Origin of the sequence: Propionibacterium acidifaciens DSM 21887, assembly GCF_000426605.1 — a bacterium.
GTDB lineage: Bacteria > Actinomycetota > Actinomycetes > Propionibacteriales > Propionibacteriaceae > Propionibacterium > Propionibacterium acidifaciens.
The window spans coordinates 1-56724 of the sequence record NZ_AUFR01000005.1 but is presented as its reverse complement, the minus strand read 5'-3'; the positions used below and the strand labels follow the sequence as shown (position 1 = coordinate 56724).

Sequence of the window (56724 nt, the reverse complement as noted above, 5' to 3'; positions counted from 1 at the left end):
GGAGGTGCGCTCGTGCCGGGGGCCTCGACGGCCTCTCGGCGCGAGCGCGGCGACCCGCCGGTCGATGAGTCGGATCTCCAGCTGCGGGTGCAACGGGGGGACGGAGACGGCTTCGCGCAGAAGACTACAGCTTCCCGTGCGGGGAGCCGAGTCCTCGGGGCGGTCCTCAATCGTCTTCCAGCGAGCGGTTTTCACGCCTCTGCTGAGCGCCGGCCCCGCCTGGGACCGTGATGGTGCTTGTCACTCAGGGTTTTGTTCGCTCCCAGCTGTGAATGGGCTTGGAATCGACTGTGAGGTCAACTGTTGAGGATTGCACAAACGTGCAGGATGCCTGGGTGAAAATGTCTTCTGGCCTGGTCAAACGCTCCTGTGCTGATTCTGTGTGCGACGACGGACGATACCCTGATTCCATCCTCAGGGTCCCCTGATTCTGCGATGTGAGACGTCGACCCGGGCGGGTCGCCCCGTCCGGACGTCAGTCCGTGGTGGCGGACATGGCCTGCGCGCCGTTCGGTTCCGCTTGCGGAGGCGTTTCGCTTGCGGAGGCTTTGCGGCTAAACTTCAGCTCTTGGTGGCGCAGTGCGCTCTCGGGGCGGTCGTCCCCGTGGTGCCGCTGGGCTCCGAAGGGCACTAGCTCAATTGGCAGAGCAGCGGTCTCCAAAACCGCAGGTTGGGGGTTCAAGTCCCTCGTGCCCTGCAAGGGCACGTCCCGTCGCGGCCCGTGCGGGGCGTGCCCTTGACGTGCGGGCCGGCCGGTCCGCAGAACGACGCACTGGGACGCGATCCGTCCCGGGGCCACCGGGGGCGCCGGTCGGTGCTCCCGCAGAAGACTCGAACAGGGGCAGCACGTGGCCGATGACAGCATGCACGCGGGTGACGCGCAGCGCGCCCCGCGTCGGGGCGACGGCGGGAAGGCCCCGCGACGGGACGGCGTCGAGAAGGGGCCCCGCCGGATCCCGCGCGCCGGCAGGCCGGCGCGCCGTTCGGCCTGCGCCGAGGACTCCGCGAAGGGCATCAAGCGCAAGCACACGACGGCCCCGGTCCGCCGCGCCGACGGTGCGGGGAAGAGGTCGGGCCGGCAGCAGGCCGAGCGCAGGCGCGCCACCCCGTGGAGCTTCGCGAAGCAGTCGGTCGGCGAGCTGAAGAAGGTCATCTGGCCCAACGGCCAGGAGGTCGGTCAGTACTTCATCGTCGTGCTCGTCTTCGTCGTGCTCATCATGGCCATCGTCGCGGGTCTCGACTACGGCTTCGCGAAACTGTTGCTGAAGCTGTTCGGCTGAGGACCAGGAGGAGGATACACGTGACTGAAGTCCCTGACGACGGGCCCATCGAACCCGCCGACGACATCCGGATCGATCTCGGACCCGCCGAGGAGTCCTCCGAGAGCGCCGACACCGGCATCAACCTCGACTTCGCGGACTTCTCGTCCGACGCGGACGACGTCCAGATCGACCTGAACGCCGTGGATGAGGCCGAGCGCGCCGCGGAGGAGTCCGCCGCCGAGCCCTCCGCCGAGGACACGGAGACCGACGAGGCCCTCGCCAAGGCGCTTGAGGAGCTCCACGCCGAGCTCGTCGTCAAGCCCGGCGACTGGTTCGTCGTGCACACGTACTCCGGCATGGAGAACCGCGTCAAGCAGAACATCGACAACCGCGTGAAGTCCCTCAACATGGAGGACTTCATCTACGAGACCGTCGTCCCCACCGAGGACGCGGTCGAGATGCGCAACGGTCAGAAGAAGAACGTCACCCGCACCTACATGCCCGGCTACGTGCTCGTGCGCATGGAGATGACCGACGAGAGCTGGGGTACGGTGCGCCACACCCCGTCGGTGACCGGTTTCGTCGGCAACGCCCAGGAGCCCACCCCGCTGAGCCTGTCCGAGGTGGAGGGCATGCTGACCCCCGCGGTCGTCGCCCGGGTGAACGCCGAGCACCAGTCCCGGTCGGGCCGTGCCCGGGCCAGGGTCGAGGTCGTCGACTACGCGGTGGGCGACCAGGTCATGGTCGTCGACGGCCCCTTCGCCGGCGTCCATGCGACGATCACCGAGATCAACACCCACAACCAGCGCTTGAAGGCCAATGTCGAGATCCTGGGTCGGGAGACCCCGGTAGACTTGACCTTCCCGCAGATCCAGAAGGTCATGGACTGAGGACCTGCACGGCCCGCGGCGGGCCGGGGCGGCAGGGCGCCCGACAACCATCCCGATGCGCGAGCCCTCGCAGCGCGCACCGGGGACCAGCGAAGAAGGACCCGACACATGCCTCCCAAGAAGAAGGTAGCGGCGATCGTCAAGGTCGCCATCCAGGCTGGTTCCGCAACCCCCGCGCCCCCCGTCGGCACCGCCCTCGGCCAGCACGGCGTCAACATCATGGAGTTCGTCAAGGCCTACAACGCCAAGACGGAGGCCATGCGCGGAACCATCGTCCCCGCGGAGATCACGATCTACGAGGACCGCACCTTCACCTTCATCACGAAGACCCCGCCGGCCGCCGAGCTCATCAAGAAGGCCGCCGGCATCCACAAGGGCTCGGGCAAGCCCGACAAGGAGAAGGTCGGCACCATCACCGCCGACCAGGTGCGCGAGATCGCCCAGACCAAGATGCCCGACCTCAACGCCGACGACGTCGAGGCCGCCATGGGCATCGTCGCGGGCACCGCCCGCTCCATGGGCGTCGTCGTCGAGTGAGACCGGGCACCATCCCGGAACCGCACGGCGCACGGCGCCGTGCTCAGAGACCTGGCAGGGGTTGTGCCCCCTCACCAGGAACTGGTGGATCAGCCCGCGAGGCTGACGGAAGGGAACCAGCATGAAGCACTCCAAGCGTTACACCGCCGACGCGCAGCTGCGCGGTGACAACCAGCAGTACTCCCCCGAGGAGGCCTTGGCGATCATCAAGCAGTACAAGCCCGGCAACTTCGACGAGACCGTCGAGGTCTCCATGCGCCTCGGCGTCGATCCCCGCAAGGCCGACCAGATGGTGCGCGGAACGGTCAACCTGCCGAACGGCACGGGCAAGACGGCGAGGGTCCTCGTCTTCGCCCAAGGCGCCAGGGCCGACGAGGCCGTCGCCGCCGGAGCCGATGAGGTCGGCGCCGACGAGCTCATCGCCAGGGTCGCCGACGGCTACCTCGACTTCGACGCCGTCGTCGCCACGCCCGATCTCATGGGCAGGGTCGGTCGGCTCGGCCGCGTGCTCGGCCCCCGCGGCCTCATGCCGAACCCGAAGACCGGCACGGTGACCATGGACGTCGCCAAGGCCGTCTCGGACATCAAGGGCGGACGGATCGAGTTCCGCGTCGACCGGCACGCCAACCTGCAGTTCGTCATCGGCAAGTCGAGCTTCGACCGCGACGCCCTGCTGGCCAACTACCGCGCCGCCGCCGACGAGGTCTACCGTCTGCGGCCCAGCACGGCCAAGGGCCGCTACGTGCGCAAGATCACGTTCTCCACGACGATGGGTCCCGGCGTCCAGGTCGATCCGCTCGCCGCTCGTCCCACCGAGTCCTGACCACGGCCGAACCGGCGCCGGAGGGCCGGCCCTCCGGCGCGTCAGGGGCGTCCCGCGCCCGGGGCGATGGCCCGGCGGCCGGCCCCCGGCCGGGGCGCGTGGCGCTATCATTGCCGGGCATGACCGACCAGAATGTGCGAATGCCCAAGTCAGGAGCTTCTCGAATCGTCGCCGGGGAGCGTCCTGCCGACTGGGTCAACCATCCCGCGGGCCTCGAGGTCGAGCGCCACTGCCTCGACGCCGCGCCCGGGGCCCTGTACGACTACCGCGCCGGGTGGGAGCACCAGCGCCGGGTGCTCGACGAGGTCTGCCACCACCGGGCGCCCGACAGGGTCATCCTCTGCCAGCACGAGTCCGTCTACACCGCCGGACGGCGGACGAAGGACGAGGACCGTCCCCTCGACGGCACGCCCGTCATCGACGTCGACCGAGGAGGGGACATCACCTGGCACGGGCCGGGGCAACTCGTCGGGTACCCCATCGTCTTCCTCCAGCGGGGGGTGGGGGTCGTCGACCACGTGCGCCGCCTCGAGGAGGCCGTCATCCGGCTGCTGGCCGACTACGGTCTCGCGACCGGGCGGGTGCCGGGCCGGACCGGCGTGTGGCTCCCCTCCGACGGCCTGCGCCCCGAGCGCAAGATCTGCGCCATCGGCGTGCGCTGCGCCCACCGGACGACCATGCACGGTTTCGCGCTGAACGTCGCGCCGGACCTCGAGCGCTTCGACACCATCGTCCCCTGCGGGATCACCGACGCCGATGTCACCTCGATCCGTCGCGAGCTCGGGAGCGCCCCGAGCCTGGAGCGGGTCGCCGACGACCTCGAACCCCGGCTGCGCGAGCTGCTGGCCATGCGCCCCTACCGGATGAGCCCCGACATCCCCAGGAACGCCCACCCGCGCTTCTGCCGTCCGAGGGCCGACCGGCCGTCCCCCCGCACCCCGGAGGGGGCGCGCTCATGACCGGCGCGACGACTCCCGCGGGCGCGTCCGCGGCGAGGACCCCGGAGGGGAGGGGGCCCGGCGGACGCAGGATGCTGCGCATCGAGGCGAGGAACGCCCGGACCCCCGTCGAGCGGGACCGTCCCGAGTGGCTCAGGACGCGCCTGAGCGCCGGCCCGGACTACCAGGACGTGCGCCGTCGCATGGTGGACGGCGATCTGCACACCGTGTGTCGGGAGGCGGGCTGCCCGAACATCCACGAGTGCTGGGAGGACCGCGAGGCCACCTTCCTCATCGGCGGCGACAGGTGCACCCGTCGCTGCGACTTCTGCCAGATCACCTCGGCCCGGCCCCGGGGGTACGACACCGCCGAGCCCCTCCGCGTGGCCCGATCGGTCGAGCGGCTCGGGCTGCGCTACGCCACCGTCACGAGCGTCTGCCGCGACGACCTGCCCGACGAGGGCGCCTGGCTGTGCGCCGAGACGATCCGCCGCATCCACGAGCTCAACCCCGGCGTCGGCGTCGAGATGCTGGCCCAGGACTTCTCGGCCGACCCCGCGAAGCTGACGGTGGTCTTCGACGCCCGCCCGGAGGTCTTCGGCCACAACGTCGAGACCGTCCCGCGCCTGTTCGGGCGGATCCGCCCCGGTTTCAGCTACGAGGGCTCCCTGTCGGTCCTCGAGCAGGCCCACGAGGCCGGTCTCATCACGAAGTCGAACCTCATCCTCGGCATGGGGGAGACCGACGAGGAGGTCGTGGAGGCGCTGTGCGACATCCGCGACACCGGCGCCGAGCTCATCACGATCACCCAGTACCTGCGCCCCGGCCCGACGCTGCGCCCCGTCGACCGCTGGGTCCGGCCGGAGGAGTTCGTCCGTCTCGGACGGCTGGCCGAGCGGATCGGCTTCGCCGGCGTCATGAGCGGGCCCTTGGTGCGCTCCAGCTACCGCGCCGGGACGCTGTACCGCCGCGCGATCGAGCGGCGCGCGGACGGGGACGGCCGGGCCGACCGCGCCGAGCTCCTCACCGGTCGCTGATCCGTCCGGGCCCTGCCGCGGGGGCCGCCCGACTTGGCTCGTGCGCGCCCGGAGAGTACAGTTTGTCGGGCCGAAGACCGCTGGTGGTTCTCCACAATGCCATCCCCTCGTGGGGCGGCGCCCGCGCAGGTGCTGATCCGACGCCCATGTGTCATGCCCCAGTGCCCGCGCACCGGGGCTTTCCCATGCCCGGGGCCGCCGGAGTCCTCGGCCGGAACAAGAAGTGGGAAGGAGACCCAATGGCGAGGCCTGAGAAGGCGGCCACGGTCGAGCGACTCTCCGCGCAGTTCGCCGAGAGCAACGCCGCCGTGCTGACCGAGTATCGCGGACTCAGCGTCAAGGACCTGAAGACTCTGCGCAGGTCCCTCGGCGGCGACGCCGCCTACGCCGTTGCGAAGAACACCCTGACCAAGCTCGCTGCCGCCAAGGCCGGTGTCGAGGGACTCGACGACCAGCTCTCCGGCCCGACGGCCATCGCCTTCATCACGGGCGACGTCGTCAACGTGGCGAGGGGTCTGCGCGACTTCGCAAAGGACAACCCGCTTCTGGTCATCAAGGGCGGCGTCATGGACGGCAAGATCCTCGACGCCGACACGGTCAGGAAGCTCGCCGATCTCGAATCGCGCGAGGTGCTGCTCGCCAAGCTGGCCGGCGGCATGAAGGCTTCCATGAGCAGGGCGGCCGCCCTGCTCGCCGCCCCGCTCACGCAGGCCGCCCGCGCCATGGGCGCCCTCCAGGAGAAGGCGGCCCAGGACCCCTCCGTCATCGGCGGGCCCGGAACCCCCGCCACCGACCAGGAGCGCACCACCGCCGATGATTCGGCACCCGAAGCAGCGGATGCTGCCGAGGCCACCACAGACGCGGCTGACGCTGCATCGAACGAGTAAGGAAGGACGCCCAGCATGGCGAAGCTCAGCACCGAGGAGCTCCTTGACCAGTTCAAGGACATGACCCTCATCGAACTGTCCGATTTCGTGAAGGCCTTCGAGGAGGCCTTCGACGTCGAGGCCGCCGCCCCCGTGGCCGTCGCGGCGGCCCCGGCCGCCGGCGTCGCCGCCGCTGACGGCGAGGCCGCCGCCGACGAGGGCGATGCCGAGGTGGACGTCGTCCTCGAGGCCGCCGGCGACAAGAAGATCCAGGTCATCAAGGAGGTCCGTACTCTCACGAGCCTCGGCCTCAAGGATGCCAAGGATCTCGTCGAGGCCGCCCCGAAGGTCCTCCTCGAGAAGGTTGCCAAGGAGACCGCCGAGCAGACCAAGGAGAAGCTCGAGGCCGTCGGCGCCACCGTCTCCTTCAAGTGAGACGCTCCGGAGCGAGGCGCACGGCTCGGCCCGTCGGCTGAGGAACGGCGCCGCAACGGGCACCACCCCGCGGGGTGGTGCCCGTTCGTCGTCCCGGTGCGCTCCTTCCGCCCGGGGCCTGAACGGCTCCCGGACGGGGCGAACCGGTACGGTGGAGGCGTCCCGCGGGGAGTCGGGCGCAGCGGGGGAGGACCGATCTTTTGAACACAGCACGGAGCGGGTCGGCGCGGGGTGAGCGCAGCCGCGGCGAGATCATCCGATGGTCGACCATCGGACTGACGCTCGCGCTCGTCGTCGTGCTCTTCGCGCTCGGCACCGGGCCCTCGCGGGACGAGCGGGCCACCGCCGGCTCGGAGTCGGCCCGGGCGATCTCCACGACCCCCGCCACGGCCGGCTCGCCGGCCGGCTCCTCGCTGTCGACCGACACCCAGGCCTACGGCGAGCTGTCGAGCCACGCCGACGCCGGCTGGGCGAGCATCCAGCCGGTGCAGGGCCAGTGGGCGGCCCTGGTGGGCAGCCATGTCGTGCTGTCGCCGAACCAGCCCGCCTCGCGCCCCAGCGGCAAGGCCACCGTCGACTCGGCGCCGATCGTCCTCGCGGAGTACGAGGCGCTCGTCGACCGCTTCGCCTTCGACGGCACCCAGGTGCTGCTCGTGCGCCGCTCGGCCTACGGTCCGGCGGTCACCGACGACCAGTTCATCTTCGTCACCCTCGTCTCCAAGGGCTTCGGCTCCGGCGGGGACGCCCAGGGCTGGTGCGACGAGCACTACGCGAATCTCGATGCCGGTGCCGACCGTGACGCGGCGTGCGCGCCGGTCCAGTTGTTGAGGCGTTGAGGGGCGTCCCGGCGGGTGGTGTCCTGTCCGGGGTGGGTGAGTCTCTCATTCGTCCTGGGTCTGGGGGTCGGGGTCGGTCGTGGCTTAGAGTGGCGTCCGCTGGTTCGGTTCGTCGTCGTCGGTGTGTGGCGTCGGTGGATCGTCGCAAGAGGGAATCCGGTGCGAGTCCGGAGCTGTCCCGCAGCGGTCAGTGGGAACGAGGCCGCATCGAGTGCACTGGGCCGGGGGTCCGGGAAGCAGCGGTCGAGGAAGCCGGAGTGGTCCGGAGTGCCCATGAGCCCGAAGACCTGCCGGCCCGGCGGTGTTCGCCGTCGGTTCACGTTGTGCCCCGCGGAGGGCTCGCAGGTCCTGCCGTGCGCGCATCCCCGGGGAGGCACGTCCGCCGAGGAGCATCACATGCGCAGCACCCACCATCCCGCCGGGGGCCGTCTCCACGGCCCGGTCTCACGACGCGCCCTGCTGGGCGGGGCGACGGCCGTCGCCGTGGCGGGCGGCCTGGGCCTGGTCGGCTGCTCCGGCCCCGGCGCCTCGAGCAGCGCCTCCTCCGTCGCCCTGCCCGACCGCCTGAGGAGCCGCCAGGAGGTCATCATCGCGATGGACCCCTCGACCGTGAAGGCCCCCTTCGATCCCGTCAAGGGCTTCGGCGAGACCGGCGTCCTGCCGGTCAACAGCACCCTCGTCGCGGCCGACGACCAGAACCGGATCGTCAACGACCTCGCCACCGAGTACTCCGTCAGTGACGACTCGCTCACCTGGACCTTCGTCCTGCGCACCGACGCCGTCTTCTCCGACGGCACCGCCCTGACCGCCCAGGACGTCGCCTTCACCTACAACAAGGCGAAGGAGGCCGCCAAGGTCATCATGCCCGGCTTCGACCGGGCCGTCGCCGTCGACGACCGGACCGTCCGGCTGGTGCTCGCCAAGCCCTCGTCCACCCTGCTCAACACGGCCGCCACGCTCGGCATCGTGCCCGCCGCGAGCTACGACGAGGCGTCCTTCGCGTCGAAACCGATCGGCTCGGGGCCCTGGAGGCTGACCGACTACATCCAGGGCCAGCAGCTCATCCTCGAACGCAACGACTCCTACTACGGCCCGAAGACCGTCTTCGCCAAGGCCACCCTGCTGCTCATGGAGCCCGACGCCGCCCTCGCCGCGGCCCAGTCCGGTCAGGTCGACCTGGCCTGCGTCTACCCCAGCCTGTCGAACCAGACGGTCAACGGCTTCACCCTGAGGAGCCTGCCCACCTTCGGCTACCGCGCCATCACGCTGCCGTGCCAGGCCCCCGGCGCGTTCGAGGTCGAGGGCCAGCAGGTCGGCAACGCGGCGACGAGCGACCCGGCCCTGCGAAGGGCCATGGCGGCGGGCGTGGACCGTCAGCAGATGATCAACGACAGCCTCATGGGCTACGGCACCGTCGCCTTCGACATCTTCGACTCGTTCGACTGGGGCATCAAGGCCGACACCGCCTCGCTCGTGGACGGCGACGTGGCCGGCGCCCAGCGGGTCCTCGAGGACGCGGGCTGGCGGGCCGGCTCGGACGGCATCCGTGCCAAGGGCGGCCAGCGGGCCTCCTTCCAGCTGCTCTACCCGTCGAACGACTCGGGGCGCCAAGCCATCGCCGAGGCCTTCTCGGCGCAGATGGCCCCGCTGGGCATCGAGGTCGAACCGACGTCCGGCGACTTCACCTGGCAGGTCGACCACAACCGCTCCAACGCGGTCGTCCTCGGCGGCGGCCGGCTCAATCCCTACCACGAGTACACCATGCTCCACAGCTCGTTGGGTCACTCGCGCGGCTGGTCGAACATCTCCTGCTACGCCAACCCGATCGTCGACGGGCACCTCGACGAGGCGCTGGCCGCCTCCGACCAGGGGACCGCCCGCGAGCAGTGGCACGCGGCGCTGTGGGACGGCACGACCGGCGGCTCGATCCTCGGCGACACCCCGTACGTGACGATCTGCTGCATCACGCACAACTACTTCGTGCGAGACGGCCTCGACATCGGGACCCAGCGCGTGCACCCGCACGACCACTTCCTCCAGGTCATCTACAACCTCGGCTCGTGGGACGTCTCGGCGTGAGCACGACCGCCTCCCGGACCGCCGGTCCCGCCCCCGGTCGCCGCGCAGCCCTCGTCGGGCCGGCGCGCCACGCGCTGGGACAGGTCCTCAAGTGCGCCTCGCTGGTCCTCGCGGTGAGCGCCCTGACCTTCTTCCTCGCCAAGGCCTCGCCGATGGATCCGGTGGAGTCCTACCTGGGTGCCGAGAACGCCATCGACCCGAGCCAGTACGCGGCCCTGACGGCCAAGTGGGGCCTCGACCGCCCGGCCGTCGAGCAGTTCGTCCTGTGGTGGGGCAACGCCCTGCACGGGGACCTGGGCACCTCGCTCATGCTGCAGCGCCCGGTCGTCGAGGTGATCGCCGAGGGCCTGTCCAACTCGCTCATGCTGCTCACCACGGCCTGGGTCGTCTCGGGCCTGTTCGGCGGGGCGCTCGGCGTCATCGCGGGCAAGAACCGCAGCCGCTGGCCCGACCGGCTGATCAGCACGGTCTGCTACGTCTTCGCGGCGCTGCCGACCTTCTGGTTCGGCCTGCTCATGCTCCTGCTGTTCGCCGTCCGGCTCGGCTGGTTCCCGATCGGCCTGTCCACGGGCGCCGGCGTGACGATGGCCGACTCGAGCCTGGGGGAGCGGATCCACCACATGATCCTGCCCGCCCTGACCCTGTCGGTCTCGGGGGTCTCCTCGATCGCCCTCCAGACCCGGGCCCGGCTGGTCCAGGAGTCCGAGTCGGACTACGCGCTCTTCGCGACCGCCCGCGGCGAGGGGCCGTGGCGCTTCGTGCTGCGCCACGGCCTGCGCAACTGCCTCAAGCCGTTCGTCACCCTGCAGTTCGGCTCCGTCAGCGAGATCATCGGGGGCTCCGTGCTCGCCGAGACGGTCTTCAGCTACGCCGGTCTCGGCGCGCTCACCTCGATGGCCGGCACGAAGGGCGATCTGCCGCTGCTCATCGGCATCACGGTCATCAGCGCGACGATCGTCTTCTGCGGCAATCTCGTGGCGAACCTGCTGTACCCCGTCATCGACCCCAGGATCAGGCAGGCGTGGGCATGAGTGCGCTCCTCCTCTCCTCGGAGGCCGTCGCCGAGCGCTGGAACGGGCGCCGGACCGCCGCCGTCGTCCTCGTCCTCACCGCACTGCTCCTCATCGGGCTGGGCGTCGGCGGCGCCATGATCCCCGAGAGCGCCTACGCCGTCCACTTCGACCTGGCCAACCGGCCCCCCTCGGCCGCCGACCCGTTCGGCACCGACTGGATGGGCCGCGACATGCTCATGCGCACGCTCAAGGGCCTGTCGATCTCGATCCGCATCGGCCTGTTCGCCTCGCTGGTCTCCACGCTCATCGCCCTGCTGCTGGGGGTCGGCGCCGCCGTCTGCGGCGGCTGGGTCGACAGGATCGTCCTGTGGCTCATCGACCTCGTGCAGGGCATGCCCCACCTCGTCTTCATGATCTTCATCTCGATCCTCGTCGGGCGCGGCATCCCCGGCGTCATGATCGGCGTCGCGGCGACCCACTGGGTCTCCCTCGCCCGCATCGTGCGCGCCGAGACGATCCACCTGCGGACCAGCCCGTACGTCATCGCCTCGCGCCAGATGGGGCGCGGCCGGTGGTTCATCGCCCGGGCGCACTTCCTGCCCCACATCGTGCCGCAGGCCCTGGTGAACACGGTGCTCATGTTCCCGCACGCGATCCTGCACGAGTCCGGCCTGACCTTCCTCGGCTTCGGCATCCCCAGCCAGCTGCCGGCCGTCGGCGTCATCCTGTCGGAGTCGATGCGCTATCTGTCCACGGGCGCCTGGTGGCTCGGCGTCCTGCCCGGCCTGGCGCTGCTGGCCATCGTCCTGGTCATCGACCGCTGCGGCGACTCCCTGCAGGCCCTCGTCAGCCCGGCCGCGGCGCAGAACTAGGAGCTCGTGATGCCCCTCCTCGAGATCGACGGCCTGCGGGTCGGCTTCATGATGTACCGCTCCCTCTTCCGGCGCGCCGTCGGCTGGGCCGTCGACGGCCTCGACCTGCGCGCCGAGGCGGGGCAGATCCTCGGCATCGTCGGCGCCTCCGGCTCGGGCAAGTCGCTCCTGGCCCACGCCATCATGGGCCTGCTGCCGTACAACGCCCGGACCGCCGGGACGATGACCTACGACGGGCGGCCGCTCACGCCCGAGCGCACGAGGACGCTGCGGGGCACCGAGTTCGCGCTCATCCCGCAGTCGATCGGCCACCTCGATCCGCTCATGCGGGTCCGCCGGCAGCTGTTCACCGGCGCCCGGCCCGACCCCGACGAGCTCGCCGGGATCGCCGAGCGCTTCGGCATGCGGGCCGGCGACCTCGACAAGTTCCCCTTCCAGCTCTCCGGCGGCATGGCCCGGCGCGTGCTGCTCGCCACCGCCATGCTCAGCCCCGCCAGGCTGATCATCGCCGACGAGCCCACGCCCGGACTGTCCGTGGACCTCGCCGAGCGGATGCTCGCCGACTTCCGCGCGATGGCCGACGAGGGGCGCTGCCTCCTCGTCATCAGCCACGACGTCGATCTCATCAGCGCCGTGGCCGACCGGGTGCTCATCCTCAACAGGGGGCGCCGGGTCGCCGAGATGCCGGCCGTCGAGTTCATGGATCCCGACCACCACGACCACGGCCGGTACGCCGCCGGGCTGTGGCGGGCCCTGCCGCAGAACGACTTCGACGACGCCGACCTGTCACTGGCCGTTGGAGCCCGCCCGGCCGAGGACGAGGGGGCCGACCGTGCTGAGGGCTGAGAACATCTGCTTCGCCTACCGCAGGGGGACGCCGATCCTGCGCGACGTCAGCCTCGAGCTGGCCCCCGGTCGGGTGCTCGGCCTCATCGCCCCGTCCGGCCACGGCAAGAGCACCCTCGCCCGCATCCTCGCCGGCTGGGAGCGCCCGGACAGCGGCGCCGTGACGCTCGACGGCGGCCCGCTCGGGGCGCACCGCCCCTGCCGGGTGCAGTACCTCAACCAGAACCCCGAACTCGCGGTCAACCCCCGCTGGCGGATGGAGCGCATCCTCACCGAGTGCTGGCCCGTCGACGAGCGGACCCGTCGGGCGCTCGGCATCGAGCCGGGCTGGCTCGGTCGCTTCCCCGGCGAGCTGAGCGGGGGAGAGCTCCAGCGCTTCTGCATCGCCCGCGCCCTGCACCCGCGGCTGCGTCATCTCGTCGCCGACGAGATGACGACGATGCTGGACCCGATCACCCAGGCCCTCATCTGGTCGCGTCTCGTCGGGCTCATCCGCGAGCGGGGGATCGGGCTGCTCGTCATCACGCACAACCCGGCGCTGGCCGGGCGGCTGTGCGACGACATCATCCGCCTGGAGCGGATCAACCACCTCGACCCCGACGAGTCCCGACCCTGATCCGTGCCCTGGCGCGCCGCCGCCGGACGCACCGGGGCGTGCGTATCATCGGGGGCGTGGTCCTGCTCCGCGGCCACGCGCGACGCGTCCGCCCCGGGCGAGTGCCCCGCGAGGGGTCCCGGCGCGAGCTTGCCCTTCTGGCGGCGAGGGTCTACAGTTAGTAGTTGCTTATCGCCATAAGGACGACCCGTCTCGCCGCGGGCCGTTTTGCATGCAAAGAACCCTTGCGAGTTCTTGGAAGGACCACACCTTGGCCGCCTCGCGCTACGCGTTGAAGAACACCGATGTCGTCTCCAGCAGTGGACGGATCTCCTTCGCGAAGATCCACGAGCCCCTGGAAGTCCCCAACCTGCTCGACCTGCAGGTGAAATCGTTCAACTGGCTCGTCGGCAACGACGTGTGGCAGCGCGAGGTGGACGAGGCCCTGGCGCAGGGCCGCACCGACGTCAACACCAAGTCCGGGCTCGAGGAGATCTTCGAGGAGATCTCCCCGATCGAGGACTTCTCCCAGACGATGTCGCTGAGCTTCCGCGACCATCGCTTCGAGGAGCCCAAGTACACCATCGACGAGTGCAAGGACCGCGACGCCACCTACGCGGCGCCGCTGTTCGTCACCGCCGAGTTCATGAACAACGACACGGGCGAGATCAAGAGCCAGACCGTGTTCATCGGCGACTTCCCGCTCATGACCGACAAGGGCACCTTCATCATCACCGGCACCGAGCGCGTCGTCGTCTCCCAGCTGGTGCGCTCCCCGGGCGTCTACTTCGAGCAGACCCCCGACAAGACGAGCGACAAGGACGTCTTCACCTGCAAGGTGATCCCCTCGCGCGGCGCCTGGCTGGAGCTCGAGATCGACAAGCGCGACACCGTCGGCGTGCGCCTCGACCGCAAGCGCAAGCAGAACGTCACCGTCCTGCTCAAGGCGCTCGGTTGGACCGAGGAGCAGATCCTCGAGGAGTTCGGGCAGTACGAGTCCATCCGCATGACGATGGACAAGGACCACGTCACGACCCAGGGCGAGGCGCTCTTGGACATCTACCGCAAGCTGCGCCCGGGCGAGCCGCCGAGCCGCGACGCGGCGCAGACGCTGCTGGAGAACTTCTACTTCAACCCGAAGCGCTACGACACCGCCAAGGTCGGCCGCTACAAGATCAACAAGAAGCTCGGCCTGAACCTGCCGTTCGACCAGCAGGTCCTCACGATCGACGACATCAAGGCCGCGATCCACTACATCTGCGCCCTCCACGAGGGGCGGACCGAGCTCGACGGCGGGCTGCCCGTCGAGGCCGACGACATCGACCACTTCGGCAACCGCCGTCTGCGCACCGTGGGCGAGCTGATCCAGAACCAGCTGCGCACCGGCTTGGGCCGCATGGAGCGTGTCGTGCGCGACCGCATGACCACCCAGGACATCGAGGCCATCACGCCGCAGACCCTCATCAACGTGCGCCCGGTCACCGCCGCGCTCAAGGAGTTCTTCGGCACCAGCCAGCTCTCCCAGTTCATGGACCAGAACAACCCGCTGGCCGAGATGACGCACAAGCGCCGCCTGTCCGCCCTGGGCCCCGGCGGCCTGTCCCGCGACCGCGCCGGCATGGAGGTCCGCGACGTCCACCCGAGCCACTACGGCCGCATGTGTCCGATCGAGACCCCCGAGGGCCCGAACATCGGCCTCATCGGCTCGCTCGCCTCCTTCGCCCGCGTCAACGCCTTCGGCTTCATCGAGACGCCCTACCGGAAGGTCGTCGACGGCACCGTCACCGACGACGTGGACTACCTCACCGCCGACGAGGAGGACCGGCACATCATCGCCCAGGCCAACGCCAGGATCGACGAGAACGGCCACTTCGTCGAGGACCGCGTCCTCGTGCGCAAGCACCACGGCGAGGTCGACCTCCTCCCGTGCGACGACGCCGACTACATGGACGTCTCGCCTCGCCAGATGGTCTCGGTGGGCTCGGCCCTCATCCCCTTCCTCGAGCACGACGACTCCTCGCGGGCCCTCATGGGCGCCAACATGCAGCGCCAGGCCGTCCCGCTCGTCCGCAACGAGGCCCCCCTCGTCGGCACCGGCATGGAGTACCGCACGGCCGTCGACGTCGGCGAGGTCACCTGCGCCTCCAAGCCCGGCGCCGTGACCTCCGTCACCGCCGATCTCATCGACATCGCCTGCGACGACGGCACCTACCAGACGTTCAAGCTCGAGAAGTTCCAGCGCTCGAACGCCGGCACCTGCGTCAACCAGCGCCCCATCGTGGTCCCCGGCCAGCACGTGGAGAAGGGCACGCCCCTGGCGGACGGCCCCTGCACCGACCGGGGCGAGCTCGCCCTGGGTCGCAACCTGCTCGCCGCGTTCATGCCCTGGAACGGCCTGAACTACGAGGACGCCATCATCCTGTCCCAGCGCATCGTCTCCGAGGACATCCTCACCTCGATCCACATCGAGGAGCACGAGGTCGACGCCCGCGACACCAAGCTCGGGCCCGAGGAGATCACCCGCGACATCCCGAACGTGTCCGACGACATGATCGCCAACCTCGACGAGCGCGGCATCATCCGCATCGGCGCCGAGGTCCGCACCGGCGACATCCTCGTCGGCAAGGTCACGCCCAAGGGCGAGACCGAGCTGACCCCCGAGGAGCGGTTGCTGCGCGCCATCTTCGGCGAGAAGGCCCGCGAGGTCCGCGACACCTCGATGAAGGTCCCGCACGGCGAGGAGGGCACCGTCATCGGCGTGCGCATCTTCGACCGCGAGGAGTCCGACGAGCTGCCGCCCGGCGTCAACCAGATGGTCCGCGTCTACGTCGCCCAGAAGCGCAAGGTGCAGGTCGGCGACAAGCTCGCCGGCCGCCACGGCAACAAGGGCGTCATCTCCAAGATCCTGCCGGTCGAGGACATGCCGTTCATGACCGACGGCACCCCGGTCGACATCATCCTCAATCCGCTCGGCGTGCCCTCGCGGATGAACCTCGGCCAGGTGCTCGAGATGCACCTCGGCTGGATCGCCCACTCGGGCTGGGACATCGGCTCCTGCGACGAGCCCTGGGCCCGGCGCCTGCGCGAGGTCGGCCTCGAGCACGTCGGCGGCGACGCCCACCTGGCCACCCCCGTCTTCGACGGCGCCAACGAGGAGGAGATCTCCGGCCTGCTGGCCAACGGCCTGCCCAACCGCGACGGTGACATGGTCGTCGACACCGACGGCAAGACCACTCTCTTCGACGGGCGCTCCGGCGAGCCGTTCCCCGAGAAGGTCGGCGTCGGCTACATGTACATGCTGAAGCTGCACCACCTCGTCGACGACAAGATCCACGCGCGCTCCACCGGCCCGTACTCGATGATCACCCAGCAGCCCCTGGGCGGCAAGGCCCAGTTCGGCGGCCAGCGCTTCGGCGAGATGGAGGTGTGGGCCCTCGAGGCCTACGGCGCCGCTTGGGCGCTCCAGGAGATGCTCACCATCAAGTCCGATGACGTGGCCGGCCGGGTCAAGGTCTACGAGGCTATCGTCAAGGGCGAGAACATCCCCGAGCCGGGCATCCCCGAGGGTTTCAAGGTCCTCGTCAAGGAGATGCAGTCGCTGTGCCTGAACGTCGAGGTCCTCGGCGTCGACGGTCAGGTCATCGATCTGCGCGATTCCGACGACGACTTCCGCTCCGCCGACGATCTGGGCATCGACCTCTCCCGCCGCCCCGGCGCCGATTCGTACAAGCTGGAGTCCGAGGCCTGACGGCCCCTCCCGGCGTCGGGCCCCGGCCCGTCCCACGACCACTGGATCACAGTTTCGACCGCCTGCCCCGGAGGCAGGGGAAAGAGAACCAACGTGCTGGACGTCAACACCTACGACACGCTCCAGATCGGGCTGGCCACGGCCGACCAGATCCGCGAATGGTCGCACGGCGAGGTGAAGAAGCCCGAGACGATCAACTACCGCACGCTCAAGCCCGAGCGCGACGGCCTGTTCTGCGAGAAGATCTTCGGTCCCACCCGCGACTGGGAGTGCTACTGCGGCAAGTACAAGCGCGTGCGCTTCAAGGGCATCGTCTGCGAGCGCTGCGGCGTGGAGGTGACCCGCTCCAACGTGCGCCGTGAGCGCATGGGCCACATCGAGCTGCGCGCCCCCGTCACCCACATCTGGTACTTCAAGGGCGTCCCCTCGCGGCTGGGCTATCTGCTCGACGTCGCGCCGAAGGACCTCGAGAAGGTCATCTACTTCGCCGCGTACATGGTCACGAGCGTCGACGAGGAGGCCCGCCGCCGCGACCTGCCCTCCCTGGAGGCCAAGGTCGCCGCCGAGCGCGAGCAGCTCGCCAAGCGTCGCGACGCGGACGTCGACGCGCGCATGGCCAAGCTCGAGGAGGACCTCGCGGCCCTCGAGGCCGAGGACGCCAGGGCCGACGTCCGCAAGAAGGTCAAGGACTCCGCCGAGAAGGAGCTCAAGACCATCCGTGCCCGCGCCGGCCGCGAGCTCGACCGCCTCGACGCCGTGTGGGAGCGCTTCAAGGGCCTCAAGGTCCAGGACCTCGAGGGCGACGAGGTGCTCTACCGCGAGATGAAGAACCGCTTCGGGAAGTACTTCGAGGGCTTCATGGGCGCTGAGGCCGTCAAGCGCCGCCTGGAGACCTTCGACCTGGCCGCGGAGTCCGAGAAGCTGCGCGAGATCATCCGCACCGGCAAGGGCCAGCGCAAGACCCGCGCCCTCAAGCGCCTCAAGGTGGTCAGCGCCTTCCTCGAGAACGGCAACTCCCCGATGGGCATGGTGCTCGACGCCGTCCCGGTCATCCCCCCCGACCTGCGCCCGATGGTGCAGCTCGACGGCGGGCGCTTCGCCACGAGCGACCTCAACGATCTCTACCGCCGCGTCATCAACCGCAACAACCGGTTGGGTCGGCTGCTCGACCTCGGCGCGCCCGAGATCATCGTGAACAACGAGAAGCGCATGCTCCAGGAGGCCGTCGACTCCCTGTTCGACAACGGCCGCCGCGGCCGTCCGGTCACCGGGCCCGGCAACCGCCCGCTCAAGTCGCTGTCCGACATGCTCAAGGGCAAGCAGGGCCGCTTCCGTCAGAACCTGCTCGGCAAGCGCGTCGACTACTCGGGCCGCAGCGTCATCGTCGTCGGCCCGCAGCTCAAGATGCACCAGTGCGGTTTGCCCAAGCAGATGGCCCTGGAGCTGTTCAAGCCCTTCGTCATGAAGCGCTTGGACGATCTCAACTACGCGCCCAACATCAAGAGCGCCAAGCGCATGGTCGAGCGCCAGCGCCCGCAGGTCTTCGACGTCCTCGACGAGGTCATCAAGGAGCACCCGGTGCTGCTCAACCGCGCGCCGACGCTGCACCGCCTCGGCATCCAGGCGTTCGAGCCCCAGCTGATCGAGGGCAAGGCCATCCAGCTGCACCCGCTCGTCTGCGCGGCCTTCAACGCCGACTTCGACGGCGACCAGATGGCCGTCCATCTGCCGCTGAGCGCCGAGGCGCAGGCCGAGGCCCGCATCCTCATGCTGAGCTCGAACAACATCCTCAAGCCGGCCGACGGCAAACCGATCGCCCTGCCCAGCCACGAGATGATCATCGGCATGTACTACCTGACCCAGGACCTCGACGGCCTGCCGGGCTCCGGGCGCGCCTTCAGCTCCGAGGCCGAGGCCATCATGGCCCGCGACCTGGGCCAGCTGGACCTGCGTGCCAAGTGCCGGATCAAGCTCACCGGGATCGTCCCGCCGGCGGCCCAGGCCGAGCGGATGCGCGCCGACGGCTCGATCATCCTCGACACGACCCTCGGCGCCGTGATCTTCAACCACGCGCTGCCCGACGACTACCCGTTCGTCGACTACCACGTGGGCAAGAAGCAGCTCTCGGCCCTCATCAACGACCTCGCCGTGCGCTACCCGCGCCCCGTCGTCGTCGAGACCCTCGACAACCTCAAGGACCTCGGCTTCGAGTGGGGTACCCGCTCGGGCGTCACCGTCTCGATCGGCGACGTGCAGACGCCGCCGAACAAGCCCGAGATCATGGCCACCTACGAGGCCAAGGCCGCCAAGATCGACAAGCTCTACGAGCGCGGCGCCGTGACCGAGGAGGAGCGCCGGGGTGAGCTCGTCCAGATCTGGAACGACGCGACGGCCGAGCTGACCAGCGCGATGGAGAAGAACTTCACCAAGACGAACCCGATCTACATGATGGTGAACTCGGGCGCCCGCGGCAACATGACGCAGATGCGTCAGATCGCCGCCATGCGCGGCCTCGTGGCCAACCCGAAGGGCGACATCATCGAGCGGCCCATCAAGTCGAACTTCCGCGAGGGCCTCACTGTCCTGGAGTACTTCATCTCGACGCACGGCGGCCGCAAGGGCCAGGCCGACACGGCCCTGCGCACCGCCGACTCGGGATACCTGACCCGTCGGCTCGTCGACGTCTCCCAGGACGTCGTCATCCGCGAGGAGGACTGCGGCACCGAGCGCGGCCTGACCAAGGTCATCGCGCGGACCGGGCAGGACGGCGCGCTCGTCCCCGCGCGGATGCTCGACACCTCCGTCCACGGGCGCACCGCGGCCGTCGACGTCGTGGGCGGGTCCGGCGAGGTCGTCGTCCCGGCCGGGACCCTGTTCAGGGCCGCCAACGTCGCCGCCGCGATCGCTGCCGGCGTCACCACCGTCAAGGTCCGCTCGGTCCTCACGTGCGAGGCCCACACCGGCGCCTGCGCGATGTGCTACGGCACCTCGCTGGCCACCAACCGCCTCGTCGAGGTCGGCGAGGCGGTCGGCATCCAGGCCGCCCAGTCCATCGGCGAGCCCGGCACCCAGCTGACGATGCGCACCTTCCACACCGGCGGTGTGGCGGGCGACGACATCACGCAGGGCCTGCCGCGCGTCGTCGAGCTCTTCGAGGCCCGCACCCCGAAGGGCAAGGCGCCGATCGCCGAGGCCGACGGGCGCGTGCGGATCGAGGAGACCGACCGGGGCCGCAGGCTGACGATCGTCCGTGACGACGGCGGTGCCGATGTCGAGTATCTCCTCCCGCGCCGCGCCCGGCTCGAGTTCGAGGACTCGAACCGCGTGCGCCACCAGATCGCCGACGGCGTCCACGTCAGCGTGGGGGAGCAGCTCACCGGCGGCACCATCGATCCCCAGGACGTGCTGCGCGTGCGCGGCGTCCGCCGGGTGCAGGAGCACTTGGTCGAGGAGGTCCAGAAGGTGTACGCCTCCCAGGGCTCGCCGATCCACGACAAGCACATCGAGATCGTCATCCGCCAGATGCTGCGCCGGGTGACCGTCATCGAGTCCGGCGACACCCCGATGATGCCGGGCGAGCTCGTGGACCGGCAGACCTACGAGGCGGCCAACCGCAAGGCCGTGGAGGAGGGCGGGCGCCCCGCCGAGGGCCGTCCGGTGCTCATGGGCATCACGAAGGCCTCGTTGGCGACCGACTCCTGGTTGAGCGCGGCCTCCTTCCAGGAGACCACCAAGGTGCTCACCGACGCGTCCATCCAGGGCAAGTCGGACCACCTGGTCGGCCTGAAGGAGAACGTCATCCTCGGCAAGCTCATCCCGACCGGCACCGGCCTGGAGCGCTACCGCAACATCCGGGTGGAGCCCACGGCCGAGGCGAGGGCGAACTCCTTCCAGGTGAGCTACGACCCGTTCGACTACGACTTCGGCTCCAGTTCCGGCGCCGCCGTCCCGCTCGACGACCTGGACTTCGGCGATCTGCGCTGAGGCCCCGCTCCGATTCCCGCCGAGGGCGCCCGCATGCGCGGGCGCCCTCGGCGCGTCCGGGGGCCGGGGCGGCCGGCTGCCCGCGCGGGGCGCCCTCCGACGGCCACCCCGAGCGGACGCCCCGAGCGACCGGCCCCGCCCATCGGAGGCGCCGGCCGGGCGACGGGCGGGCCGAGGCGACGCGCCGCGACCGCCCGGCGGGGCCGGCCCGTGGACTGGGACGGGCTGTCGGAATCGAATCGGCCGTGACCGTCCCGGCGGGGCCGACCGGTACCGGAGGAAAACGGAACTCCGGGTCCCGGACGGGTTCGGGAGAACCGGATGAGTTCGGGACGACCGGATGGGTTCGGGACAAGATGTCACACGGAGATGAGACCCTTCGACCCCGCTGTGACGAGCAACGACGCGATAATGCAGGGAGTGACGGGTCAATTCTCAAATGTTTAGCCTAAGCTGATCTCCCGAAGGTTCTGTCAAGAACCTGTGACCGAATCGGGTTCCTCCCGGGAATGGGGTGTTCGCCAGTGCGTTCCGCACAGTCGGCAGTGATGGCCGAACCCGTCGTCCTGCGCCGTCCGTTCGTTCTCGGCGGCGTGCTGCTGCTCCTGCTGATACTGCTGCCGGTCCACCGGCCGGCGGGAGCCGTCGCCGATCCCTCGGCCTCGGCAGGGCAGTGGGCCGCGGTGGCCCAGAAGATCAGCGACCAGCTCGACGGCGCCGGCACCGCCTTCCACGACGGCGACGCCGAGGGGGCGAGGAGCCGGGTCAAGGAGGCCCGCTACAGCACCTACGTCGGCTCGGGTTTCGAGGAGGCCCTCGGCGCCAAGTCCGGCGCCGACGTCAAGGACGCCGACATGGACTTCGCGCTGCTCGTCCAGGCGATCAAGGACAGCAACGCGGACAAGGTCGACGGCAAGATCGACGAGCTCAAGAAGCTCCTCAAGAACGCCGCCCAGACCCTCGACGGCTCCTCGCAGAACGTCGCCGACTTGGCGATCAGCCCCGGCAAGTGGGGCCAGGTCGCCACGACGATGATCGGCCTGCTCGACCAAGGCCGGGACGCCTCGGCCGGCGGCGACCCGGAGCAGGGCAAGGACCTCGTCAACCAAGCCTACTACGGCAACTACGAGACCACGGGCTTCGAGAAGGTCACGATGAGCCGGGTCTCCGGGGCCCGCGTGTCGACCATCGAGCTGCAGTTCGCCAACATCAAGAAGGACATGACCGACCGGAACAACGACTCGGCGGCCGAGCGCATCGCCGATCTGGAGGTCATGCTCATCCAGGACGCCAACACCCTCGACGACTACGACCCGAGCACCGGCACGAGCAGCGGGGGATCGGGCGGCTTCACGCTGTTCATCTCCGCCTTCCTCGTCATCCTGCGTGAGGGCCTCGAGGCCATCCTCGTCGTCGTCGCGGTCATCGCCTTCATGGTCAAGGCCGGCATGAAGCGCCAGTCCCGCGTCGTGTGGGCCGGCGTCGGGCTCGCGGTGGCGCTCTCGGTCGCCCTGGCCCTGCTGTTCCACTTCGTCACGGCCGCGGCGGGTGCCAACCAAGAGCTGCTCGAGGGCGTAACGGCCCTCTTCGCCGTCGCCATGCTCATCTGGGCGTCGAACTGGATGAGCAGCAAGGGCGGCGACAACTCCTGGCAGGGCGCCCTGGAGGGGCAGACCGCCGAGACCATCACGCGCGGCACGCTCATCTCGCTGGCCTTCATGGCCTTCCTCGCAGTGCTGCGCGAGGGCGCCGAGACGATCCTCTTCTACCAGCCCATCCTCGCAATGGCCGGCGACGAGACCCACCTCGTGTGGCTCGGCCTGGCCGTCGGCGGCGCGAGCCTGATCGTCGTCTACATCCTCATCCGCTTCTTCAGCGTGCGCATCCCCCTGCGCCCGTTCTTCCTCGTGATGTCGATCTTCCTGGCCGCCATGGCGGTCGTCTTCACCGGTTCCGGCATCAAGGAGCTCCAGGAGGCCGGGATGCTGCCCACCACCTCCATCAGCGGGCTCCCCACATTCGACCTGGTGGGCATCTACCCCAGGGTCGAGAATCTGACCGCCCAGGCCGTGGTTCTCATCATCATCGTTGCTCTCGACGTCATCGGGGTCCGGCGCGCCAGGCGTCGTCGCGCCGCATCCGAAGGCCGGAACGAGCAGGCGGCGATCGAGACAACCGAATAACCCCACCGATCCCTCAACACAGGAGACACATCATGTCCATGTCCCTCAAGAAGGCGGGGAGCCTCCTCGCCGCCTTGGCGCTGGCCGGCTTCATGACCGCCTGCTCCTCCGGCTCGAGCTCCTCCGGCTCCGGCTCGTCCGCCGACTCCAGCTCCTCGGCCTCCGCCACCGACGACAGCAGCGACGCCGGCTTCCAGGAGATGCCCATCGGCGACGAGGTCTTCTCGGGCCCGATCAAGGTCTCCGCCGTCTACTTCCAGCCCGTCCAGATGACCCCGTCCACCGGTGTCGACGCCTCCGCCGCCGCCATGCACCTCGAGGCCGATATCACGGCCGCCGAGGACAACGACCTCGGCTACGGCGCCGGCGACTTCGTGCCCGGTCTCACCGTCGAGTACTCCATCCTCGACCAGTCCGGCAAGAGCGTGCAGTCCGGCACCTTCATGACGATGAACGCCTCGGACGGCCCGCACTACGGCCTCAACCTGCCCGAGCTGGCCGCCGGCGACTACACGCTGCAGATCACCATCCACTCCCCGGAGGAGAACGGCTGGATGCTGCACACCGACGAGGAGACCGGCGTCAAGGGCCGCTTCTGGACCGAGCCGATCGTCGCGAGCTTCAGCGACTGGCACTGGGATCCCGAGACCGTCTGGTGGTGAGCCGGACCGTTCGCCGGGCGCCGGGGAACCGACGCCCGGCGAACGACTGCGCGCATCCACCCCGACCCGACCAGGAGGCAGACAGTGCTCGCTCAGCTTGTCGATTCGCTCGGCTCGCTCATCCTCGTCGCCCTGACGATCGGCGCCCTGTCCCCCGGCGTGCGCCTCGCCTCCGGTGGGGACCCGGCTCGCCCGGGCCCGCACCCGGTGGTGTGGGGCTCCCTGGCCGGTGCGGCGATCGGCCTGGCCCTCATCGTCGTCCACCAGTTCTCGATCATCCGCTTCGACCGTCAGCACCTCACCCTGACCACCCTCGAGCCCACCGTCGCGCTCTTCGTGGTCCTCCTGGCCCTCGTGTGGATCCTCGGTCGGCGGACCCTCCGGCTCCTGCGCGGGGCCAGGGGCGACTCCCTGGCCAGCGCCGGCGTCGACAACCCGATCCCGGGGCCCTGGCGCGTCGTCGTCGCTCTCGCGGGCTTCATCTGGGCCCTCGCCGTCGTCTTCCGCGCCAGCCAGAGTGTCTACCTCCAGATCTGGAGCTGGGTGCCGTCCAGTTCCACGGTCTTCTCGAGCACCACCTTCCTCAACGTCCTGGGCTTCGTCATCGGCATCGGCATCGCCGTCCTCGCCGGTGCGAGCGTCTCGATGCTGTGCACGCGCCGGCCGCTCCTCGCGCCGATCCTCCTCACGGTCTCCGGCGTCGTGCTCACCGCGAGCCATCTCTTCCTCATCGTCCGGCTGCTGTACTCGCTGCGCGTCATCCGTGTCTCCCGCCGGACCGCCGCGGGGATGTCCTGGCTCGTCAACCACGATAACCTCTTCGCCTTCGCCGCCATGGCGGTCACGGCCGTCGCAGCGGTCTTCGCGCTCATCGCCGCGCGCCGGACCAGCACCGACGCGGACGTGGCCGCCCAGCACCGCCTCCGGGCCGCCGGGGTCCGTTCGATGAGCCGCCGCTCCGTCCTCGTCCTCGCCACCCTCGCCGCGAGCGCCACGGCCATGACGGTCGGCAGGCACTACGCCACCCGTGAGGTCGAGCTGTCGGCCCCCGAGCCCTTCGACGTCGTCGGCGACAACGTCGTGGTCGGGCTCGACCGGATCAGCGACACCCACCTGCACCGCTTCGAGTACCCCACCTCGGCCGGCCCCGCGGTGCGCTTCATCGTCATCCAGAAGGCCGGGACATCCTTCGGCGTCGGCCTGGACGCCTGCGAGATCTGCGGCGCCTCCGGCTACTACGAGGAGGACGGCAAGGTCATCTGCAAGCTCTGCGGCGTCGCCATGAACATCGCCACCATCGGCTTCAAGGGCGGCTGCAATCCGATCCCGATCGACTTCACCGTCGCCAACGGCACGCTCACCGTGCCGATCTCGGTGCTGGAGGCCAACGCGAAGATCTTCGCGTGAGCCGGAACGAGGTGAATCACAGTGTTTCTCCGCATGCTGCGCAGCGCGCTGCTCGGGCAGCGCTCCAGGCGCCTCATGATCATCCTGACCGTCGCGCTCGGCGCCTCCGTCGCGACCTCGATGCTCTCGGTCATGTTCTCCGTGGGCGACAAGATCAACCAGGAGCTGAAGGCCTACGGCGCGAACATCGTCGTCCGGCCGCGCGACGCCGCCGTCGTCCAGGACGTCTACGACGTCGGGGACGCGGACGAGTCCCAGCAGTCCTATCTCGCCGAGGAGGACGTGCCGAGGATCAAGACGATCTTCTGGACCTACAACATCGTCGACTTCGCCCCGGTGCTCGACACCAGTGCCGACGTGGCCGCGGGCGGCGGCACCGCCGATGACGTGACCGTCGTCGGCACGTGGTTCACCAGGCACCTCGACCTGGCCGACGGCGAGTCGGTCGACACCGGGCTCGTGAACATGCGCGGCTGGTGGACGATCGACGGCTCCTGGCCGTCCGCCGACGATCCGTCCCAGGCGGTGGTGGGCGTCGCCTTCGCCCGGGAGCACGGGCTCAGCGCGGGCGACCCCCTCACGCTCACCCGCGGCGGCGTCACCGTGCAGTTGACGGTCTCGGGCGTCGTCACGACCGGCGAGGACGAGGACAACCAGGTCCTCACCGGCATCGCCACGACCCAGCAGCTCATCGGCCGGCCCGGCGCGGTCGGCGAGATCGAGGTCTCGGCTCTCACCACTCCGGACAACGACCTGGCGAGGAAGGCCGCGAAGAACCCGGCCAGCCTGTCGGTCGCCGAGCGCGAGACCTGGTACTGCACGGCCTACGTCTCCTCGATCGCCTACCAGATCGAGGAGGTCATCCCCGGCTCGACGGCCCGCGCGGTGCGGCAGGTCTCCGAGTCGGAGGGCACCATCCTCGAGAAGACGCAGTTGCTCATGGTGCTCGTCACGGTCCTGTCGATGGCCGGCGCCGCGCTCGCCATCGCCAACCTCGTCACCGCCGACGTCATGGAACGGGCGGGCCAGATCGGTCTCATGAAGGCGCTCGGAGCGCGCGACGCGGCGGTGGTCCGGCTCATCCTCACCGAGATCCTCATCGTCGGGCTGGTGGGCGGCCTCGTCGGCTTCGGGGCCGGCGCGGCCCTGGCCCAGCTCATCGGACACCTCGTGTTCGGCTCGTCCATCTCCATCCTGCCGTCGGTGGCGGGCATCGTCGCGGCGCTCGTCCTGCTCGTCGTGCTGGCCGGCTCGATCCCGGCGATCCGCTTCCTGCTCGCGCTGCGTCCGGCCGAAGTGCTCCACGGGAGGTGAGTCGATGAACCCCAAGCGCAGACTGTTCATCCGCATGGTGATGTCGTCGATCCTGCGGCGGCGCTCGCGCGTCATCGTCGCGATGCTGGCCGTCGCGGTGGGCGCCACCACCCTGTCGGCGCTGGCCACGATCTCGGTCGACGTGCCCCGCCAGATGGCCCGGGAGATGCGCTCGGCCGGCGCCAACATGCTCCTCACGCCGGCCGGCGGTGCGGGCAGCTTCGACCCCGCCGTCGTCGACGAGGTCGCCTCCGAGGTCCCCTCCGGCGAGCTCGTCGGGGCGGTCGGCATCGACTACGAGGCGATCCTCGTCAACGACCTGCCGTACGTCGCCGCCGGCGCCGACCTCGACGCCGTCCACGGCCTCAACCCGTACTGGTACGTCGACGGCTCATGGCCGGCCGGTTCCGGCCAGGTGCTCGTCGGCCAGGACGTCGCCGAGGCCCTCGACGCCCAGGTGGGTGACAAGGTCGCGCTGTCGATGCTGGTCGCCGGCGAGCAGAGCGCGACCCCCGGCGCGAGCGGAAGCAGCACACCGGGCTCCGGTGCGACGAACGCCGACGGTAAGGAGATCTCGAACCAGGACGTGAGCCAGGCCCAGGCGTCCACGGGGGCGCAGCTCGAGGCGACGGTCTCGGGCATCCTCGAGACCGGCGGCAACGAGGACCGCTTCGTCTACCTGGGCTCGGACGACATGTCCACGCTGACCGGCGCCGCCCCGGTCTGCACGGTCGCCGAGTTCTCGGTCACCGCGGAGGGCGGCGAGCTGCAGTCCCTGGCCGACCGGATCGGTGCGGACCACCCCCAGGTGAGCGCCGATCCCGTCGCGCGACTGGCCCAGTCCGACGAGGACGTGCTCGGCATGCTGCGCTCGCTCATGGTGATCATCTCGATCATCGTCCTCGCCCTCATCATGATCGGCGTCTCGACGACGATGATGGCCGTCGTCACGGAGCGCCGCAACGAGATCGGGCTGCGCAAGGCGCTCGGCGCCGATGACCGCTCGATCATCGGGGAGTTCCTCGGCGAGGGCGTCGTCCTCGGCCTCGTCGGCGGCGTCGTCGGGGCGGCGGCCGGCTTCGGCCTGGCCCAGGTGATCTCGTTCAACGTCTTCCACCGCACCGTCGAGGCCCACGTGCTCATCCTCATCGGCACGGTGCTGGCGTCCATCCTCGTGTCCACGCTGGCCAGCCTCATTCCGGTGCGCCGCGCCGTCGACGTCGATCCCGCCCCGGTGCTGCGCGGGGAATAGGAGAAACACATGAGTGACACCGCATCCGAGCTGCTGAGGCTCACCGACGTCTCGAAGATCTACGGCGAGTTGCACGCCCTCGACCACATCGACCTCACCGTCGACCGCGGCGATTGGGTCTCGATCGTCGGCCCGTCCGGTTCGGGCAAGACGACGATGATGAACATCATCGGCTGCATGGACCAGCCGACCGAGGGCACCGTCATGCTCGACGGTCGCGACATCTCGAAGTTCTCCGACTTCGACCTCACCCAGGTGCGCCGCGAGACGATCGGCCTCATCTTCCAACAGTTCCACCTCATCCCGCATCTGACGGCCCTCGAGAACGTCATGGTCGCCCAGTACTACCACTCGATGCCGGACGAGGCCGAGGCCATGGCCGACCTCGAGCGGGTGGGTCTGGGCGAGCGCGCCACCCACCTCCCGCGGCAGCTGTCCGGCGGCGAGCAGCAGCGCGTCTGCGTCGCCCGGGCCCTCATCAACTCGCCGAAGATCGTCCTCGCCGACGAGCCCACCGGCAACCTGGACGAGACGAATGAGCGCATCGTGCTCGACATCTTCGGCCGGTTGCACGCCGACGGGACGACGCTCATCGTCGTCACCCACGACGCCTGGGTCGCCTCGAAGGGCCAGCGGGAGGTCCGCCTCGACCACGGCCGGATCGTCGACCGGACGGTCCACGAGTACGACGGGGGAGCCGAGCCCGCCCAGCCGAACGTCACCGTGACCGACGAGCGGGGGGAGTGACCGTGGACGAGCAGCGCAGGGTCCTCGCCCGCCGTTTCGCCGCCCTCGCCGGTCTCGGCGCGGTCGGTGCGATGATGCTCACCGCCTGCTCGGGCGGTCAGAGCGACGACGAGCTCATCGACATGAGCATCCCCATGAACGACGGCACCTACACCGGCCAGTCCAATGCCGACGAGCAGGGCGCGGTGGGCACTGTCACGATCACCGTGGCGGGCGGGCGGATCACCGAGGCCTCCTACGAGACGGTCGAGTCCGACGGCACCGTCAAGGACGAGAACTACGGCAAGGACGGCTCCGGGCAGGTAGCCAACCAGGACTACTACCGGCGCGCCCAGGCCGCTGTCGCCTCGTACGAGCAGTACTCCGCCAAGCTCGTCGAGGTGCAGGACCCGACCGCCGTCGACACGGTCTCGGGCGCCACCGTGGCGCACAGCCAGTTCCTCCAGGCCTCGCTGCGCGCCGTCTATCAGGCGCAGGGCGTCGCCGACGACGGTCGCGCCGACACCGTCGCCATGCCCGGCCTCGGCTTGGAGGACGAGGATTACTGAGCGGGCGGCCCCGCGCGGCGCCGTTGCGCGCATCCGCCCCACCCCGGGGGCGCTGCGCTTCGTGCTCCCGGCGATGGCGACCGTCGTCGAGGTGACCGTGGTGATGCCGCGCCTGGGCGATCTCGTCGCCGAGACCGCCGGCCTGCTCATCCACGACGAGGCGCTGCTGTCCTGCTTCCAGCCCGATTCCGACGTGTCGGCGCTCAACCGGGCGGACGGCGCCGTCGTCGAGGTGGACGCGACGACGGCCGCGGTGCTGGACGCCGCCGGTGAGCTGGCCCCGCTGAGCGACGGGGCCTTCACCCCCTGCATCGGGGCGCTCGTCGGGCTGTGGGACGTGCGGGCCTGGTTGGCGGGCATCGCCGCCGGCCGACGGCCGGCCCCGCCGGCGCCGGAGCTCGTCGACGAGGCCCGCGCCCGGTGCGCGCCGGGGCTCCTCGAGAAGGTCGACGAGCGCGCCTACCGCCTGCACGACGGCGCGCAGCTCGATCTGGGGGCCATCGCCAAGGGCTTCGTCGCCGATGCCGTGCGGGAGCTGTGCCTCGACCGCGGGGCCGAGGCCGTCCTCGTGTCGGTGGGCTCCTCGTCGGTGGCCGCCGCCGGCGACCGGCCGCAGGGGCCCTGGCGGGTCGGGATCGAGGATCCCGGCGGCGCCGGCATCATCGGCTCGGTCGAGCTGCGCGGCACCGCCGACCTGGCGACCTCCGGCGACCACCTGCAGCGGCTCCCCGAGCTCGTCGACGGTCAGCCGGTGCATCATGTCATCGACCCGGCGACGGGCCGTCCGGCCTCCGGCGGGGTGCGTCAGGCCAGCGCGGTGTGCGCCGACGGCATGCGCGCCGAGGTGGCGGCGACCGCTCTCATGATGCGTCCCGCCGGACGGCTGGCCGGGCTGCTCGACGGCGTCGAGCAGCTGACGGTCACCGACCAGGCGGTGCGGACGAGCCCGGGACTGGCCTGGCTGCCGGTCGACGAGCAGTGAGTCGTCGTTTCGTCCCGCCCGCAGGGGAACCGCTCCGGGGTTTCCTGCCGAGGCGCCCTCGCCGGTGGCGAACGGGACGGCGGCCGGAAGCGCCGCCGCGACCCGGCGGGATGCGCCGCATGTTTTTGCCAACTGGCGCTGCGCCACGTACACTGACGACTTGGTTCGGTTTGCCCGGATGAAGCACGTGCGCTCACGGCCTGGCCCCTAGACGTTGCGAGGCGGCCCGGCGGGTGCGGGGCGCGTGCGGCAATGACCCATCGTCCTTCGAACGCGCACCGGTTGCTGGGTGCGGCGGTCCGGCCGCTGGGGGAATTGCACCATCAGGAGAATCCCCCCTCGACAACGAAAGAGATACCAGCAGGTGCCTACCATTCAGCAGCTGGTCCGCAAGGGCCGCACCGACAAGGTCAACAAGGCCAAGACGCCGGCGCTCAAGGGCTCGCCCCAGCGTCGCGGCGTGTGCACGCGCGTGTACACGACCACCCCGAAGAAGCCGAACTCGGCCCTGCGGAAGGTCGCCCGCGTCCGCCTCAGCTCCGGCATCGAGGTCACGGCCTACATCCCCGGCATCGGCCACAACCTGCAGGAGCACTCGATGGTGCTCGTGCGCGGCGGCCGCGTGAAGGACCTGCCTGGCGTCCGGTACAAGATCATCCGCGGCGCCCTCGACACCCAGGGCGTCAAGGGCCGCAAGCAGGCCCGCAGCCGCTACGGCGCGAAGAAGGAGAAGTAATGCCTCGCAAGGGACCCACGCCCAAGCGCCCCGTCATCATCGACCCCGTGTACAGCTCCCCGCTGGTCTCCCAGCTCGTGAGCAAGATCCTGCTCGACGGCAAGAAGACCACCGCCCAGCGCATCGTCTACACCGCCCTCGAGGGCGCCCGCGAGAAGACCGGCGTCGATCCGGTGCAGACCCTCAAGAAGGCTCTCGACAACGTCAGGCCCTCCGTCGAGGTCCGCTCCCGCCGGGTCGGCGGCGCCACCTACCAGGTGCCCGTCGAGGTCAAGCCCTCGCGCTCGAACACGCTGGCCATGCGCTGGCTCGTGGGTTTCGCCCGCGACCGCCGCGAGAAGACCATGGCCGAGCGCCTCATGAACGAGATCCTGGACGCCAGCAACGGTCTGGGCGCCTCCGTCAAGAAGCGCGAGGACACCCACCGCATGGCCGAGGCCAACCGGGCCTTCGCCCATTACCGCTGGTGACCGCCGCCCAGGCCCCCGTCCACCGCGGCGGGGGCGCTGCCCTGCTCTGGGCACATCCTTCACTCAAGACCAAGAAATAGAGGTTTGATCCAGTGGCCCTGGACCTGCAGACGAACCTGGCCAAGGTGCGCAACATCGGCATCATGGCCCACATTGACGCTGGCAAGACCACCACGACCGAGCGCATCCTGTACTACACCGGTGTGAACCACAAGATCGGCGAGGTGCACGATGGCGCGGCCACCATGGACTGGATGGAGCAGGAGCAGGAGCGCGGCATCACGATCACGTCGGCCGCCACGACCTGTTTCTGGAACGACTACCAGATCAACATCATCGACACCCCCGGTCACGTCGACTTCACGGTCGAGGTCGAGCGCGCCCTGCGCGTCCTCGACGGCGCCGTGGCGGTGTTCGACGGCGTCGCCGGCGTCGAACCCCAGTCGATGACCGTGTGGCGCCAGGCCAGCAAGTACAGCGTCCCGCGCATCTGCTACATCAACAAGCTCGACCGCACGGGCGCCTCCTTCGACTGGTGCATCCGGACCATCAAGGAGCGACTCAACGCCATCCCGGTCCTGCTGCAGCTGCCGATCGGCTCCGAGGCCGACTTCATCGGCGTCGTCGACCTGGTCGAGATGCACGCCAAGACCTGGCGCGGCGAGACCGAGCTCGGCGCCCACTACGAGGTCGAGGAGATCCCGGCCGAGATGGTCGAGCCCGCCCGCGCCGCCCGCGCCGAGATGGTCGAGACCGTCGCCGAGAACGACGAGCAGTTCATGGAGATGTACCTCGGCGGCGAGGACTGGACCAAGGACGACCTCAAGGCGGCCATCCGCCGCGGCGTCCTGGCCAACGCCTTCACCGCCGTCACCTGCGGCACCTCGTTCAAGAACAAGGGCGTCCAGCCCCTGCTCGACGCGATCATCGACTACCTGCCGAGCCCGCTCGACGTGCCCGCCATCCGGGGCTTCAAGCCCGGCGACGAGTCCGTCGAGATCGACCGCCATCCCGGCAAGGACGAGCCGCTGAGCGCCCTGGCGTTCAAGATCGCCGCCGATCCGCACCTGGGCAAGCTGACCTTCGTCCGCGTGTACTCCGGCGTTCTCACGACCGGCTCGCAGGTGCTCAACTCGACCAAGGGCAAGAAGGAGCGCATCGGCAAGATCTACCAGATGCACGCCAACAAGCGCCAAGAGGTCGAGGAGATGCCGGCGGGCATGATCTGCGCCGTCATGGGCCTCAAGGACACCGGCACCGGTGACACCCTGTGCGACGGCGCCGCCCCGGTCGTGCTCGAGTCCATGACCTTCCCGGCCCCGGTCATCGAGCAGGCCATCGAGCCGAAGTCGAAGGCCGACCAGGAGAAGCTGTCGATCGCCATCCAGCGGCTCGCCGAGGAGGACCCGACCTTCCAGGTGCACACCGACGAGGACACCGGCCAGACGATCATCGCCGGCATGGGCGAGCTGCACCTCGACATCCTCATCGACCGCATGAAGCGCGAGTTCCACGTCGAGGCCAACATCGGCCGGCCGCAGGTCGCCTACCGCGAGACCCTGCGCCGCCCGGTCAGGAACGTCGACTACACCCACAAGAAGCAGTCGGGCGGCTCGGGCCAGTACGGCAAGGTCATCATCGACCTGGAGCCGACCGAGCCCGGCAGCGGCTACGAGTTCGTCAACGCCGTCACCGGCGGGCGCATCCCCAAGGAGTACATCCCCGCCGTCGACGCCGGCATCCAGGAGGCCATGCAGTTCGGCGTCCTGGCCGGCTACCCGGTCGAGGACATCAAGGTCACCCTGACCGACGGCGCCTACCACGACGTCGACTCCTCGGAGCTGGCCTTCAAGATCGCCGGCTCGATGGTCTTCAAGGAGGCCGCGCGCCGCGCCGACCCGGCCCTCCTCGAGCCGATGATGGCCGTCGAGGTCACCACGCCCGAGGACTTCCTGGGCACCGTGATCGGCGACATCAACGGCCGTCGCGGTCACATCCGCGAGATGATCGAGGAGCACGGCAACAAGGTCGTCCGGGCGCTCGTCCCCCTGTCGGAGATGTTCGGCTACGTGGGCGACCTGCGGTCCAAGACCTCCGGTCAGGCCTCCTACACCATGGAGTTCGACTCCTACGGCGAGGTGCCGAAGTCGATCGCCGACGAGATCGTCGCGAAGGCCCGCGGCACCGGGTGAGCCGCCCGCCCGGGCGCCGCGCCGCGGCGGACGGGCCCGGTCCCGCCCGGGCGTTTGACTATGCCGCGGCGAGGGACCAAAATTGCAAAAGTTCATGGGTGCGAGCCCATGCGTTGTCGTGCCCGGTGTTCGCCGGTCGGTACCGGGAACTGACACAATCAGGACTGCGGGGAGCACCCGTAGCAAGTCAACACACGGGCGTCCCGCAAGCCAGCGTGACGCGACATCACAAAGGAGCCCCAGTGGCAAAGGCCCATTTCGAGCGTACGAAGCCGCACTGCAACATCGGCACGATCGGTCACATCGACCACGGCAAGACCACCCTGACTGCGGCGATCACCAAGGTCCTCTCGAAGAAGTACCCCGAATGGAACTCGTTCGAGGCCTTCGACCAGATCGACAAGGCCCCTGAGGAGCGTCAGCGCGGCATCACGATCTCGATCGCCCACGTCGAGTACCAGACCGAGAAGCGCCACTACGCGCACGTCGACTGCCCCGGTCACGCCGACTACGTCAAGAACATGATCACCGGTGCCGCCCAGATGGACGGCGCCATCCTCGTCGTGGCCGCCACCGACGGCCCGATGCCGCAGACCCACGAGCACGTCCTGCTCGCCCGCCAGGTCGGCGTGCCGGCGATCGTCGTCGCGCTGAACAAGTGCGACATGGTCGACGACGACGAGCTCATCGAGCTCGTCGAGATGGAGACCCGCGAGCTGCTCACCAGCCAGGAGTTCGACGGCGACGGCTGCCCGGTCGTGCGCGTCTCCGCCTACCAGGCGCTCCAGGGCGACGAGAAGTGGGAAGAGGCGATCATGGAGCTCATGAACGCCGTCGACGAGTACATCCCGCAGCCCCAGCGCGACACCGACAAGCCGTTCCTCATGCCCGTCGAGGACGTCTTCACCATCACCGGCCGCGGCACCGTCGTCACCGGTCGTGTCGAGTCCGGCGTCATCAAGACCGGTGAGACCGTCGAGCTCGTCGGCCTCGCCCCGACCCAGACCACCACGGTCACGGGCGTCGAGATGTTCCGCAAGATCCTCGACGAGGGCCAGGCCGGCGACAACGTCGGTCTGCTCCTGCGCGGCACCAAGAAGGAGGACGTGGAGCGCGGCATGGTCGTCACCAAGCCCGGCAGCACCACCCCGCACACCGACTTCGAGGGCAGCGTCTACGTCCTGACGAAGGAGGAGGGCGGCCGTCACAAGCCGTTCTTCACCAACTACAGCCCCCAGTTCTACTTCCGCACCACGGACGTGACCGGTACGGTGACCCTGCCCGAGGGCGTCGAGATGTGCATGCCCGGTGACAACACCGACATGATCGTCCACCTGCAGAAGCCGATCGCCATGGAGGTCGGTCTGAAGTTCGCCATTCGCGAGGGCGGCCACACCGTCGGCGCCGGTCGCGTGACGAAGATCGACAAGTGAGTCCGATCCGCTGATCGAGACGGAGGGCCCGTCCCCCGAGGGGGACGGGCCCTCCGCCGTCCCCGGGCCGGTGAGGAGGGCACAGGCTCCGGCGCCCGCCCTCCGGCACCGGCACGGGTATGCTCGACGGGGCGCCCGGCGGGCGTCCCACCCCCTGAAGCCGAGAAGATGCACGAGGAGTCGTCGTGGCAGCAGACCTCGAGTCCGGAACGGTCGAGGACGCAGAACTCGAGACGTCCGGGGCCGCGGACCCCGACCCGGAGCTGACCGGCCCCGCCCCGCAGCGCTGGCGCGCCCGCACCGCCACCGAGATGATCGTCTCCGGCCTGGTGGGCCTGTTCGTCTCGTTCAAGCTGTCGATCGAGGCCTGGGAGCTGGCCGGCGACCCCGGGCTCGACCTGGCCTGCGACATCACCTCGCACATCAGCTGCACCACCGTCGCCAAGACCTGGCAGGCCACCCTGCTCGGCTTCCCCAACGCCTTCCTCGGCATCCTCTTCGAGGGCATCGTGCTCACCATCTCGGTGGCCGTCGTCGCCGGGATCCGGTTCCCCCGCTGGTACATGCGCTGCGTCGAGACGCTCTACACGGTGGCGCTGCTGTTCGCCCTGTGGCTGTTCACGCAGTCCTACTTCGTCATCCACGCGCTGTGCCCGTGGTGCCTGCTCATCACGCTCACCACGACACTGGTCTGGGCGGGGCTGACGCGCATGAACGTGCGCGACCACGTCCTGCCGGGTACCGTGCGCCTGCGCTGGTTCGTCGCCAGCGGCAACGACTGGATCATCACGATCGCCTTCCTTGTCGTGCTGGCGGCGATGGTCCTCGTCCGCTACATCGTCTGAGCATCGTCCGGGCCGGCCCCGCTCAGCCCTCGCGCTCCAGGACGACGATCGCCTCGCCCGACCAGCGGACGCGGTAGTGCGCCCCGCGCACGACCGGGTCGTCCAGGAAGGCCTGGACCCAGCCGGTGGACTCGTTCTCGTAGCTGGTCGTCTCGCGGTTCAGCACGAGCCACGCGGCGTCGACCGGTTCGCCCAGGTCGTCCAGGTAACCGTCGGCGGGCCGCCACTGGCTCACCTCGAAGCGCCTGCTCAGGTGATTCGTCAGGTAGACGTCGGCGCCGACCCACGAGCCGTCGGGGATCATCGCGGTCGCCTCGTCGAGCTCGGCGCAGGCGGCCCCGCAGGGCCTGCCGGCCAGATCGTGGAGCACGGAGCCGGTCGGGACCGACACGAGCGCGACGGCGACCACGACGGGCAGGGCCAGCGCCCGCCAGACCCGCACGGCCCGGGCCCGGGCCCCGACCGCGCCCCGGGCGCGCAGCGCGACGGCCCGCTCCACGAGGGCGGGCCAGGCGTCGACGAAGGCGAAGCAGAGGACGAGCATGGGCAGCAGGTTGTAGTGGAAGCCGGCCGTCCAGTGCTGCGGGTTCTTCGAGGCGGCGCGCACCGCGAGGGGCCCGATGAAGCCCCAGACGAGCGCCGAGCGGGCGGCGACGAAGCCGGTCGCGGCGAGCAGGACGGCGGCGGTGCCGAGGGTGGCCAGCGGGCCGTACCAGGCCGGGTGGGCGGCCGGCTGGACGCCCTGGACCGTGACGGTGCCCAGTGAGCCGAGGTAGGCGTAGACGTGGTGCGGGTTGAAGCGGGGGACGACCACGAGGACGGCGACGGCCGTCCACGTCACGGCGAGGACCCCCAGGGCCAGGCCGGCCCTGACCCGTCGGCGTACGAGCAGCGCGATCGCCAGGCCCCCCACGAGGAAGCACATGTCCTCCTTGACGAGCAGGAGCGAGGCGGCCAGGGCCCAGAAGCGCCCCCAGCGCCCCCGGCAGAAGGCGCCCAGCGCGTGGGCCAGCAGCGGCGCCCCGAGGGCGACCTCGTGGAAGTCGAAGGTGACCGCCGACTGCACCCCGATCCCGCACAGCCAGGCGGCCGTGACGGCCAGTGCCGGCCCCGCGCCGACCCGCCGCCGGGCGAGGCGCCCCAGCACCCAGCCGGCCCACACGACGCAGAGCGCCTGCACGACGAGCAGCACGCGCGGGTCGTCCCACACCCAGTAGAACGGCACCAGAGCCGCGATGATCGGGTGCCAGTGGTCTCCGAAGACCGACATGCCCGGCGACTTCATCGTCGTGCTCCCGGGCCCGCCGTGCGCCAGGGACCGGATGGCCTGGTCGAAGATCGTCAGGTCCATCCCGTCGCCCAGCCGGGCGTACTTCAGCAGGCTGACGGTCACATAGGCGGCCAGCGCGGCGGCGCACAGGAGCGCCAGCAGCGCGGTGCAGTGCTCGTCCGGCCAGGTGCGCGCCCGCCCGGCTCGGGCGCTGCGCTCGGGATCCGCTGGCATGCTCACCGGCCCAGTCTAGGGGTCGGACGCCCCGGCCGCCGTCCCGTCACCGCTGCTGGTCCCCTCATGGCCGCCGTCCCGGCCCGGGGCCCGCTCGGGAGGCCCGGTGCGTCAGGATGGGGGCATGAGCGCCCAGCCCTGGCAACCGATCTCGCTGCGCACCCGGCGGCTGGACCTGGTCGGCGTCGACCCGGCCCGGGCCCAGGAGCTCGCCGCGGGGGTGTGCCCGCTGCCGTGCGCGCCCGGCTACCCGCACGCAGACACGAGCAGCGCCGCCCGCCTGGCCCGGGCCGCCGTCGAGCTCGACAACTGGGTGCCCGGCTACGGGATGTACATGATCGTGCGGCGCCGCGACGGCCTGGTCGTCGGCGACATCGGCTTCCACGCCCCGCCGGACCTGCGCGGGGCCGCCGAGATCGGCTACGGCCTCGCGGAGAGCGCCCGGGGCAGGGGCTACCTGACCGAGGCGCTGGCGGCCGTCCTCGAGTGGGCGCACGCCCACGGCTGCGCGACCGTGCTCGCCGACGTGGACCCCGGCAACCGCCCCTCGCTCGCGGTCCTGGAGCGCTGCGGCTTCGAGCCGGTGCGCTCCCCGGGCCCCCAGCTGCGCCTGCGCCACGCCGGGTGAGAGGCCGCCGCGCCCCTCAGGCGCGGACCCGCGTCGGCTCGTCCCAGCGGATGGTGGCCCGGTTGGAGGGCATCCCGCGACGCATCCGCCGGTCCGGCGGGGCGGCCATGCCGGCCAGGCCGAGCCCGAGCGCGCCGCGGCCGAGCTGTCCGTTGACCTCGTCGAGCAGCGCCCCGATGCGCCGCCCGCGCGGATCCGCCGGCCCGCCCCGGCCAGGGCGTCCGGGCTGGCCTCCCGCACCCGGACGAAGGCCTCGTCGATCGAGTGGGCCTCCACTACGGGGGACAGGGTGCGCAGGAGCTCCATGAGCCGGTGGAACAGGGACCCGTGGAGCTCGTAGTTGGGCGAGCGGGCGACGACGCCCACGCGCGGCGGCGTCCCTGACCCGGAACCACGGCGCGCCCCGCGCGATCCCGAGCCCGGCCGCCTCCCGGCTGCGGGCGATGACGCAGCCGTCGTTGTCGGACAGCACCACCAGCGGGGCGCCCTCCAGCTCGGGGTGGGAAACCCGCTCGCACGAGTAGTACGCGTCGACGTCCACGAGCGCGTAGCGCCTCAGCGGTGCAGGTGGTGCGGGCACGTCGTCACCACTCCCCAGACGGTCAGCTCGCGGGGGCGCAGCACCGGATAGGCGTCATTGGCCGGGTGCAGCCGGGGGCCGTCCGGGCCCAGACGGAGGCGCTCGACGGTCAGCTCGCCCTCGACGACCGCGATGACCACGTCGCCCTCGCCGGGCTCCAGGGAGCGGTCCACGATGAGCTCGCCGCCGTCGAAGATGCCCGCCCCCTCCATCGAGCCCCCGGCGACCCGCACGACGAACGTGGCGGGCCGGTTGCGGATCAGGTGCTCGGTGAGGTCGACGTCGCCGTCCCAAGTAGTCCTGCGCGGGCGAGGGGAAGCCCGCCGCGACGGCCTCGACGGCCAGCGGGCACCGGCGCCGCCTCCGCCTGCTGCGCGACCCGCAGCAGGGATCTCACGTCGTACGTGCGTTCGATGATAGGCCCTGGTGCGGCGACCACTAGACTTGGCGCCACTATGACGACTCCCGCCCGCACCCGCGTTGCCCCGTCCCCCACCGGCGATCCGCACGTCGGCACCGCCTACATGGCCCTCTTCGACAAGGCCTGGGCGGTGCGGACCGGGGGCCGGTTCATCCTGCGCATCGAGGACACCGACCGCAACCGGCTGGTCCCGGGCTCCGAGCAGCAGATCGTCGAGACCCTCGACTGGCTGGGCCTGCACCCCGACGAGTCGCCGGTCGTCGGCGGGCCCTGCGCCCCCTACCGGCAGTCCGAGCGGCTGGACCACTACCGGCCGGTCGTCGACCGGCTCATCGCCGACGGGCACGCCTACCACTGCTGGTGCTCCCCCGAGCGGCTGGCCGCGATGCGCGAGGAGAAGGCGGCCCGGAAGGAGGACACCCGCTACGACCGGCTGTGCCACGGCATGACGAGGGACGAGCGCGCCGAGCTGCCCGGCTTCACCGAGAACCCCACCGTGCGCATGCTCGTCCCCGACGACGCGCCCACCACCTTCCACGACCTCATCCGCGGCGAGGTGCGGGCGCCGTTCCCGGACGACCAGGTCATCATGAAGGCCGACGGCTTCCCCACCTACCACCTGGCCGTCGTCGTCGACGACCACGGGATGGGCATCACGACGGTCGTCCGGGGCGAGGAGTGGATCAGCTCCACGCCCAAGCACGTCCTGCTCCACCAGTGGCTCGGCTGGCGGCTGCCGGAGTTCGCGCACATGCCGCTGCTGCGCAACCCCGACCACTCCAAGATCTCCAAGCGCAAGAACCCGGCGGCGCGCCTCATGTGGTTCAAGGAGCAGGGCTACCTGCCGGAGGCCCTGCGCAACTTCCTCCAGCTGCTGGCCTACCCGCCGGCGCCCGGGGACGAGGAGATCAGCACCTTCGAGCAGTTCGTCGCCGGTTTCGACTGGGGCAAGGTCAACACGGTCGGCCCGGTCTTCGACACGAAGAAGCTCGACTGGCTCAACGGCCACTACATCCGCGAGCTGGACGACGCCGAGCTGGGGGAGCGCCTCGTCGAGTTCATCGGCGAGAACCGGCAGTGGGGCGAGCACCCCGACCCCGCGTGGGAGGGCGTCGTGCGGGCGGCCGCCGGCATGATCAAGCCGCGCCTGGTCAAGCTGTCGGACGCCTGGGACCAGATCGCCTTCCTCACGGTCCCCGACGACGCGGTCGTCGTCGAGGACGCGGCGCTCGATCGACTCAAGGGCGACGTCGCCGGGATCCTCGACGCCACCACCGAGGCCCTCGGTCCGCTCGAGCCCTTCGAGGCGGACTCGATCGAGGCGGCCCTGCGCTCCCGGCTCGTCGACGGGCTGGGCGTCAAGCCCCGCGTCGCCTTCGCGCCGCTCCGCACGGCCATCAGCGGCCGCAGGGTCAGCCCGCCGCTGTTCGAGAGCTGCCAGATCCTCGGGCGCGCCGCCACGCTGGCCCGCATCGAGGGGCTGCGCGGACGGCTGTGACCGCGGGCCCGTGCCGATCCGCGGACGTCAGCGGCCGCCGGGCCGCCCCGGCGGACGGTCCGCGGCGCCGGCGACTTGCCTGAGCGGGCGATCCATGGAACGATGGACAAGTTGCTCCCCGCAGTACGGGCGCGTCCGGGCCCTCGGCCCGCGGCCTCCCGCGGCGGGGGAGCCCGGACGAGCGGCGGGTCCGCGGGCCCCTGTCCGGCCGCAGAGGGCGCACGCGCGGCGTGCGCTCAAAAAATGCCGGCCGACACGCCCGACCCCGGGTGCCAGGCGACACGACATTGACAAGGGTGGACAGTGGCGAGAGCGGCGAGTTCTCGAGGCATCTCCGCCCCGGTCACAACCAGGCCAGGCCGGTCGCACCGGCCCAGCAGGGACGAGAAGAGGAACAACCGTGGCGGGACAGAAGATCCGCATCAGGCTCCGTGCCTATGACCACGAGGTCATCGACTCGTCGGCGCGCAAGATCGTCGACACCGTCACCCGTACGGGTGCCAAGGTCGCCGGCCCAGTGCCGTTGCCGACCGAGAAGAACGTGTGGTGCGTCATTCGTTCGCCCCACAAGTACAAGGACAGCCGCGAGCATTTCGAGATGCGCACCCACAAGCGGCTCATCGACATCCTCGACCCGACTCCGAAGACCGTCGACTCGCTCATGCGCCTCGATCTTCCCGCCGGCGTTGACATTGAAATCAAGCTTCCGTGAGGCCGCAGAACATGACTACCGATCGCAAAGTCAGGGGCGTGCTGGGCACCAAGCTCGGCATGACCCAGTTGTGGGACGAGAACAACCGGCTCGTGCCGGTCACCGTCATCCAGGCCGGCCCCTGCGTCGTCACGCGGGTCCGCACGCCTGACAAGGACGGCTACTCCGCCGTCCAGCTCGGCTACGGCACCATCAGGGCCGCGTCGGTCAACAGGCCGGACGCCGGCCAGTTCGCCGCCGCCGGCGCGACCCCGCGCCGCTACCTCGCGGAGATCCGGACCGGCGACGCCACCGAGTACACGCCGGGCCAGGAGCTCGGCGCCGACACCTTCGCCGCCGACGACGTCGTCGACGTCACCGGCGTGACCAAGGGCAAGGGCACCGCCGGCGTCGTCAAGCGGCACGGCTTCCGCGGCCTGCGCGCCAGCCACGGCGTCCACCGCAAGCACCGCTCGCCCGGCGGCATCGGCGCCTGCTCGACCCCGGGTCACGTCTTCAAGGGCCTGCGCATGGCCGGTCGCATGGGCAACGAGCGCAAGACCGTCCAGAACCTCTCGGTCGTCTCCGTCGACGCCGACAAGGGCCTGATCCTCGTGCGCGGCGCCGTCCCCGGCAACAGGGGCGGTCTCGTCGTCGTGCGCAGCGCCGCCAAGAAGGGTGATGCCAAGTGAACGAGAACAGCACCGTCGACGTCGTCGACGTCAAGGGCGAGCGGTCCGGCTCCGTCGAGCTGCCCGGCGAGCTCTTCGACGTCCAGGCCAACATCGCGCTGATGCACCAGGTCGTCACCGCCCAGCTCGCGGCGGCCCGCCAGGGCACCCACGCCACGAGGACCCGTTCGCGGGTCTCCGGCGGCGGCCGGAAGCCGTGGCGCCAGAAGGGCACCGGCCGTGCCCGCCAGGGCTCAACCCGCGCCCCCCAGTGGACCGGCGGCGGCATCGCCCACGGCCCGGTGCCGCGCAGCTACGCGCAGCGCACGCCCAAGAAGATGATCGCCGCCGCCCTGCGCGGGGCCCTCTCCGACCGGGCCCGCGAGGGCCGGCTCCACGTGGTGGACTCCTTCGCCTCCGGCGAGCGGCCCAGCACGAGGACCGCCGCCGCCCTGCTCGCCACCCTCGGCGACCACGACCGTGTCCTCGCCGTGCTCGAGCGCTCCGAGGAGACCAGCCGGCTCTCGCTGCGCAACCTCGTCGGCGTCCACGTCCTGTCCTGGGACCAGCTGAACGCCTACGACGTGCTCGTCGCCGATGCCGTGGTGTTCAGCAGGTCGGCCCTCGAGGCCTTCATCGCCGGCCCCGCCAAGGGCAAGTCCGTCAAGGCCGTCTCCGCCAGCGGTGAGGCCGAGCTCGAGGAGGACGCCAAGTGAGCGACTTCAAGATCCACGATCCGCACGACGTCATCCTCGCCCCCGTGGTGAGCGAGAAGACCTACGGTCTGATCGACCAGAACACCTACACCTTCGAGGTCAGCCCCAAGGCCAACAAGATCGAGATCCGTCAGGCCGTCGAGGCCATCTTCGGGGTCCGGGTCCTGTCGGTCAACACCCTGAACAGGGCCGGCAAGAGGCGTCGCACGCGTCACGGCATCGGCCGCACCGCCGACACCAAGCGCGCCCTCGTGACCCTGGCGGCCGACGACCACATCGACATTTTCGGGAACGCTCCGGCCGAGTGACCGGGAGCCGACGCGCAGACAAGGAACGAAGAACCTCATGGCCATTCGCAAGTACAGGCCCACCACGCCGGGCCGTCGCGGCTCCAGCGTGTCCGACTTCAGTGAACTGACACGCTCGAGGCCGGAGAAGTCGCTGGTCGTCCCGAAGCCGAAGACAGGCGGTCGCAACAACTCCGGCCGCATCACCACCCGCCACATCGGAGGCGGGCACAAGCAGGCCTACCGCCTGGTGGACTTCAAGCGCTACGACAAGGACGGCGTGCCGGCCCGGGTCGCCCACCTCGAGTACGATCCGGGCCGCACCGCCCGCATCGCGCTGCTCCACTACGCGGACGGCGAGAAGCGCTACATCATCGCCCCGCTGGGCCTGTCCCAGGGCGCGACGGTGGTCTCCGGCCCCGACGCCGACATCAAGCCCGGCAACAATCTGCCGCTGCGCAACATCCCGGTCGGCACCCAGGTGCACGCCGTGGAGCTGCGCCCCGGCGGCGGCGCCAAGCTCGGCCGCAGCGCCGGCGCCGTGATCCAGCTGGTCGCCCGCGAGGGCAAGTACGCCACCCTGCGCATGCCCTCGGGCGAGATGCGCATGGTCGACGTCCGCTGCCGCGCCACCATCGGCGCGGTCGGCAACGCCGAGTACGCCAACATCAGCTGGGGCAAGGCCGGCCGCAACCGCTGGCGCGGCGTCCGACCGACCGTGCGCGGCGTCGTGATGAACCCGATCGACCACCCCCACGGCGGTGGCGAGGGCCGCACCTCCGGCGGCCGTCACCCGGTGAGCCCGTGGGGCAAGCCCGAGGGCCGCACCCGCAACAGGAACAAGGCCAGCAGCAAGCTGATCGTCCGTCGCCGCAAGTCCGGCAAGAAGCGCTGATTCAGGAGCCAGTAGAGATATGCCTCGCAGCTTGAAGAAGGGCCCGTTCGTAGACGAGCACCTGCAGAAGAAGATCGACCTGCAGAACGAGAGCGGCACGAAGAACGTCATCAAGACCTGGTCGCGCCGCTCGATGGTCACCCCGGACATGCTCGGCCACACCATCGCCGTGCACGACGGTCGCAAGCACGTCCCGGTGTTCATCACCGAGTCGATGATCGGTCACAAGCTCGGTGAGTTCGCGCCCACGCGCACTTTCCGCGGCCATGTGAAGGACGACAAGAAGGCCCGCCGGCGCTGAGGCGCGGACCAGAAGGAATGAATTCGATGAGCAACACCAACGAACGGCCCAGCCGTCGTCTTGCCCTGCTCGGGGATCGTCCTGGCTCGTACGCCATTGCGCGTCACGTCCGGATGAGCCCCCGCAAGGTGCGCCGTGTCGTCGACACGGTGCGCGGGATGGACGCCGCCCAGGCCATCGCCACCCTCCGCTTCGCCCCGCAGGCCGCCGCCGAGCCGGTCCGCAAGGTGATCCAGAGCGCGGTCGCCAACGCCGAGTCGGCCGAGGGCCTGCGCGTCGACGACCTCTACGTCAGCCAGATCTTCGTGGACGAGGGCGTCACGATGCGCCGCATCCGCCCCCGCGCCAAGGGCTCGGCCAGCCGGATCCTCAAGCGCGCCAGCCACATCACCGCGGTCGTCGAGCCCCGCTCGGCTGCCAGGAAGGGAGCCTGAGCATGGGACAGAAGATCAACCCGAACGGCTTCCGCCTGGGCGTGACCACCGACCACACGTCGCGCTGGTACGCCGAGAAGCAGTACGCCGAGCTCGTGGGCGAGGACGACGCGGTGCGCTCCTGGCTCACCAAGAACCTCGAGCGCGCCGGGGTCTCCTCGGTGGAGATCGAGCGCCGCTCCGAGCGCCTCACGATCTTCCTCTACGCCGCGCGTCCGGGCATCGTCATCGGCCGCAACGGCGCCGAGGCGGAGCGCGTGCGCAGCGAGCTCGAGAAGCTCACGGGCAAGCAGATCCAGCTGAACATCCTCGAGGTCAAGAGCCCCGAGATCGACGCCCAGCTCGTGGCCCAGGGCATCGCCGAGCAGCTCGGCGCCCGCGTCGCCTTCCGCCGCGCGATGCGCAAGGCCCAGCAGACCGCCGTCCGGATGGGCGCCCAGGGCATCCGCATCAAGTGCTCCGGCCGTCTCGGCGGCGCCGAGATGAGCCGCTCCGAGGGCTACCGCGAGGGCCGCGTGCCGCTGCACACCCTGCGCGCCGACATCGACTACGGCTTCTACGAGGCCCGCACCACCTACGGGCGCATCGGCGTCAAGGTGTGGATCTACAAGGGCGACGTCACCGGCACCCGCGCCGAGCGCGCGGCCCAGAAGGCCGCCCGTCAGGCGGCCCCGGGCCGTCAGCGCAGCAACCGTCGTCCGGGCCGCGGCGAGCGCTCCGGTCGTCGTCGCGCCGACGCCGCCCGCGAGCAGGCCCCGCGCAGCGCCGCTCCCAACGCCCCGGCAGAGGCGCCCGAAATCCAGAACGCAGGAGCCTGAGACCCATGTTGATTCCCAAGCGCGTCAAGTACCGCAAGCAGCACCACCCGAAGCGCCGAGGCATGGCCAAGGGCGGGACGCAGCTGGCCTTCGGCGAGTTCGGCATCCAGGCCCTCGAGCCGGGCTACCTGACGAACCGCCAGATCGAGGCCGCCCGTATCGCCATGACCCGCTACATCAAGCGCGGCGGGAAGGTCTGGATCGACGTCTATCCCGACCGTCCGCTGACCAAGCACCCCGCCGAATCCCGCATGGGCTCCGGCAAGGGCACGCCCGAGTTCTGGGTCGTCAACGTCAAGCCGGGCCGCGTGCTCTTCGAGCTGGCCGGCGTGTCCGAGGAGGTCGCCTCCGAGGCGCTGCGCCTGGCCATCCACAAGCTGCCCTTCAAGGCACGCATCATCAAGCGCGAAGCAGGTGAGAACTGACATGGCGAAGAACCAGAGGGCCACCGCAGCCGAGCTGCGCGAGCTGTCCCGCGCCGATCTCAACGCCAGGGTCGTGGAGCTGAAGGAGGAGCTGTTCGCGCTGCGCTTCCAGGCCGCCACGGGCCAGCTCGAGAACACCGCGCGGCTGCGCGAGGTTCGCAAGGACATCGCCCGCATCTACACGGTGCTGCAGGAGCGCAACCTCGGCATCGTCGACGATCCGGACCGTGAAGGAGAGGTCGAGGCATGAGCGAGTCGGCACAGAGCGCCACCAGGCGCAACACGCGCAAGGTCCGCGAGGGTCTGGTCGTGTCCGACAAGATGGACAAGACGATCGTCGTCGCCGTCGAGGACCGGGTGAAGCACCCGCTGTACGGCAAGGTCATGACCAAGACCGTCCGCTTCAAGGCCCACGACGAGAACAACGAGGCCGGCATGGGCGACCGCGTGCGCATCATGGAGACGCGCCCGCTGTCCGCCGCCAAGCGCTGGCGCCTGGTCGCCATCGTCGAGAAGGCCAAGTAACCGAGACCCGGCGGCGCCGTCCGCGTCGGCGGCGCCGCTGCTCCCTCTGGCAGAATCCAGAGGTCAACTACGAGTCCGGCGAGGCCTCGGGCAGCCCCGGGGAACCGGTCGGACGGAGGAGAAGAAATGATCCAGCAGGAGACGCGACTGAGGGTCGCTGACAACACGGGTGCCAAGGAGCTCTTGTGCATCCGTGTTCTCGGCGGCTCGAAGCGTCGCTACGCCGGGCTCGGCGACACCATCGTGTGCACCGTCAAGGACGCCATCCCCGGTGGCAACGTGAAGAAGGGCGAGGTCGTCAAGGCCGTCGTCGTGCGCACCGTCAAGCCGCACCGCCGGGCCGATGGCTCCTACATCAAGTTCGACGAGAACGCGGCCGTCGTCCTGGGCGGCAGCACGAGCGAACCCCGCGGCACCCGTATCTTCGGGCCGGTGGCCCGCGAACTGCGTGACAGGCGCTTCATGCGTATCGTCTCGCTGGCTCCCGAGGTGATCTGAGGATGGCGAAGATGAAGCTGAAGAAGGGCGACCGCGTCAAGGTCATCGCCGGCAAGGACAAGGGCGTGGTCGGCGAGATCATCGCCGTCTTCCCCGAGGACGACCGCGTGACGGTCCAGGGCGTCAACGTCGTCAAGCGCCACCAGCGCGACACCGGCGACCCCAACACCGGTCGGCAGGTCAAGGGCGGGATCATCTCGCGGGAGGCCCCGATCCACGTCTCCAACGTCCAGTTGCTCGTCAAGGACGGCGGCGAGGACGTCGTGACCCGGATCGGCTCCAAGCGGGTGACCGTGACCAAGCGCCGTCCCGACGGCTCCGAGTACGAGGGCACCCGCGGTGTCCGCATCGCCCGCAGGACGGGGGAGGAGATCTGATGGCCCGCAACACCGACAACACCCTCAAGGTCGCGGACGCGGCCCGGGCCGCCGCGCCGCAGACCCCGCGTCTCAAGGCCCGCTACCTCGACGAGATCCGCGGGCGGCTCCAGGAGCAGTTCTCGTACACCAACCCGATGCTCGTCCCCGGTCTCACGAAGATCGTCGTGAACATGGGCGTCGGCGAGGCCGCGCACGACTCGAAGGTGCTCGACGGGGCGATCAAGGACCTCACGGCCATCACCGGCCAGAAGCCCATGGTCGTCAGGGCCCGCAAGTCGATCGCCCAGTTCCACCTGCGCGAGGGCCAGGCGATCGGCGCCTACGTCACCCTGCGCGGCGACCGCATGTGGGAGTTCGCCGACCGGCTGCTCACCCTGGCCCTGCCCCGCATCCGCGACTTCCGCGGGCTCAACGGCAACCAGTTCGACGGCAACGGCAACTACACCTTCGGCCTGACCGAGCAGGTCATGTTCCACGAGATCGACCAGGACAAGATCGACCGGGTCCGCGGCATGGACATCACCTTCGTCACGACCGCCCGGACCGACGAGGAGGGCAGGGCCCTGCTCAAGGCCCTCGGCTTCCCGTTCAAGGCGGTCGACGATCCCAAGACCAAGAAGAAGAGCGGCCCGCAGCGCGGTCGCAGGAAGAAGTGACAGCCATGGCCAAGACCGCTCTCAAGGTGAAGCAGGCGCGCAAGCCCAAGTTCGCCGTGCGCGCCTACACCAGGTGCCAGCGCTGCGGCCGCCCGAAGGCCGTCTACCGCAAGTTCGGCCTGTGCCGCATCTGCCTGCGCGAGCTCGCCCACGCGGGCGACCTGCCGGGCGTGACCAAGTCGTCCTGGTGAGCGCGCGCGTCCACCCGATGACCCCACGGCGGCGCGAGCCGCTCTCCGCCCGGCCCGGCGAACCGGCCGGGGCGGACGGACCAGAACTCGAACACGACAGGTCCGGGCGTCGCCCGGAAACCGTGGTGAGAAAGAGGCTGACAAGCCATGACCATGACTGACCCGATCGCAGACATGCTCACGCGTCTGCGCAACGCCAATCAGGCGTATCACGACGAGACGAGCATGCCCAGCTCCAAGATCAAGGTGGGCATCGCGACGATCCTGAAGCAGGAGGGCTACATCGCCGACTTCTCGGTGGTCGAGCCCCAGGCCGGCGAGGTGGGCAGGACGCTCACCCTCAGGCTCAAGTACGGCGACGACCGCAAGCGCTCCATCGCCGGCCTGCGCCGCATCAGCAAGCCGGGTCTGCGCGTCTACGCGAAGTCCAACCAGCTGCCCAAGGTACTGGGCGGCATGGGCATCGCGATCATCTCGACCTCCCAGGGCCTGATGACCGACAGGCAGGCCCACCGCAGGTCCGTGGGCGGCGAAGTGCTCGCCTACGTCTGGTGAGCGGACGAGACAGGCAAGGAGATAGAGAAATGTCACGAATTGGCAGGCTCCCCATCGCAGTCCCGTCCGGCGTCGAGGTGACCCTCGAGGGCCAGGACGTGACCGTGAAGGGCCCGAAGGGCGAGCTCTCGCGGACCATCCCGGAGCCCATCACCATCTCCCGGAACGACGAGGGCCAGCTGGTCGTCGAGCGTCCCGACGACGAGCGCACGAGCAAGTCGCTGCACGGGCTGAGCCGCACCCTGGTGAACAACATGGTGGTCGGCGTCACCGAGGGCTACGAGAAGCACCTCGAGGTCGTCGGCGTCGGCTACCGCGTCGTCGCCAAGGGCCCCGCGCAGCTCGAGTTCGCGCTCGGCTTCTCGCACCCGGTGATCGTCGACGCCCCCGAGGGCATCACCTTCGAGGTCATCACGCAGACGAGCTTCAAGGTGCACGGCATCGACAAGCAGGTCGTCGGCGAGGTTGCGGCGAACATCCGCAAGATCCGCAAGCCCGAGCCCTACAAGGGCAAGGGTGTCCGGTACGCCGGCGAGCACATCCGCCGCAAGGTCGGGAAGGCTGGTAAGTGATCATGGCGGTCAACATCAATCATCAGAAGCACCTCGCCGCCCGCAGGTCCGCCCGGCTGCGTCGTCAGAAGCGCGGCCGCAAGAAGATCTTCGGCTACCCGGAGCGCCCGCGCCTGGTCGTCACCCGCAGCGCCCGCCACATGGTGGCGCAGGTCATCGACGACGTCGCCGGCGTCACGCTCGTCTCGGCCTCCACCATGGAGAAGGACGTGCGCGCCCTCGACGGCGACAAGAAGGCCAAGGCCGCGAGGGTCGGCGAGCTCGTCGGCCGGCGCGCCAAGGACGCCGGGATCGAGCAGGTCGTCTTCGATCGCGCCGGCAACCAGTACCACGGTCGCGTCGCCGCGGTCGCCGACGGCGCCCGCAAGGCCGGTCTGAGTCTCTGACGGAAGGATTAGGAAAAGCGATGAACACATCCCAGCGCGGCGCCAACAGCCGCCAGAGCGGTGACCGTCGCGGCCGTGACGACCGTCGGAGCCGCGACAAGCAGAACGAGCGCAAGGACGAGTACTTGGAGCGCGTCGTCGCCATCAACCGCGTGTCCAAGGTCGTCCAGGGCGGCCGCCGCTTCAGCTTCACCGCGCTCGTCGTGGTGGGCGACGGCGAGGGCACCGTGGGCGTCGGCTACGGCAAGGCCAAGGAGGTGCCCGCGGCGATCGCCAAGGGCGTCGAGGAGGCCAAGAAGCACTTCTTCAGGGTGCCGCTGATCCAGCGCACCATCCCGCACCCCGTGCAGGGCGAGAAGGCGGCCGGCGTCGTCATGCTGCGTCCGGCATCCCCGGGCACCGGCGTCATCGCCGGTGGTTCGGCCCGCGCGGTCCTCGAATGCGCCGGCGTGCACGACGTGCTGGCCAAGTCTCTCGGCTCGCCGAACGCCATCAACGTGGTCCACGCCACTGTCGAGGCCCTCCAGATGCTCGAGGAGCCCGAGCAGATCGCTAAGCGCCGCGGCAAGTCGGTCGAGGACATCGCCCCGGCCGCCCTGCTGCGCGCCCGTCAGGAAGCGGAGGTGTCGGCCTGATGGCAGACCTGAGGATCACGCAGATCAAGTCGACCGTGGCCCAGAAGCCCGCCATCAGGGCGAGCGTGCGGGCCCTCGGTCTGAAGCGAATTGGTGACACCGTCACGCAGCCCGATCGGCCGGAGATCCGCGGTATGATCCGCGCTGCGCGCCACCTGGTCACCGTGGAAGAGGTGAAGTGAGCATGGCGATCAAGGTCCACCACCTGCGCCCCGCACCCGGTGCGAACCGCCCCAGGAAGCGTGTCGGCCGGGGCGAGGCCGGCAAGGGCGGCAAGACGGCCGGCCGTGGTACCAAGGGCACGGGCGCGCGCAAGAACGTGCCCGAGAGCTTCGAGGGCGGTCAGATGCCGATGCACATGCGCATGCCGAAGCTGCGCGGCTTCCAGAATCCGTTCCGGGTGGAGTACCAGCCCGTGAACGTGGCCCGGATCGCCGAGCACTTCCCGGACGGCGGTGCCGTCGGCGTCGAGGACCTCGTCGCCGCGGGACTCGTCCGCGGCGGCAGGCCGGTCAAGGTGCTGGGGGACGGCGAACTGAGCGTCAGGCTCGACATCACCGCCGACCGGTTCAGCGCCTCCGCCAAGGAGAAGATCGAGAGGGCCGGAGGCAGCGTCACCGAGCGTTGAGAACGGTCCCGTCGCGAGGGGCGGCCCCGGAGGGGGCCGCCCCTCGCGCGTGCGCGGGGTACGGCAGGGGGCGGACAGTACACCACGTAATGGTACGGCCGCCCCTCGCTCGTGCGGGATCCGCCGTCAGAAATGACGGCACGGCGCCCCTCGCGCGTGTGCGGAATGGGGTCCATTCCGGGCCGGCGCGCGGGGGGCCGGGACGTCGCCGTGCACCCGTCCGGCCCACCGGCGACCCCTCGTGCGCGCCACCCGTGGGCGGTCACGATGCCCGTGGCGGGCCCGTTGGTGGCATGCTTGTCGGCACCATGGGTGATGTCTTCGCTGAACGCTACGAACTGGTCGATGCCCTCGCCGGGCCGCCGGCACCGCTGAACCGGGTCTGGGACGCCCGCGACCGCGTCTACCGGGTCGGTCGGCTCATCGAGGACGCCTCCGAGGACCTGGCCGAGCTGCTCGGCCGGATCCCCCGCGCCGGTGCCCATCTGGCGGTTCCCGTCGGCTGCTGCACCGACCACGGCACGGCGCTCGTCGTCGGCCCCCTCGTCCCCGGCCAACTGCTCGCCGACCGGATGGCGGACCACGAGCCGATCGACGTCGACAACGCCCTGGAGATCACGGACCAGGTGCTGGCGGCCCTCGGCGTGCTGCACGGCGTCGGGCTCGTCCACCGCGCCCTCGGCGACCGCGTCGTCGTGCTGCGCGCGGGCCGGCGCCCCCATGTGCTCCTCGGCGGTCTCGGCGGGGTGGCGGAGGCTGCGGCCCCCGGGAGCGCCCGCGGGGTCGGCCCGGTGGTCGGCGTCCCCGGGTACATGTCGCTCGAGGCCTTCTCCGGCGCCGCCCCGGAGCCGGTGCAGGACCTCTACTCGGTGGGAGCCCTGCTGGTCCAGATGCTCACGGGGCGTCGCCCCTCGGCCGGGGCCGTGGCCCGTGGAGGGGCCGAGGTGCCGGCCCGTCACCGCGGCACGCCGGTCGGCGATTTCCTCTCGCACCTGCTGGCCACGGCCGCGTCCCGGACCCCCAGCGCGTCGGCTGCCCGCGCCGAGCTCGCCGCCGTGCGGGCCGCCCTCAACGCCCAGGAGGGCCCCGCGGTGCGCTTCGCCGCGCCCTTCGTCGTCGAGGACCTCACCCCGGACCTGCCGCCCGACTGGGGCGTCGGCGGGCCTCTGCCGGCACGCGTGAGCGAGCACATGGTCCGCGTCATCCGGGACCCGGAGCCCGCGGGGGACGTCCCGGCGGTCCCCTCGTCCGGCGAGCCGGCGGTCGTCGGCGGCCGGAGGGGCCGGCGGGCGCTGCTCGTCGTGCTGGCGTGCGCGCTCGTCGCCGCGGTGGTGGTGGGGGCTCGCCTGCTGCTCTGACCGGGGCCGGCCCGGGGCGGGACTGCGCGACCCGCGGCCGCCTGGCCGCGGGATCCGGGACGGGGCTCAGATGACGTAGATCGTCACGGTGGAGCCCTTGGCCAGCCTCGTGCCGCGCACCGGGTCGGTCCGCTGCACCCGGTCGAGGTGGGTCGAGGCGCTCTCGTCCACGTACTTCTGCTCGACGGTGAAGCCGGCCGCCTCGAGGGTCGAGCGTGCGTCGGCGGTCGTGCGGGCGCGCACGTCCGGAACCGCGACCTGCTCGGCGCCGCTCGAGACGACCAGGTGGATCTCGCTGCCGGCCTGCAGCTGCCCGGAGGCCGGGTCCTGCGAGATGACCTTGCCCGCCTCGACGTCCGCCGAGGGCTTCTCCTCGGTCGTCACGGTGAAGCCGGCCGCCTCCAGCGTGCTCCGGGCGTCCGCGGCGGACCGTCCCGTGCAGTCGGTCACCGCGACGGGCGCAGGACCCATCGAGACGACCAGGTCGACGGCCGTGTCGTGGACGACCTGGGAGCCCGCCTCGGCGCCGGCCGAGACGACCCTGCCGCTGTCGACGGTGTCGGAGTACTCCCCGGTCACCGAACCGACGGCCAGGTGGGCGCCGACGAGCGCACTCGAGGCGGCGTCCTGGGACAGGCCCACGACGTTCGGCATCGCGTAGGTCTGCGGCCCCGCCGAGACGACGGTGTCGATCTGCGCTCTGCGCTCGACCCTCGTCCCGGCCGTCGGGTCGGTCGAGATGACGACGCCGGCTGCCACGTCGTCGCTGTACTGCTGCTCGACGTTGACCGTGAGATCGGCCTGCTGGGCGGCGCCGATCGCGTCGGCCTGGCTCATGCCCGCCATGGCCGGGGTCTCGGTGAAGCGGCCGGCGGCGAACCACCAGGAGCTCACGCCGATGACGGCGGCGAGGACGAGGACGAGCAGCGTTGCGACGAGGCCGCGTCGGCGCCGGTGCACCGGGTCGTTGACGATCTCGGGGAACAGCGGTGTGCGCTGGCTGCGGGGCAGGGGGCCGTGGGGCTGCGGGTTGCGGGGCAGCTGGTGCGAGCCGGTCTGCGAGAGGTGGTCGCGGTAGTCCACCGGGCTGACCGGCGCGGCGGGGCGCGTCGGGGCCCCGACCGGCCGCCAGCCGCCGGAGGGGGGCCGTGCCGCCTCCCCGGGGCGCTGCCGGCCGCGCACCCGGTTCGGGTGCACCCGGGGGCTCGTCGGGCCCGACCGGGACGGACCGGTGCCGCGGGCGCGCGAGGGCACCGGCCCCGAGACGCTCGAGGCTCCGACGTACTCGCGACGCTCCGCCCTCGAGGCGAGGCGGATCGGCTCGGTGTCGGCGTGCTCGCGGCCGGCGCTCCCGGCGGACCAGTGGCGGCCCTCGCGCCAGCCGGGCGGGTACATGACCATGGCCAGCGATTCGTCGTGCGTCACGCCGGCCGCTGCGGCGGCGCGGGCGCGCCGCACCCGGGAGAGCAGCTCGTGGCCGTCGGCCGGACGGCGGTCGGGATCGCGGCGCGTGCACGCGGCGACGAGGGCGTCCACATAGTCGGGCACCGGGGCGTGGCCGTTGCGGCGCAGCGTCCGGGACGGCGCGGGCACCGACCGGTGGACGTGCGCGTAGGCGACCTGGAGGTTCTCGCCCGTGTAGGGCTTCTCGCCGGTCAGCAGCTCGTAGAGGACGATGCCGGTCGAGTAGATGTCGGAGCGGGCGTCCGCGTGCGTCTGGGCGACGATCTCGGGCGGGAGGTAGCTGACCGTGCCGATGACGTTGCCCTTGGCGACGGTGATCGTCTTGGCGCTGGCGGCGCGCGCCAAGCCGAAGTCGCCCACCTTGATCTGGCCCTTGTCCCCGATGAGGACGTTCTCGGGCTTGACGTCGCGGTGCACCAGACCGGACTCGTGGGCCGCCGCCAGGGCGGCCGCGACGGGCTCGATGAGGCTGAGGGCGCGCTCGGGGTCGAACGGCGCCTCGCGCGTGATGAGATTGCGCAGTGTGCAGCCCTCGACGAACTCCATGACGATGTACGGGCGGCCGTGGTCGATGCCCTGGTCGAAGACGCCGACGACGTGCGAGTCGGTCAGGGCGGCCGCCGCCCGAGCCTCGCGGTCGAACTTGCGGGCGAAGTCGGTGTCCTGGGACTCGTCGAGGTCGTCGTGCATGACCTTCACCGCGACGATGCGGCCGAGCCTCAGATCCTGGGCGCGGTACACCGTGGCCATGCCGCCACGAGCCAGCTTCTGCAGGATCTCGTAGCGGTCGTCCAGCACATGACCCACCAGAGGGTCAACAGTGCCATTTCTGGTCACGGTGTTGCTCCAAACACGGTCGGGGAAGGAAGGCCGTGCAAGCCTGTGAGCCAGTGTAGGGCGTCGAGATGGGCGAGGTCGAACGAAACACCTGCCGACGCTGTTTCGTTGAAAAGCAACTCATCGTCCGGGGGAGGGCCGGCAGGGGGCGGTCCCGGGAATGACCCGTGCTCCGCGGGGGCGCCGGGGTCCGACGCCAGGCCGATGCGAGGGCCCGGCGACGGGCTCAGGACTCGCGGACGAGGCAGACCTCGATGAGGGCGCCCAGCGCGGTGCGCCCCTCGGTGGTGACGTCGAGCCGGGACAGGGCCGCTCGGGCGCGCTCGCCGTCGGCGCCGATGCGCTCCTCGACGCGGGCGAGGGCGCCGCAGTCGACGAGCAGGGCCCGGGCCCGTTCCAGCTCCGGGGCGCTCAGCGGCCGCCCGAGGAAGTCGAGGATCCGCGGCTCGACGGCCAGGGCCTCTGCGACGAGCACGGTGCGCTTGCCCTCGCGCAGGTCGTCGCCTGCCGGTTTGCCCGTGCGGGCCTCGTCGCCGAAGACGCCGAGCAGATCGTCCCGGAGCTGGAAGGCCCGGCCCAGCGGCGAGCCGAGTCGCGCGAGGCCCTCGAGCGTCGCCGGGTCGGCCCCGGCCAGGGCGGCACCGTACTGCAGGGGACGGATGACGGTGTACCGGGCGGTCTTGAACTCGACGACGCGCTCGGCGACCGCGACCGGGTCGTCTCCGCCGGCCAGCCCGGCCTCCGCCGCCATGTCGAGGAACTGCCCCGCGTTGACCTCGGTGCGGACCTCGTCGAGCACGGTGTGCGCCCGGGCCAGCACCGCGGGCGGCAGGCCCGAGCGGCCGACGAGCTCATCGGACCAGGCGGTCAGCAGGTCGCCGAGGAGGATCGCCCCGGCGCGCCCGAAGGCGGCCGGGTCGCCGGCCCCCGACCGGTCGACGTGCCGGGCCTCGAGCTGGCGGTGGGCCGAGGCCTGCCCCCGGCGGGTGTCCGAGGCGTCGATCACGTCGTCGTGCACGAGGGCCGCGACGTGCAGCAGATCGAAGCTCGCGGCGGCGTCGAGGAGCGGGGCCGGATCGTCGGGCTGGCCGGCGACGGCGGCATGGCCCCAGTAGCAGAAGGCCGGACGCAGCCGCTTGCCGCCGGCGGTGAAGGCGAGGGCCAGCTCGCCGAGCGGGGCGAGCGCCGGTGAGATCGCGTCCAGACGCGCGCAGGCGTCGTCGAGGAAGTCGCCCAGGCGCGCACCGATGGCGGCGCGGAAGGCCGGGCCGGCCGGGTCGTCGGGGCTGAACATGGCGGCGGACACGCCCAGCAGCCTAGTGGATGCCCGGTACGCTGTGAACCGTGCAGCACGAGTACCGTCCCACCGCAGTGGCGCCGCAGGACCGCCTGGACTCCCGGCCCGATGAGACCATCGCGCAGTTGCTCGCCCGAGCCGACCGGCCGACCATCAGCGCGGAGTTCTTCCCGCCCCGCGACGACGAGGGCGCAGCGGTGCTGCACCGGTCCATCGAGCAGCTCGAGGCGCTGCACCCCGACTTCGTCTCGGTCACCTACGGCGCCAACGGCTCCAGCCGCGAGCGCACCCTCGACGCCGTGCGCGACATCCTCGCCAGCACGCGGCTGCGCGTCATGGGTCACCTGACCTGCACCGGCCAGAGCGTCGACGAGCTGAAGGCCGTCATCGACGGCTACGGCGAGATGGGCGTGCGCCACGTCCTCGCGATCCGCGGCGACATGCCCGGCGGCCCGCTCGTGCCGTGGGAGCGGCACCCGCAGGGTCTGGCCAACGCCACCGAGCTGGTGGAGCTCGTCAAGAGCCGCGGCGAGTTCTGCGTCGGCGTCGGCGCCTTCCCCGACGTGCACCCGGGTTCGACCGCCGAGCGGGACGTGCAGGTGCTGCGCGACAAGCAGACGGCCGGCGCCGAGTTCGCCATCACCCAGCTGTTCTTCCGCCCCGGCGCCTACCGACGGCTCGTCGATCGGCTGCGCGACGCCGGCTGCGGGCTGCCCGTCATCGCCGGCATGATGCCGGTCATCGCCATCGGCCAGATCGACAGGTTCGCCGAGCTGTCGGGCGCTCCGCTGCCCGACGAGATGGTCGCCCGGCTGCGGGCCGTCGGGGACGACCGCGCCGCGGTGCGTGGTGTCGGCACGGCCCTCTGCGCCGAACTGGCCCGTGAGCTGCTCGCCGGTGGGGCGCCCGGCATCCAGTTCTTCACCCAGAACCGCTCGGTCGCCACCCTCGAGATTCTTGGGCGGTTGGCGGGGGTTTCTTGGTGAGGTCCCTGGGTGGTCCCTGAGGGTTGTTCCTTGGGGGTGGGCTCGTGGAGGGTTATGCAAAACTCCTGATTTGAATCTTCGGTGATTCCCGCTCCCGGGCGTGTCGGAACAGACAATGAGGACCTGCCCTGAGACAATAAAGCAACCAATGGCCGAAGGCCGAAAATCTCAAAACAGGTCCTCACGTGTATCATACAACAGGTTTCTCCGCGGCCGCAATGGCAGCCTTGTGCACGATCCTCATCGAGACCCACCCTCGTCCCCCGCAGAGAACAGGCAGGCCCCGGGCGCTGACCACCGAACAGGAAATCAGACTCACCCTCGTCTATCACCGACGTAACCGCACCCAGGCCGA

The 56724-nt window shown here is 70.5% G+C and carries 59 protein-coding genes, 1 tRNA gene and 1 riboswitch; of the genes, 55 read left to right on the top strand and 5 right to left on the bottom strand.

Going from position 1 to position 56724, the window contains the following annotated elements; genetic code table 11:
* Nucleotides 1–624: 624 nt before the first annotated feature.
* The 30 genes from K336_RS0102475 to K336_RS0102330 all read left to right on the top strand — a co-directional run bounded on the left by K336_RS0102475 (nucleotide 625) and on the right by K336_RS0102330 (nucleotide 35532).
* A tRNA-Trp gene (locus K336_RS0102475) sits at nucleotides 625–697 on the top strand.
* A gap of 151 nt (nucleotides 698–848) precedes the next feature.
* Nucleotides 849–1280 carry a preprotein translocase subunit SecE gene (secE, locus tag K336_RS16740; protein WP_021798259.1) on the top strand — a complete coding sequence of 144 codons (432 nt, stop codon included), beginning with the start codon at nucleotides 849–851 and terminating at the stop codon, nucleotides 1278–1280.
* A gap of 14 nt (nucleotides 1281–1294) precedes the next feature.
* The gene (gene nusG, locus K336_RS0102465; RefSeq protein WP_390899211.1) at nucleotides 1295–2152 is read left to right on the top strand and encodes a transcription termination/antitermination protein NusG; all 858 of its coding nucleotides are present in this window, start codon (nucleotides 1295–1297) and stop codon (nucleotides 2150–2152) included.
* 108 nt (nucleotides 2153–2260) lie between these two features.
* Nucleotides 2261–2689 carry a 50S ribosomal protein L11 gene (gene rplK / locus K336_RS0102460; protein WP_021798262.1) on the top strand — a complete coding sequence of 143 codons (429 nt, stop codon included), beginning with the start codon at nucleotides 2261–2263 and terminating at the stop codon, nucleotides 2687–2689.
* 121 nt (nucleotides 2690–2810) lie between these two features.
* Nucleotides 2811–3512, top strand: coding sequence for a 50S ribosomal protein L1 (gene rplA / locus K336_RS0102455; protein ID WP_021798250.1), 702 nt, complete (start codon nucleotides 2811–2813; stop codon nucleotides 3510–3512).
* Nucleotides 3513–3631: 119 nt separating this feature from the next.
* Entirely contained in the window at nucleotides 3632–4471 is an 840-nt protein-coding gene (gene lipB, locus K336_RS13830) for a lipoyl(octanoyl) transferase LipB (protein ID WP_051245329.1), read from the top strand.
* Between the two features lie 71 nt (nucleotides 4472–4542).
* Nucleotides 4543–5487 (top strand): lipoyl synthase, encoded by a 945-nt coding sequence (locus K336_RS13825; protein ID WP_021798264.1) that lies wholly within the window; start codon nucleotides 4543–4545, stop codon nucleotides 5485–5487.
* A gap of 239 nt (nucleotides 5488–5726) precedes the next feature.
* A complete protein-coding gene (gene rplJ, locus K336_RS0102440) occupies nucleotides 5727–6374 on the top strand; it encodes a 50S ribosomal protein L10 (RefSeq protein ID WP_028706193.1) in 648 nt (215 codons plus the stop codon).
* Nucleotides 6375–6389: 15 nt separating this feature from the next.
* Nucleotides 6390–6788: a 50S ribosomal protein L7/L12 gene (gene rplL / locus K336_RS0102435; protein WP_028706192.1), complete on the top strand. Its 399-nt coding sequence runs from the start codon at nucleotides 6390–6392 to the stop codon at nucleotides 6786–6788.
* Between the two features lie 200 nt (nucleotides 6789–6988).
* The gene (locus K336_RS0102430; RefSeq protein WP_028706191.1) at nucleotides 6989–7624 is read left to right on the top strand and encodes a hypothetical protein; all 636 of its coding nucleotides are present in this window, start codon (nucleotides 6989–6991) and stop codon (nucleotides 7622–7624) included.
* Nucleotides 7625–7739: 115 nt separating this feature from the next.
* Nucleotides 7740–7933, top strand: a riboswitch (cobalamin riboswitch).
* An 87-nt stretch (nucleotides 7934–8020) separates the two neighbouring features.
* Nucleotides 8021–9703 (top strand): ABC transporter substrate-binding protein, encoded by a 1683-nt coding sequence (locus K336_RS13820; protein ID WP_051245328.1) that lies wholly within the window; start codon nucleotides 8021–8023, stop codon nucleotides 9701–9703.
* Nucleotides 9685–10734 carry an ABC transporter permease gene (locus K336_RS0102420; RefSeq protein ID WP_211223416.1) on the top strand — a complete coding sequence of 350 codons (1050 nt, stop codon included), beginning with the start codon at nucleotides 9685–9687 and terminating at the stop codon, nucleotides 10732–10734. The genes K336_RS13820 and K336_RS0102420 overlap by 19 nt, the downstream gene beginning before the upstream one ends.
* Nucleotides 10731–11588, top strand: coding sequence for an ABC transporter permease (locus tag K336_RS0102415; protein ID WP_028706189.1), 858 nt, complete (start codon nucleotides 10731–10733; stop codon nucleotides 11586–11588). The genes K336_RS0102420 and K336_RS0102415 overlap by 4 nt, the downstream gene beginning before the upstream one ends.
* A 9-nt stretch (nucleotides 11589–11597) precedes the next feature.
* Entirely contained in the window at nucleotides 11598–12434 is an 837-nt protein-coding gene (locus tag K336_RS13815) for an ATP-binding cassette domain-containing protein (protein WP_081660515.1), read from the top strand.
* On the top strand, nucleotides 12421–13050 hold the full coding sequence (locus tag K336_RS0102405) for an ABC transporter ATP-binding protein (protein WP_028706188.1): 630 nt from the start codon (nucleotides 12421–12423) through the stop codon (nucleotides 13048–13050). Before K336_RS13815 ends, K336_RS0102405 begins: the two co-directional genes overlap by 14 nt.
* Before the next feature lie 250 nt (nucleotides 13051–13300).
* Nucleotides 13301–16777 carry a DNA-directed RNA polymerase subunit beta gene (gene rpoB, locus K336_RS0102400; RefSeq protein ID WP_028706187.1) on the top strand — a complete coding sequence of 1159 codons (3477 nt, stop codon included), beginning with the start codon at nucleotides 13301–13303 and terminating at the stop codon, nucleotides 16775–16777.
* Between the two features lie 93 nt (nucleotides 16778–16870).
* Nucleotides 16871–20761 carry a DNA-directed RNA polymerase subunit beta' gene (locus K336_RS0102395; RefSeq protein ID WP_021798855.1) on the top strand — a complete coding sequence of 1297 codons (3891 nt, stop codon included), beginning with the start codon at nucleotides 16871–16873 and terminating at the stop codon, nucleotides 20759–20761.
* 548 nt (nucleotides 20762–21309) lie between these two features.
* Entirely contained in the window at nucleotides 21310–22944 is a 1635-nt protein-coding gene (locus K336_RS13810; protein ID WP_021797166.1) for an FTR1 family iron permease, read from the top strand.
* Between the two features lie 32 nt (nucleotides 22945–22976).
* Nucleotides 22977–23606 (top strand): iron transporter, encoded by a 630-nt coding sequence (locus K336_RS0102385; RefSeq protein ID WP_021797165.1) that lies wholly within the window; start codon nucleotides 22977–22979, stop codon nucleotides 23604–23606.
* An 84-nt stretch (nucleotides 23607–23690) separates the two neighbouring features.
* A complete protein-coding gene (locus tag K336_RS19890; protein ID WP_028706186.1) occupies nucleotides 23691–25013 on the top strand; it encodes a Fe-S-containing protein in 1323 nt (440 codons plus the stop codon).
* A 21-nt stretch (nucleotides 25014–25034) separates the two neighbouring features.
* Nucleotides 25035–26327, top strand: a complete 1293-nt coding sequence (locus tag K336_RS0102375) for an ABC transporter permease (RefSeq protein ID WP_021797172.1) — start codon at nucleotides 25035–25037, stop codon at nucleotides 26325–26327.
* A gap of 4 nt (nucleotides 26328–26331) precedes the next feature.
* Nucleotides 26332–27579, top strand: coding sequence for an ABC transporter permease (locus K336_RS0102370; protein WP_021797175.1), 1248 nt, complete (start codon nucleotides 26332–26334; stop codon nucleotides 27577–27579).
* Nucleotides 27580–27588: 9 nt separating this feature from the next.
* Nucleotides 27589–28326, top strand: coding sequence for an ABC transporter ATP-binding protein (locus tag K336_RS0102365; protein ID WP_021797174.1), 738 nt, complete (start codon nucleotides 27589–27591; stop codon nucleotides 28324–28326).
* A gap of 2 nt (nucleotides 28327–28328) precedes the next feature.
* Nucleotides 28329–28874: an FMN-binding protein gene (locus tag K336_RS0102360; protein ID WP_043150104.1), complete on the top strand. Its 546-nt coding sequence runs from the start codon at nucleotides 28329–28331 to the stop codon at nucleotides 28872–28874.
* A gap of 73 nt (nucleotides 28875–28947) precedes the next feature.
* The gene (locus K336_RS13805; RefSeq protein ID WP_051383766.1) at nucleotides 28948–29856 is read left to right on the top strand and encodes an FAD:protein FMN transferase; all 909 of its coding nucleotides are present in this window, start codon (nucleotides 28948–28950) and stop codon (nucleotides 29854–29856) included.
* Nucleotides 29857–30220: 364 nt separating this feature from the next.
* Nucleotides 30221–30592 carry a 30S ribosomal protein S12 gene (rpsL, locus tag K336_RS0102350; protein ID WP_021797164.1) on the top strand — a complete coding sequence of 124 codons (372 nt, stop codon included), beginning with the start codon at nucleotides 30221–30223 and terminating at the stop codon, nucleotides 30590–30592.
* Nucleotides 30592–31062: a 30S ribosomal protein S7 gene (rpsG, locus tag K336_RS0102345; protein WP_028706183.1), complete on the top strand. Its 471-nt coding sequence runs from the start codon at nucleotides 30592–30594 to the stop codon at nucleotides 31060–31062. The genes rpsL and rpsG overlap by 1 nt, the downstream gene beginning before the upstream one ends.
* A 92-nt stretch (nucleotides 31063–31154) precedes the next feature.
* Nucleotides 31155–33254, top strand: a complete 2100-nt coding sequence (fusA, locus tag K336_RS0102340; RefSeq protein WP_028706182.1) for an elongation factor G — start codon at nucleotides 31155–31157, stop codon at nucleotides 33252–33254.
* A gap of 242 nt (nucleotides 33255–33496) precedes the next feature.
* The gene (tuf, locus tag K336_RS0102335) at nucleotides 33497–34687 is read left to right on the top strand and encodes an elongation factor Tu (RefSeq protein ID WP_021797163.1); all 1191 of its coding nucleotides are present in this window, start codon (nucleotides 33497–33499) and stop codon (nucleotides 34685–34687) included.
* A gap of 185 nt (nucleotides 34688–34872) precedes the next feature.
* Nucleotides 34873–35532, top strand: a complete 660-nt coding sequence (locus K336_RS0102330; RefSeq protein WP_021797173.1) for a vitamin K epoxide reductase family protein — start codon at nucleotides 34873–34875, stop codon at nucleotides 35530–35532.
* A gap of 22 nt (nucleotides 35533–35554) precedes the next feature.
* Here the strand turns inward: K336_RS0102330 and K336_RS16735 are convergent, their stop codons facing one another.
* Nucleotides 35555–37036, bottom strand: coding sequence for a DUF2079 domain-containing protein (locus K336_RS16735; protein ID WP_233418702.1), 1482 nt, complete (start codon nucleotides 37034–37036; stop codon nucleotides 35555–35557).
* A 124-nt stretch (nucleotides 37037–37160) separates the two neighbouring features.
* Between K336_RS16735 and K336_RS13795 the strand changes: the two genes are divergently transcribed.
* A complete protein-coding gene (locus K336_RS13795) occupies nucleotides 37161–37664 on the top strand; it encodes a GNAT family N-acetyltransferase (protein ID WP_051245327.1) in 504 nt (167 codons plus the stop codon).
* Nucleotides 37665–37680: 16 nt separating this feature from the next.
* Here the strand turns inward: K336_RS13795 and K336_RS19220 are convergent, their stop codons facing one another.
* Nucleotides 37681–38244: a Y-family DNA polymerase gene (locus K336_RS19220; RefSeq protein ID WP_081660514.1), complete on the bottom strand. Its 564-nt coding sequence runs from the start codon at nucleotides 38242–38244 to the stop codon at nucleotides 37681–37683.
* Nucleotides 38220–38477 carry a LexA family protein gene (locus tag K336_RS13790; RefSeq protein ID WP_211223415.1) on the bottom strand — a complete coding sequence of 86 codons (258 nt, stop codon included), beginning with the start codon at nucleotides 38475–38477 and terminating at the stop codon, nucleotides 38220–38222. The genes K336_RS19220 and K336_RS13790 overlap by 25 nt, the downstream gene beginning before the upstream one ends.
* A gap of 222 nt (nucleotides 38478–38699) precedes the next feature.
* On the opposite strand from K336_RS13790, the gene gltX reads away from it, so the two are divergent.
* The 23 genes from gltX (at nucleotide 38700) to K336_RS0102200 (ending at nucleotide 51785) form a co-directional block, all read left to right on the top strand.
* Nucleotides 38700–40163, top strand: a complete 1464-nt coding sequence (gltX, locus tag K336_RS0102310; protein WP_028706180.1) for a glutamate--tRNA ligase — start codon at nucleotides 38700–38702, stop codon at nucleotides 40161–40163.
* A 400-nt stretch (nucleotides 40164–40563) separates the two neighbouring features.
* Entirely contained in the window at nucleotides 40564–40875 is a 312-nt protein-coding gene (gene rpsJ, locus K336_RS0102305; RefSeq protein ID WP_016668002.1) for a 30S ribosomal protein S10, read from the top strand.
* 11 nt (nucleotides 40876–40886) lie between these two features.
* Nucleotides 40887–41546 (top strand): 50S ribosomal protein L3, encoded by a 660-nt coding sequence (gene rplC / locus K336_RS0102300; RefSeq protein ID WP_028706179.1) that lies wholly within the window; start codon nucleotides 40887–40889, stop codon nucleotides 41544–41546.
* Nucleotides 41543–42241, top strand: coding sequence for a 50S ribosomal protein L4 (gene rplD, locus K336_RS0102295; RefSeq protein WP_028706178.1), 699 nt, complete (start codon nucleotides 41543–41545; stop codon nucleotides 42239–42241). The genes rplC and rplD overlap by 4 nt, the downstream gene beginning before the upstream one ends.
* Complete coding sequence (rplW, locus tag K336_RS0102290) at nucleotides 42238–42549, top strand: 50S ribosomal protein L23 (protein WP_021798527.1); 312 nt, start codon at nucleotides 42238–42240, stop codon at nucleotides 42547–42549. The genes rplD and rplW overlap by 4 nt, the downstream gene beginning before the upstream one ends.
* 37 nt (nucleotides 42550–42586) lie before the next feature.
* The gene (gene rplB, locus K336_RS0102285; protein ID WP_021798540.1) at nucleotides 42587–43423 is read left to right on the top strand and encodes a 50S ribosomal protein L2; all 837 of its coding nucleotides are present in this window, start codon (nucleotides 42587–42589) and stop codon (nucleotides 43421–43423) included.
* Nucleotides 43424–43442: 19 nt separating this feature from the next.
* Nucleotides 43443–43724, top strand: coding sequence for a 30S ribosomal protein S19 (gene rpsS / locus K336_RS0102280; protein WP_021798543.1), 282 nt, complete (start codon nucleotides 43443–43445; stop codon nucleotides 43722–43724).
* A 26-nt stretch (nucleotides 43725–43750) separates the two neighbouring features.
* The gene (rplV, locus tag K336_RS0102275; protein WP_021798541.1) at nucleotides 43751–44158 is read left to right on the top strand and encodes a 50S ribosomal protein L22; all 408 of its coding nucleotides are present in this window, start codon (nucleotides 43751–43753) and stop codon (nucleotides 44156–44158) included.
* Nucleotides 44159–44160: 2 nt separating this feature from the next.
* Nucleotides 44161–44976, top strand: a complete 816-nt coding sequence (gene rpsC, locus K336_RS0102270; RefSeq protein WP_028706176.1) for a 30S ribosomal protein S3 — start codon at nucleotides 44161–44163, stop codon at nucleotides 44974–44976.
* Between the two features lie 5 nt (nucleotides 44977–44981).
* Nucleotides 44982–45401 carry a 50S ribosomal protein L16 gene (rplP, locus tag K336_RS0102265; protein WP_021798530.1) on the top strand — a complete coding sequence of 140 codons (420 nt, stop codon included), beginning with the start codon at nucleotides 44982–44984 and terminating at the stop codon, nucleotides 45399–45401.
* Nucleotide 45402: 1 nt separating this feature from the next.
* Nucleotides 45403–45651, top strand: a complete 249-nt coding sequence (gene rpmC, locus K336_RS0102260) for a 50S ribosomal protein L29 (RefSeq protein WP_021798526.1) — start codon at nucleotides 45403–45405, stop codon at nucleotides 45649–45651.
* Entirely contained in the window at nucleotides 45648–45926 is a 279-nt protein-coding gene (rpsQ, locus tag K336_RS0102255; protein WP_021798536.1) for a 30S ribosomal protein S17, read from the top strand. The genes rpmC and rpsQ overlap by 4 nt, the downstream gene beginning before the upstream one ends.
* A 126-nt stretch (nucleotides 45927–46052) precedes the next feature.
* Nucleotides 46053–46424, top strand: a complete 372-nt coding sequence (gene rplN, locus K336_RS0102250; RefSeq protein WP_021798539.1) for a 50S ribosomal protein L14 — start codon at nucleotides 46053–46055, stop codon at nucleotides 46422–46424.
* 2 nt (nucleotides 46425–46426) lie between these two features.
* On the top strand, nucleotides 46427–46801 hold the full coding sequence (gene rplX / locus K336_RS0102245) for a 50S ribosomal protein L24 (RefSeq protein WP_028706175.1): 375 nt from the start codon (nucleotides 46427–46429) through the stop codon (nucleotides 46799–46801).
* On the top strand, nucleotides 46801–47460 hold the full coding sequence (rplE, locus tag K336_RS13785; RefSeq protein ID WP_021798529.1) for a 50S ribosomal protein L5: 660 nt from the start codon (nucleotides 46801–46803) through the stop codon (nucleotides 47458–47460). Before rplX ends, rplE begins: the two co-directional genes overlap by 1 nt.
* Nucleotides 47461–47465: 5 nt before the next feature.
* On the top strand, nucleotides 47466–47651 hold the full coding sequence (locus K336_RS0102235; RefSeq protein WP_021798537.1) for a type Z 30S ribosomal protein S14: 186 nt from the start codon (nucleotides 47466–47468) through the stop codon (nucleotides 47649–47651).
* Nucleotides 47652–47798: 147 nt separating this feature from the next.
* Nucleotides 47799–48206 carry a 30S ribosomal protein S8 gene (gene rpsH, locus K336_RS0102230; RefSeq protein ID WP_021798535.1) on the top strand — a complete coding sequence of 136 codons (408 nt, stop codon included), beginning with the start codon at nucleotides 47799–47801 and terminating at the stop codon, nucleotides 48204–48206.
* 29 nt (nucleotides 48207–48235) lie between these two features.
* Nucleotides 48236–48778, top strand: coding sequence for a 50S ribosomal protein L6 (rplF, locus tag K336_RS0102225; RefSeq protein ID WP_021798532.1), 543 nt, complete (start codon nucleotides 48236–48238; stop codon nucleotides 48776–48778).
* Nucleotides 48779–48780: 2 nt separating this feature from the next.
* The gene (gene rplR, locus K336_RS0102220; RefSeq protein ID WP_028706174.1) at nucleotides 48781–49164 is read left to right on the top strand and encodes a 50S ribosomal protein L18; all 384 of its coding nucleotides are present in this window, start codon (nucleotides 48781–48783) and stop codon (nucleotides 49162–49164) included.
* Between the two features lie 20 nt (nucleotides 49165–49184).
* Nucleotides 49185–49799, top strand: coding sequence for a 30S ribosomal protein S5 (gene rpsE, locus K336_RS0102215; protein WP_028706173.1), 615 nt, complete (start codon nucleotides 49185–49187; stop codon nucleotides 49797–49799).
* Entirely contained in the window at nucleotides 49799–49981 is a 183-nt protein-coding gene (rpmD, locus tag K336_RS0102210) for a 50S ribosomal protein L30 (protein ID WP_021798542.1), read from the top strand. Before rpsE ends, rpmD begins: the two co-directional genes overlap by 1 nt.
* A 2-nt stretch (nucleotides 49982–49983) precedes the next feature.
* Entirely contained in the window at nucleotides 49984–50427 is a 444-nt protein-coding gene (gene rplO, locus K336_RS0102205; protein ID WP_028706172.1) for a 50S ribosomal protein L15, read from the top strand.
* Between the two features lie 308 nt (nucleotides 50428–50735).
* Nucleotides 50736–51785, top strand: coding sequence for a protein kinase domain-containing protein (locus K336_RS0102200; protein WP_162142548.1), 1050 nt, complete (start codon nucleotides 50736–50738; stop codon nucleotides 51783–51785).
* 66 nt (nucleotides 51786–51851) lie between these two features.
* Here the strand turns inward: K336_RS0102200 and K336_RS19885 are convergent, their stop codons facing one another.
* Both K336_RS19885 and K336_RS0102190 read right to left on the bottom strand, forming a co-directional pair.
* The gene (locus K336_RS19885) at nucleotides 51852–54056 is read right to left on the bottom strand and encodes a Stk1 family PASTA domain-containing Ser/Thr kinase (protein WP_155944959.1); all 2205 of its coding nucleotides are present in this window, start codon (nucleotides 54054–54056) and stop codon (nucleotides 51852–51854) included.
* A 256-nt stretch (nucleotides 54057–54312) separates the two neighbouring features.
* A complete protein-coding gene (locus K336_RS0102190) occupies nucleotides 54313–55380 on the bottom strand; it encodes a polyprenyl synthetase family protein (protein ID WP_028706169.1) in 1068 nt (355 codons plus the stop codon).
* A gap of 50 nt (nucleotides 55381–55430) precedes the next feature.
* Between K336_RS0102190 and K336_RS0102185 the strand changes: the two genes are divergently transcribed.
* Nucleotides 55431–56369 (top strand): methylenetetrahydrofolate reductase, encoded by a 939-nt coding sequence (locus tag K336_RS0102185; protein WP_021796167.1) that lies wholly within the window; start codon nucleotides 55431–55433, stop codon nucleotides 56367–56369.
* Nucleotides 56370–56724 lie beyond the last annotated feature (355 nt).

Bases quoted from the DNA above. Each gene is read 5' to 3' on its own strand.
- K336_RS0102385 (WP_021797165.1), top strand. From the start codon at position 22,977: ATGTCCATGTCCCTCAAGAAGGCGGGGAGCCTCCTCGCCGCCTTGGCG.
- rplF (WP_021798532.1), top strand. From the start codon at position 48,236: ATGTCACGAATTGGCAGGCTCCCCATCGCAGTCCCGTCCGGCGTCGAG.
- rpsG (WP_028706183.1), top strand. From the start codon at position 30,592: ATGCCTCGCAAGGGACCCACGCCCAAGCGCCCCGTCATCATCGACCCC.
- K336_RS0102370 (WP_021797175.1), top strand. From the start codon at position 26,332: ATGAACCCCAAGCGCAGACTGTTCATCCGCATGGTGATGTCGTCGATC.
- K336_RS0102190 (WP_028706169.1), bottom strand. From the start codon at position 55,380: ATGTTCAGCCCCGACGACCCGGCCGGCCCGGCCTTCCGCGCCGCCATC.
- K336_RS13795 (WP_051245327.1), top strand. From the start codon at position 37,161: ATGAGCGCCCAGCCCTGGCAACCGATCTCGCTGCGCACCCGGCGGCTG.
- rplK (WP_021798262.1), top strand. From the start codon at position 2,261: ATGCCTCCCAAGAAGAAGGTAGCGGCGATCGTCAAGGTCGCCATCCAG.
- rpmD (WP_021798542.1), top strand. From the start codon at position 49,799: ATGGCAGACCTGAGGATCACGCAGATCAAGTCGACCGTGGCCCAGAAG.
- K336_RS13825 (WP_021798264.1), top strand. From the start codon at position 4,543: ATGCTGCGCATCGAGGCGAGGAACGCCCGGACCCCCGTCGAGCGGGAC.
- rplE (WP_021798529.1), top strand. From the start codon at position 46,801: ATGGCCCGCAACACCGACAACACCCTCAAGGTCGCGGACGCGGCCCGG.
- K336_RS0102365 (WP_021797174.1), top strand. From the start codon at position 27,589: ATGAGTGACACCGCATCCGAGCTGCTGAGGCTCACCGACGTCTCGAAG.
- rpsE (WP_028706173.1), top strand. From the start codon at position 49,185: ATGAACACATCCCAGCGCGGCGCCAACAGCCGCCAGAGCGGTGACCGT.
- rpmC (WP_021798526.1), top strand. From the start codon at position 45,403: ATGGCGAAGAACCAGAGGGCCACCGCAGCCGAGCTGCGCGAGCTGTCC.
- rplO (WP_028706172.1), top strand. From the start codon at position 49,984: ATGGCGATCAAGGTCCACCACCTGCGCCCCGCACCCGGTGCGAACCGC.
- rplL (WP_028706192.1), top strand. From the start codon at position 6,390: ATGGCGAAGCTCAGCACCGAGGAGCTCCTTGACCAGTTCAAGGACATG.
- K336_RS0102200 (WP_162142548.1), top strand. From the start codon at position 50,736: ATGGGTGATGTCTTCGCTGAACGCTACGAACTGGTCGATGCCCTCGCC.
- K336_RS13815 (WP_081660515.1), top strand. From the start codon at position 11,598: ATGCCCCTCCTCGAGATCGACGGCCTGCGGGTCGGCTTCATGATGTAC.
- K336_RS13820 (WP_051245328.1), top strand. From the start codon at position 8,021: ATGCGCAGCACCCACCATCCCGCCGGGGGCCGTCTCCACGGCCCGGTC.
- K336_RS0102235 (WP_021798537.1), top strand. From the start codon at position 47,466: ATGGCCAAGACCGCTCTCAAGGTGAAGCAGGCGCGCAAGCCCAAGTTC.
- rplA (WP_021798250.1), top strand. From the start codon at position 2,811: ATGAAGCACTCCAAGCGTTACACCGCCGACGCGCAGCTGCGCGGTGAC.
- rplR (WP_028706174.1), top strand. From the start codon at position 48,781: ATGGCGGTCAACATCAATCATCAGAAGCACCTCGCCGCCCGCAGGTCC.
- rplN (WP_021798539.1), top strand. From the start codon at position 46,053: ATGATCCAGCAGGAGACGCGACTGAGGGTCGCTGACAACACGGGTGCC.
- K336_RS13805 (WP_051383766.1), top strand. From the start codon at position 28,948: ATGGCGACCGTCGTCGAGGTGACCGTGGTGATGCCGCGCCTGGGCGAT.
- rpsQ (WP_021798536.1), top strand. From the start codon at position 45,648: ATGAGCGAGTCGGCACAGAGCGCCACCAGGCGCAACACGCGCAAGGTC.
- rplV (WP_021798541.1), top strand. From the start codon at position 43,751: ATGAGCAACACCAACGAACGGCCCAGCCGTCGTCTTGCCCTGCTCGGG.
- K336_RS16735 (WP_233418702.1), bottom strand. From the start codon at position 37,036: ATGCCAGCGGATCCCGAGCGCAGCGCCCGAGCCGGGCGGGCGCGCACC.
- rplJ (WP_028706193.1), top strand. From the start codon at position 5,727: ATGGCGAGGCCTGAGAAGGCGGCCACGGTCGAGCGACTCTCCGCGCAG.
- rpsS (WP_021798543.1), top strand. From the start codon at position 43,443: ATGCCTCGCAGCTTGAAGAAGGGCCCGTTCGTAGACGAGCACCTGCAG.
- gltX (WP_028706180.1), top strand. From the start codon at position 38,700: ATGACGACTCCCGCCCGCACCCGCGTTGCCCCGTCCCCCACCGGCGAT.
- K336_RS13810 (WP_021797166.1), top strand. From the start codon at position 21,310: ATGGCCGAACCCGTCGTCCTGCGCCGTCCGTTCGTTCTCGGCGGCGTG.
- lipB (WP_051245329.1), top strand. From the start codon at position 3,632: ATGACCGACCAGAATGTGCGAATGCCCAAGTCAGGAGCTTCTCGAATC.
- rpsC (WP_028706176.1), top strand. From the start codon at position 44,161: ATGGGACAGAAGATCAACCCGAACGGCTTCCGCCTGGGCGTGACCACC.
- rplX (WP_028706175.1), top strand. From the start codon at position 46,427: ATGGCGAAGATGAAGCTGAAGAAGGGCGACCGCGTCAAGGTCATCGCC.
- rpsH (WP_021798535.1), top strand. From the start codon at position 47,799: ATGACCATGACTGACCCGATCGCAGACATGCTCACGCGTCTGCGCAAC.
- K336_RS0102415 (WP_028706189.1), top strand. From the start codon at position 10,731: ATGAGTGCGCTCCTCCTCTCCTCGGAGGCCGTCGCCGAGCGCTGGAAC.
- rplB (WP_021798540.1), top strand. From the start codon at position 42,587: ATGGCCATTCGCAAGTACAGGCCCACCACGCCGGGCCGTCGCGGCTCC.
- rplC (WP_028706179.1), top strand. From the start codon at position 40,887: ATGACTACCGATCGCAAAGTCAGGGGCGTGCTGGGCACCAAGCTCGGC.
- rplP (WP_021798530.1), top strand. From the start codon at position 44,982: ATGTTGATTCCCAAGCGCGTCAAGTACCGCAAGCAGCACCACCCGAAG.